At 65.8% G+C, this 56,555-nt stretch carries 54 protein-coding genes (1 of these 54 running past the window's edge); 37 read left to right on the forward strand and 17 right to left on the reverse strand.

Annotated elements, in window-relative coordinates; all coding sequences use genetic code 11:
* The coding region (locus tag C664_RS00005; protein ID WP_004251000.1) for an alcohol dehydrogenase catalytic domain-containing protein at positions 1-633 on the reverse strand (633 nt) is incomplete at its 3' end.
* Positions 634-851: 218 nt separating this feature from the next.
* Here C664_RS00005 and C664_RS00010 point away from each other — a divergent pair.
* The 4 genes from C664_RS00010 (at position 852) to C664_RS00025 (ending at position 5,298) form a co-directional block, all read left to right on the forward strand.
* Positions 852-1,334, forward strand: a complete 483-nt coding sequence (locus C664_RS00010; RefSeq protein ID WP_004251002.1) for a peroxiredoxin — start codon at positions 852-854, stop codon at positions 1,332-1,334.
* Positions 1,324-1,809 carry an FKBP-type peptidyl-prolyl cis-trans isomerase gene (locus tag C664_RS00015; RefSeq protein ID WP_004251004.1) on the forward strand — a complete coding sequence of 162 codons (486 nt, stop codon included), beginning with the start codon at positions 1,324-1,326 and terminating at the stop codon, positions 1,807-1,809. The genes C664_RS00010 and C664_RS00015 overlap by 11 nt, the downstream gene beginning before the upstream one ends.
* 130 nt (positions 1,810-1,939) lie before the next feature.
* Positions 1,940-3,151 (forward strand): ISL3 family transposase, encoded by a 1,212-nt coding sequence (locus C664_RS00020; RefSeq protein WP_443080555.1) that lies wholly within the window; start codon positions 1,940-1,942, stop codon positions 3,149-3,151.
* 50 nt (positions 3,152-3,201) lie between these two features.
* Positions 3,202-5,298: an ABC transporter ATP-binding protein gene (locus C664_RS00025; protein ID WP_083483017.1), complete on the forward strand. Its 2,097-nt coding sequence runs from the start codon at positions 3,202-3,204 to the stop codon at positions 5,296-5,298.
* A gap of 18 nt (positions 5,299-5,316) precedes the next feature.
* Here C664_RS00025 and C664_RS00030 read toward each other — a convergent pair whose 3' ends face one another.
* Positions 5,317-6,828, reverse strand: a complete 1,512-nt coding sequence (locus tag C664_RS00030; protein ID WP_004251008.1) for a transglycosylase SLT domain-containing protein — start codon at positions 6,826-6,828, stop codon at positions 5,317-5,319.
* 253 nt (positions 6,829-7,081) lie between these two features.
* On the opposite strand from C664_RS00030, the gene C664_RS00035 reads away from it, so the two are divergent.
* Complete coding sequence (locus C664_RS00035) at positions 7,082-7,456, forward strand: response regulator transcription factor (protein ID WP_004251009.1); 375 nt, start codon at positions 7,082-7,084, stop codon at positions 7,454-7,456.
* A gap of 12 nt (positions 7,457-7,468) precedes the next feature.
* Here the strand turns inward: C664_RS00035 and gloB are convergent, their stop codons facing one another.
* On the reverse strand, positions 7,469-8,242 hold the full coding sequence (gene gloB / locus C664_RS00040) for a hydroxyacylglutathione hydrolase (protein ID WP_004251010.1): 774 nt from the start codon (positions 8,240-8,242) through the stop codon (positions 7,469-7,471).
* A 27-nt stretch (positions 8,243-8,269) separates the two neighbouring features.
* Between gloB and C664_RS00045 the strand changes: the two genes are divergently transcribed.
* Genes C664_RS00045 through dnaQ form a run of 3 tightly spaced genes read left to right on the forward strand, consistent with a single transcriptional unit; the run spans position 8,270 to position 10,229 of the window.
* Positions 8,270-8,998: a class I SAM-dependent methyltransferase gene (locus C664_RS00045; protein ID WP_038010477.1), complete on the forward strand. Its 729-nt coding sequence runs from the start codon at positions 8,270-8,272 to the stop codon at positions 8,996-8,998.
* Positions 8,999-9,457 carry a ribonuclease HI gene (rnhA, locus tag C664_RS00050; protein WP_004251014.1) on the forward strand — a complete coding sequence of 153 codons (459 nt, stop codon included), beginning with the start codon at positions 8,999-9,001 and terminating at the stop codon, positions 9,455-9,457. It begins immediately after the preceding gene.
* Positions 9,458-9,509: 52 nt separating this feature from the next.
* A complete protein-coding gene (gene dnaQ / locus C664_RS00055; RefSeq protein ID WP_004251017.1) occupies positions 9,510-10,229 on the forward strand; it encodes a DNA polymerase III subunit epsilon in 720 nt (239 codons plus the stop codon).
* 3 nt (positions 10,230-10,232) lie between these two features.
* Here dnaQ and C664_RS00060 read toward each other — a convergent pair whose 3' ends face one another.
* The 4 genes from C664_RS00060 to mutS all read right to left on the reverse strand — a co-directional run bounded on the left by C664_RS00060 (position 10,233) and on the right by mutS (position 14,340).
* The gene (locus C664_RS00060; protein ID WP_004251019.1) at positions 10,233-10,640 is read right to left on the reverse strand and encodes a CBS domain-containing protein; all 408 of its coding nucleotides are present in this window, start codon (positions 10,638-10,640) and stop codon (positions 10,233-10,235) included.
* Between the two features lie 30 nt (positions 10,641-10,670).
* The gene (gene nqrM / locus C664_RS00065; protein ID WP_004251022.1) at positions 10,671-10,883 is read right to left on the reverse strand and encodes a (Na+)-NQR maturation NqrM; all 213 of its coding nucleotides are present in this window, start codon (positions 10,881-10,883) and stop codon (positions 10,671-10,673) included.
* Between the two features lie 118 nt (positions 10,884-11,001).
* Positions 11,002-11,772 carry a spermine synthase gene (locus C664_RS00070; RefSeq protein ID WP_004251024.1) on the reverse strand — a complete coding sequence of 257 codons (771 nt, stop codon included), beginning with the start codon at positions 11,770-11,772 and terminating at the stop codon, positions 11,002-11,004.
* Positions 11,773-11,781: 9 nt separating this feature from the next.
* Positions 11,782-14,340, reverse strand: coding sequence for a DNA mismatch repair protein MutS (gene mutS / locus C664_RS00075; RefSeq protein WP_157353865.1), 2,559 nt, complete (start codon positions 14,338-14,340; stop codon positions 11,782-11,784).
* Positions 14,341-14,535: 195 nt separating this feature from the next.
* Between mutS and C664_RS00080 the strand changes: the two genes are divergently transcribed.
* Complete coding sequence (locus C664_RS00080) at positions 14,536-15,624, forward strand: extracellular catalytic domain type 2 short-chain-length polyhydroxyalkanoate depolymerase (protein ID WP_004251028.1); 1,089 nt, start codon at positions 14,536-14,538, stop codon at positions 15,622-15,624.
* A gap of 60 nt (positions 15,625-15,684) precedes the next feature.
* Here C664_RS00080 and C664_RS00085 read toward each other — a convergent pair whose 3' ends face one another.
* Positions 15,685-16,497 (reverse strand): inositol monophosphatase family protein, encoded by an 813-nt coding sequence (locus C664_RS00085; RefSeq protein ID WP_004251031.1) that lies wholly within the window; start codon positions 16,495-16,497, stop codon positions 15,685-15,687.
* A gap of 100 nt (positions 16,498-16,597) precedes the next feature.
* Here C664_RS00085 and C664_RS00090 point away from each other — a divergent pair, with 100 nt between their 5' ends.
* From C664_RS00090 to iscX, 11 genes are all read left to right on the forward strand, one after another.
* Positions 16,598-17,329, forward strand: coding sequence for an RNA methyltransferase (locus tag C664_RS00090; RefSeq protein WP_004251033.1), 732 nt, complete (start codon positions 16,598-16,600; stop codon positions 17,327-17,329).
* A gap of 150 nt (positions 17,330-17,479) precedes the next feature.
* Positions 17,480-18,235: a serine O-acetyltransferase gene (gene cysE, locus C664_RS00095; protein ID WP_004251036.1), complete on the forward strand. Its 756-nt coding sequence runs from the start codon at positions 17,480-17,482 to the stop codon at positions 18,233-18,235.
* Positions 18,236-18,374: 139 nt separating this feature from the next.
* Positions 18,375-18,857, forward strand: a complete 483-nt coding sequence (gene iscR / locus C664_RS00100; protein WP_004251037.1) for a Fe-S cluster assembly transcriptional regulator IscR — start codon at positions 18,375-18,377, stop codon at positions 18,855-18,857.
* A gap of 8 nt (positions 18,858-18,865) precedes the next feature.
* A complete protein-coding gene (locus tag C664_RS00105) occupies positions 18,866-20,029 on the forward strand; it encodes a cysteine desulfurase family protein (RefSeq protein ID WP_004251046.1) in 1,164 nt (387 codons plus the stop codon).
* A 51-nt stretch (positions 20,030-20,080) separates the two neighbouring features.
* Positions 20,081-21,292 carry an IscS subfamily cysteine desulfurase gene (locus C664_RS00110; protein WP_004251047.1) on the forward strand — a complete coding sequence of 404 codons (1,212 nt, stop codon included), beginning with the start codon at positions 20,081-20,083 and terminating at the stop codon, positions 21,290-21,292.
* A 31-nt stretch (positions 21,293-21,323) separates the two neighbouring features.
* Positions 21,324-21,707: a Fe-S cluster assembly scaffold IscU gene (gene iscU / locus C664_RS00115; protein ID WP_004251048.1), complete on the forward strand. Its 384-nt coding sequence runs from the start codon at positions 21,324-21,326 to the stop codon at positions 21,705-21,707.
* A 27-nt stretch (positions 21,708-21,734) separates the two neighbouring features.
* Positions 21,735-22,058 carry an iron-sulfur cluster assembly protein IscA gene (gene iscA, locus C664_RS00120; protein ID WP_004251051.1) on the forward strand — a complete coding sequence of 108 codons (324 nt, stop codon included), beginning with the start codon at positions 21,735-21,737 and terminating at the stop codon, positions 22,056-22,058.
* Positions 22,059-22,089: 31 nt separating this feature from the next.
* A complete protein-coding gene (gene hscB, locus C664_RS00125) occupies positions 22,090-22,623 on the forward strand; it encodes a Fe-S protein assembly co-chaperone HscB (protein ID WP_004251053.1) in 534 nt (177 codons plus the stop codon).
* A 22-nt stretch (positions 22,624-22,645) separates the two neighbouring features.
* Positions 22,646-24,514, forward strand: a complete 1,869-nt coding sequence (gene hscA / locus C664_RS00130; RefSeq protein ID WP_004251055.1) for a Fe-S protein assembly chaperone HscA — start codon at positions 22,646-22,648, stop codon at positions 24,512-24,514.
* Positions 24,515-24,521: 7 nt separating this feature from the next.
* Positions 24,522-24,863 carry an ISC system 2Fe-2S type ferredoxin gene (gene fdx, locus C664_RS00135; protein ID WP_004251064.1) on the forward strand — a complete coding sequence of 114 codons (342 nt, stop codon included), beginning with the start codon at positions 24,522-24,524 and terminating at the stop codon, positions 24,861-24,863.
* 1 nt (position 24,864) lies between these two features.
* The gene (iscX, locus tag C664_RS00140) at positions 24,865-25,059 is read left to right on the forward strand and encodes a Fe-S cluster assembly protein IscX (protein ID WP_004251066.1); all 195 of its coding nucleotides are present in this window, start codon (positions 24,865-24,867) and stop codon (positions 25,057-25,059) included.
* 45 nt (positions 25,060-25,104) lie between these two features.
* Here iscX and C664_RS00145 read toward each other — a convergent pair whose 3' ends face one another.
* From C664_RS00145 to dapC, 6 genes are all read right to left on the reverse strand, one after another.
* Positions 25,105-25,563, reverse strand: a complete 459-nt coding sequence (locus C664_RS00145) for a response regulator (RefSeq protein ID WP_004251073.1) — start codon at positions 25,561-25,563, stop codon at positions 25,105-25,107.
* 39 nt (positions 25,564-25,602) lie between these two features.
* Positions 25,603-26,577, reverse strand: coding sequence for a 50S ribosomal protein L3 N(5)-glutamine methyltransferase (prmB, locus tag C664_RS00150; protein ID WP_004251075.1), 975 nt, complete (start codon positions 26,575-26,577; stop codon positions 25,603-25,605).
* A gap of 26 nt (positions 26,578-26,603) precedes the next feature.
* Positions 26,604-27,746: a succinyl-diaminopimelate desuccinylase gene (dapE, locus tag C664_RS00155; RefSeq protein WP_004251076.1), complete on the reverse strand. Its 1,143-nt coding sequence runs from the start codon at positions 27,744-27,746 to the stop codon at positions 26,604-26,606.
* 23 nt (positions 27,747-27,769) lie between these two features.
* Positions 27,770-28,945, reverse strand: coding sequence for a PilT/PilU family type 4a pilus ATPase (locus C664_RS00160; protein ID WP_004251077.1), 1,176 nt, complete (start codon positions 28,943-28,945; stop codon positions 27,770-27,772).
* A gap of 72 nt (positions 28,946-29,017) precedes the next feature.
* Entirely contained in the window at positions 29,018-29,839 is an 822-nt protein-coding gene (dapD, locus tag C664_RS00165) for a 2,3,4,5-tetrahydropyridine-2,6-dicarboxylate N-succinyltransferase (protein ID WP_004251078.1), read from the reverse strand.
* A gap of 14 nt (positions 29,840-29,853) precedes the next feature.
* Positions 29,854-31,047, reverse strand: coding sequence for a succinyldiaminopimelate transaminase (gene dapC, locus C664_RS00170; protein WP_004251079.1), 1,194 nt, complete (start codon positions 31,045-31,047; stop codon positions 29,854-29,856).
* A 161-nt stretch (positions 31,048-31,208) separates the two neighbouring features.
* Here dapC and smc point away from each other — a divergent pair, with 161 nt between their 5' ends.
* From smc to galU, 4 genes are all read left to right on the forward strand, one after another.
* Positions 31,209-34,760 (forward strand): chromosome segregation protein SMC, encoded by a 3,552-nt coding sequence (gene smc, locus C664_RS00175; protein WP_004251080.1) that lies wholly within the window; start codon positions 31,209-31,211, stop codon positions 34,758-34,760.
* 28 nt (positions 34,761-34,788) lie between these two features.
* Positions 34,789-35,904 (forward strand): cell division protein ZipA C-terminal FtsZ-binding domain-containing protein, encoded by a 1,116-nt coding sequence (locus C664_RS00180; RefSeq protein ID WP_004251081.1) that lies wholly within the window; start codon positions 34,789-34,791, stop codon positions 35,902-35,904.
* Positions 35,904-37,961: an NAD-dependent DNA ligase LigA gene (gene ligA / locus C664_RS00185; protein ID WP_004251083.1), complete on the forward strand. Its 2,058-nt coding sequence runs from the start codon at positions 35,904-35,906 to the stop codon at positions 37,959-37,961. Before C664_RS00180 ends, ligA begins: the two co-directional genes overlap by 1 nt.
* A gap of 97 nt (positions 37,962-38,058) precedes the next feature.
* Positions 38,059-38,961: a UTP--glucose-1-phosphate uridylyltransferase GalU gene (gene galU / locus C664_RS00190; protein WP_004251091.1), complete on the forward strand. Its 903-nt coding sequence runs from the start codon at positions 38,059-38,061 to the stop codon at positions 38,959-38,961.
* A gap of 148 nt (positions 38,962-39,109) precedes the next feature.
* Here the strand turns inward: galU and typA are convergent, their stop codons facing one another.
* Positions 39,110-40,927, reverse strand: coding sequence for a translational GTPase TypA (typA, locus tag C664_RS00195; protein WP_004251092.1), 1,818 nt, complete (start codon positions 40,925-40,927; stop codon positions 39,110-39,112).
* Between the two features lie 186 nt (positions 40,928-41,113).
* Between typA and C664_RS00200 the strand changes: the two genes are divergently transcribed.
* Positions 41,114-41,851, forward strand: a complete 738-nt coding sequence (locus C664_RS00200) for an S-methyl-5'-thioinosine phosphorylase (RefSeq protein WP_004251093.1) — start codon at positions 41,114-41,116, stop codon at positions 41,849-41,851.
* 13 nt (positions 41,852-41,864) lie between these two features.
* Complete coding sequence (locus C664_RS00205) at positions 41,865-42,368, forward strand: TIGR00645 family protein (RefSeq protein WP_004251094.1); 504 nt, start codon at positions 41,865-41,867, stop codon at positions 42,366-42,368.
* A 6-nt stretch (positions 42,369-42,374) separates the two neighbouring features.
* On the opposite strand, the gene C664_RS00210 is transcribed toward C664_RS00205, so the two are convergent.
* Together C664_RS00210 and map are read right to left on the reverse strand one after the other, a co-directional pair.
* On the reverse strand, positions 42,375-44,951 hold the full coding sequence (locus tag C664_RS00210; RefSeq protein ID WP_004251097.1) for a [protein-PII] uridylyltransferase: 2,577 nt from the start codon (positions 44,949-44,951) through the stop codon (positions 42,375-42,377).
* Between the two features lie 9 nt (positions 44,952-44,960).
* Positions 44,961-45,782, reverse strand: a complete 822-nt coding sequence (gene map / locus C664_RS00215; RefSeq protein ID WP_004251099.1) for a type I methionyl aminopeptidase — start codon at positions 45,780-45,782, stop codon at positions 44,961-44,963.
* Positions 45,783-46,073: 291 nt separating this feature from the next.
* Here map and rpsB point away from each other — a divergent pair, with 291 nt between their 5' ends.
* From rpsB to lpxD, 11 genes are all read left to right on the forward strand, one after another.
* Entirely contained in the window at positions 46,074-46,829 is a 756-nt protein-coding gene (gene rpsB / locus C664_RS00220; protein WP_004251101.1) for a 30S ribosomal protein S2, read from the forward strand.
* Positions 46,830-46,934: 105 nt separating this feature from the next.
* A complete protein-coding gene (gene tsf, locus C664_RS00225; RefSeq protein WP_004251103.1) occupies positions 46,935-47,831 on the forward strand; it encodes a translation elongation factor Ts in 897 nt (298 codons plus the stop codon).
* Positions 47,832-47,841: 10 nt separating this feature from the next.
* Positions 47,842-48,555 carry a UMP kinase gene (gene pyrH / locus C664_RS00230; protein WP_004251105.1) on the forward strand — a complete coding sequence of 238 codons (714 nt, stop codon included), beginning with the start codon at positions 47,842-47,844 and terminating at the stop codon, positions 48,553-48,555.
* Positions 48,556-48,574: 19 nt separating this feature from the next.
* Complete coding sequence (frr, locus tag C664_RS00235) at positions 48,575-49,132, forward strand: ribosome recycling factor (RefSeq protein WP_004251106.1); 558 nt, start codon at positions 48,575-48,577, stop codon at positions 49,130-49,132.
* Between the two features lie 46 nt (positions 49,133-49,178).
* The gene (uppS, locus tag C664_RS00240; RefSeq protein ID WP_004251107.1) at positions 49,179-49,958 is read left to right on the forward strand and encodes a polyprenyl diphosphate synthase; all 780 of its coding nucleotides are present in this window, start codon (positions 49,179-49,181) and stop codon (positions 49,956-49,958) included.
* The gene (locus C664_RS00245; protein WP_004251108.1) at positions 49,951-50,772 is read left to right on the forward strand and encodes a phosphatidate cytidylyltransferase; all 822 of its coding nucleotides are present in this window, start codon (positions 49,951-49,953) and stop codon (positions 50,770-50,772) included. The genes uppS and C664_RS00245 overlap by 8 nt, the downstream gene beginning before the upstream one ends.
* A gap of 40 nt (positions 50,773-50,812) precedes the next feature.
* Positions 50,813-52,009, forward strand: a complete 1,197-nt coding sequence (gene ispC / locus C664_RS00250; protein ID WP_004251109.1) for a 1-deoxy-D-xylulose-5-phosphate reductoisomerase — start codon at positions 50,813-50,815, stop codon at positions 52,007-52,009.
* A 2-nt stretch (positions 52,010-52,011) separates the two neighbouring features.
* Positions 52,012-53,376 carry an RIP metalloprotease RseP gene (gene rseP, locus C664_RS00255; RefSeq protein ID WP_004251110.1) on the forward strand — a complete coding sequence of 455 codons (1,365 nt, stop codon included), beginning with the start codon at positions 52,012-52,014 and terminating at the stop codon, positions 53,374-53,376.
* Positions 53,377-53,384: 8 nt separating this feature from the next.
* The gene (gene bamA / locus C664_RS00260; RefSeq protein ID WP_004251111.1) at positions 53,385-55,724 is read left to right on the forward strand and encodes an outer membrane protein assembly factor BamA; all 2,340 of its coding nucleotides are present in this window, start codon (positions 53,385-53,387) and stop codon (positions 55,722-55,724) included.
* Positions 55,725-55,758: 34 nt separating this feature from the next.
* Complete coding sequence (locus C664_RS00265) at positions 55,759-56,259, forward strand: OmpH family outer membrane protein (protein ID WP_004251113.1); 501 nt, start codon at positions 55,759-55,761, stop codon at positions 56,257-56,259.
* A gap of 12 nt (positions 56,260-56,271) precedes the next feature.
* A protein-coding gene (lpxD, locus tag C664_RS00270) for a UDP-3-O-(3-hydroxymyristoyl)glucosamine N-acyltransferase (RefSeq protein ID WP_004251115.1) crosses the window boundary here: on the forward strand, positions 56,272-56,555 show its 5' end (the start). Its footprint extends 751 nt past the window's final position; only the first 284 of its 1,035 coding nucleotides appear in the window; its start codon is at positions 56,272-56,274; the stop codon falls past the right edge of the window.

Here is a 56,555-nt window from a genome sequence, read left to right on the forward strand (position 1 = left end):
GAAGGCATAGACCTCGCGCCCCTGCCACACCGCGACCTGGCAGATGATGTGCGCGGCAGCGCCGAATCCGTACAGGCCGATGCGTCGCGCGTCGCCTGCCATCGCCAGCGCGCGGTAGCCGATGAGTCCGGCGCACAGCAGTGGCGCCGCTTCAGCCGCATCGAGCGCGTCGTCGAGCGGAAAGCAGTAGCGCGCGTCGGCCACCGTGTATTCGGCGTAGCCGCCGTGGATCTGGTAGCCGGTGAAGCGTGCGTGATCGCACAGGTTTTCCTGGTGTCGTCTGCAGTAGTGGCAGCGGCCGCAGGTCCAGCCCAGCCAGGGTACGCCGATGCGCAGCCCGGGATCGATGCCCTGTACGCCTGGGCCGAGTGCGGCCACGCGGCCGACGATCTCGTGGCCGGGTACCATCGGCAGCACGGGCTCGGGCAGTTCGCCATCGACCAGATGCAGGTCGGTGCGGCAGACGCCGCAGGCTTCGACGCGGAGCAGGATCTGGCCAGGCTGTGGCACGGGCAGTGGCAGATCGACGGCCTTCAGGGCTTCGCCAGGGCGTTCGAGCACCATGGCGCGCATGCTGCGGGGAAGCGCCGCAGGTGTGCGTGCGGTCCGGCTGGCGTGGTTCGTGGACGACATCACGGAGCCTCCTGTGCAATGTGCGATGATGCAGTGCGTCTTGAGCGCACCGCGCTTCTGGGCTATTGCTTCATGCAGGTGGCCGCGGCAGGCACTCGAGCGGTCGGCCAGATCCAGGGAGGAATGAAATCATGTTCGTCCAGCCCCCACCCCAGCCCGGGCCCGGTAGAGTTCGCCGGGGGTCTCGGCTAGAATCCGCCTCACGTCAGGGAGACCCAATGCTGCAAAGCGGAGACATCGCACCCCCGTTCTCGTTGCCGGACGCGGACATGGAGATTTTCGATCTCGCGTCGGTGGCCGGCAAGCACCATGTGGTCCTCTATTTCTACCCGCGCGATCGTACGCCTGGCTGCACCTTGCAGGCGGCTGACTTCAGCGATCACGAGGACGATTTCACCCGCCATGGCTGCATCGTGGTCGGCGTGAGTCCCGACGACTGCCTGACCCACGCCGAATTCCGCGACGAGGAAGGCCTGTCGATCCGGCTGCTGTCGGATATCGACAAGGAGGTCTGCCAGCTGTACGGCGTCTGGCAGCAGAAGGAAGTCGATGGCGTGAAAAAGATGGGCGTACGGCGGTCGACATTCATCATCGACAAGAATGGCACCATCCGCCACGCGTTCTACGATGTAGCACCTCGCGGCCATGCGGCTGCGGTTTTTGATTTGGTCAAGAAACTGGAATCCGACAATGCAGAATGAGATTGCAAAGAATAGCGTCGTGACGCTCAACTACACCGTCCGCGACACGGACGGCGCCGTCATCGACGATGGCCAGCACCCGCTGGTGTATCTGCACGGCGGATACGACGGCATCTTCCCGGTGCTGGAAGAAACCCTGCACGGCAAGAAGGTCGGCGACACCTTCCAGGTCAAGCTGCAGCCCGAGGATGCCTTCGGCGACTACGACGAGGAACTGATCCTGGTCGAGGATGCCAAGCTGTTCCCGGAGAACATCGAAGTCGGCATGAGCTTCGAGCGCGTGTCGGACGACGGCGAGGAAGAACTGATCTACCGCGTCACCGACATCGCCGACGGCAAGGTCGTGGTCGATGGCAACCATCCGCTCGCCGGCGTCGCGCTGGTGTTCGACGTCACGGTCGCTGAAGTGCGTGCCGCGACCGCCGAGGAAATCGCCCATGGCCACGTCCATGGCGCAGGCGGACATCACCACTGATTGCCCGCGGGCCGCGCAAGCGGCCTTTTTTTTGGTTCTTCGCGCGATCTGGGGGAAGTAGTGGTTGACGGTTCTGAGGTTGGTAGATTGGCAGTCGCCAAACAAACCGATCCCCTTCCTCTTCCCCGTCATGCGCGATGCTATGTTGGGCGTGGTCTTCTGGGAAGGCCGCCTCGTCGATTCATGCCAGGAGCGAGCCGACGGTTCGCTCCTTCTCACCCTCGCTGAAGACCCCTCACACCGCCCGCGATGTGGGCGCTGCGGTAGCGACTGTGTTCTGCTCCACGAGCGCCGGCGACGCCGGGTGCGCGATCGAGACTGGTTCGATCGACGCGTCTGGCTGGATGTGCCGATTCGCCGCCTCGACTGTTACCAGTGTGGCGCACGGGCGGCCGAGCGCCTGAGCTGGCTCGACACGGGTGAGCGCATCACACACCGATTACGCGCCTGGATCGAGGCGCTGGTGCAGATCCTGCCGATCGCCCACGTCGCCCAACTCACGGGCTTGCACTGGCACACCATCAAGCGCATCGACCATCGGCGTCTGCAGACCCGGTATGGCACTTTCGATGCGCAGGGCGTGCGTCGGTTGGTGATGGACGAGTTCGCGCTGCACAAGGGGCACCGCTACGCGACGGTGATCATGGATGCTGAACGTATGCGCGTGTTGTGGGTCGGCGAAGGCAACAGCCGCGAGGCGATCCGGCCCTTCTTCGAATTGCTGGGCAAAGAGGGCTGTCAGCACATCGAGGCGGTCGCAATGGACATGAACACCGCCTTCGATCTGGAGGTGCGCGCCCATTGCCCGAACGCCGAAGTCGTCTATGACTTGTTCCATGTCGTCGCCCGCTTTGGTCGGGAGGTCGTCGACCGGGTGCGCGTCGATCAGGCCAATGCCTTGCGCAGTGCGCCCGCACAACGTCAGGTCATCAAGCGCTCGCGCTGGTTGCTGCTGCGCAACCGCGACAACCTGGGCAACGAGCAGGCGGTCAAGCTCGAGGAACTGCTGGCGGCCAACGCACCGCTGGCTACCGTCTATCTGCTGAAGACCGCCATCAAGGAAATCTGGTTTGCGCCATCGATCAGAGACGGCGCCCGAAGATGGAAAGACTGGTACCGCCTGGCGATCGAAAGCGGCATCGCGCCGGCGATCGCCTTTGCAAAGCGACTCCGAAAGTACCTGCGTGGCATCCTCGCCTCAGCCATCTTTCCCTTGAACACCAGCATTCTCGAGGGCGTCAACAACCGCATTAAGGTCATCAAGCGTATGGCCTACGGGTTCCGGGATTCAGCCTATTTCTTCCTGAAGATCAAGGCCGCCTTCCCCGGAAAGGCGCGATGAACCTTTTTTTTGACCCTGTCGGCCAACATCCCTTCCCAACGCGCGCAGCAATGAGTTCATCCGAGCCCGTCGTGGCCTCCGCACGACTGTTGTCAACGCTTTCGATCCCATCGCCGGCACAGTCATTGCCGCCCTTGCTGTCCGTCTCCGGCCTCGGTGTCGTCATCGATCGCGGGAACACCGAGTTGCGTCCGGTCGACGGCGTCGATCTGACGATTGCGGCGGGCGAGACCTTTGCGCTGCTGGGCGAGTCGGGCTGCGGCAAGTCGATGACCGCGCTCGCGCTCACAAGGCTGCTGCCCGACAGCGGGCGCATCGAGCGCGGCGAGGTCCGGCTGAATGGAGAGGATCTGCTGCGCCTGCCCGAAGCGGCCATGCGCAGCGTGCGCGGCGGCCGTATCGGCATGATCTTCCAGGAGCCGTCGACCAGCCTGAACCCGGTGATGACGGTGGGCGCGCAGATCGCCGAGGCGCTGGCACAACATGGCCTGCGGGGTGCGCTAGCGGATGCCGAGGCCTGCCGGCTGCTCGAGGCGGTCGGCATTCCCGATCCGGCACGGCGCCTGCGCGACTACCCCTTCCAGTTCTCGGGCGGCATGAAGCAGCGGGTGATGATCGCGATGGCGCTCGCCGGTCGCCCGCAACTGCTGATCGCGGACGAACCGACCACCGCGCTGGACGTGACCATCCAGGCCCAGGTGCTCGACCTGCTGGCCGATATCCAGGCCGAGCGCGGCATGGGCATGCTGCTGATCACGCACGATCTCGGCGTGGTCGCGCGCATGGCGCACCGGGTGGGTGTGATGTACGCGGGCGAGGTGGTCGAGACCGGCCCGCGCGAGGCCTTCTTCCGCGCGCCGCTGCACCCGTATGCACGCAAGCTGTTCGCGGCGCTGCCGGGCAGCGACCGGCGCGGTGCGCCGCTGGATGCGCCCAGCGGTTCCGTGCCCGCACTGGACCGCGAATTCGTCGGCTGCCGCTTCGCCGAGCGCTGTCCGCTCTCCTTCGACCGCTGCGACGACGAGGCGCCGGGCTGGCACCGCATCGGCGAGCAGGCGGTGCGCTGCCACCTCTACGAAGGCGTCAGCGTCCTGCATCCGCAACCGCAACCCGTTTCACTGGCGGCGGCGCTGCATCGTTCGCGCAGTGCGGCGCCGGTGCTGGAGGTGCGCGACCTGAGCGTGCATTTCCCGGTGCGCAAGGGGCTGCTGAAAAGAGCGGTGGGCGAGGTGCGCGCAGTCGATGGCGTGAGCCTGCGCCTGTCGCCGGGGCGAACGCTGGCGCTGGTGGGCGAATCCGGCTGCGGGAAGACCACGGTCGGCAAGGCGATCCTGAAGTTGATTGCGCCGACGGGCGGCGAGCTCTTCCTCGACGGCGAGAACATCACCGCGCACGAGGGCGACGCCCTGCACGAGATGCGGCGCGCGGTGCAGATGGTCTTCCAGGACCCGTTCGCCTCGCTCAATCCGCGCATGCGCGTCGGCGACATCATCGAGGAAGGCATGGTCAGCCTCGGCGTCGAGGCTGATCCGCGCGTGCGCCGCGCACGCATCGACGAACTGCTGGAGCGCGTCGGGTTGTCGCCGGACATGCGCTGGCGCTATCCGCACGAGTTCTCCGGCGGACAGCGCCAGCGCATCGCCATGGCACGTGCGCTGGCGGTGTCGCCGCGGGTGATCGTGTGCGACGAGCCGACCAGCGCGCTCGACGTCTCGGTGCAGGCCCAGTTGCTGAACCTGATGCATGAACTGCAGGCCGAGCGCGGGTTGGCCTATCTCTTCATCACGCACAACCTGGCGGTGGTCGAATATTTGGCCGACGAGGTGGCGGTGATGTACCTCGGGCGGATCGTCGAGGAAGGGCCGGTGGACAAGGTCCTGCGCGCGCCACTGCATCCCTATACCCGCGCGTTGCTGGCTGCGGTGCCGCGGATTGCCGCTGCGGGAGGCGTCGACGATGCGGCCGCCAGCGGAGCGCCGCGGCTACCGAACACGGACCTGCCGTCGCCGCTCGATCCACCGGCGGGCTGTCATTTCCATCCGCGCTGCCCGCATGCGACCGACGTCTGTCGCGCAAGCTATCCGCCGGTCACCGAGTTCGGCCAGTGGCACCGTTTCCGCTGCCACTGGCCGCGGCTGGAGGCTTGATCCGGCCGGTCACCTGGATCAGCGCTTCGGTGCGGCCCCCTGGGGCGTGGTCGTCGCCTTCTTGACGGGGGGCTTCTGGGCGGGTGCTTTCTGTACGGCTTTCGCGGCAGGTTTGGCTGTGCCCGATGTGGCCGAGCCCGGTTTTTTCGCGGGCGCCTTGGCGGTGGCCTTGCCTGGCGCCTTCTTCGCCACAGGTTTGTGCGGCGCCTTGGCATCGGCCTTCTTCGGGGGGGGCGAGGCCGCCGGACTCGCCGATGGGGCGCTCTTCAAACCTTGCCCCACAGGCGCTTTCAGGCCGGTGCCGCCTCCGCTGTTCGTGGCGCCGATCCTGAGCCCCTGCTGACGCACGGCCGCCGCGGCGAAGGGCAGCAGGCTACTGACGGCCAGTGCGCCCTCCGGGTCGACGCCCGCTGGCACCAGCAGCGTGTGGCCGGGCGACACGGTAGCGCTTCCCAAGCCGTTGATCTGGCGCAACTGGGCGGACGACAGGCCATGTCGTGCGGCAATCTTGTCCAGGGTTTCGCCGCGCTCGACGGTGTACATCGTCCACCCGCGACCGCTGCGCTGCAGTTCGTCGAGGCCCTCGCGCAGCTTGCGCACGCGGTCGGTCGGCACGATGAAGGTCTGACCGGGCATCGTGGTGGCCGGCCGGTTGAAGCCCGGGTTCAGCGCCAGGAACTCCTCCAGCGGCATGTCCGACAATTCGGCCGCGGTGGCGAGATCGACGCCGACGGGTGCCTCGACGGCGACGAAGTGCATCTCGTTGGCAACGTAGGGCAGTTCGAGATGGAAGAGTTCGGGCTCGCCGATGATGTTCTTGATGGCCTGCAGCTTGGGCACGTAGTTGCGGGTCTCCTCGGGCATGCGCAGGTGGCTGTATTCCAGCGGCAGGCCGTCGTCGGCGTTGCGTTTCAGCGCGCGCTGCACGGCGCCTTCGCCCCAGTTGTACGAGGCCAGCGCGAGATGCCAGTCGCCATGCATCTCGTAGATCTTCTGCAGGTAGTCGAGCGCGGCATTGGTGGAGGCGATCACGTCACGTCGCTCGTCGACCCAGGAATCCTGCGTGAGGTTGAAATACTTGCCGGTGGACGGAATGAACTGCCACAGGCCGGACGCGTGCGAGCGCGAATAGGCCATGGGGTTGAAGCTGCTTTCCACCATGGGCAGCAGCGCCAGTTCGGTCGGCATGCCGCGGCGCTCGAGTTCGTCGACGAAGTAGTACAGGTAGCGCCCGCCGCGGGCCAGGACCTGCTTCAGGAAGGCGGGGCGGTTGAGGTAGAAGGCCTGCTGTTCGGCCACGCGCTCGCTGTCGAGGTCGGGCATGCCGAAGCCGCGGCGGATGCGGTCCCAGATGTCGTTGGCGTCGCGCGTCAGGTCGAGCGTGAGCACCCGTTCGGGTACGACGACTTCCTCGACTTCGACGGGCTGATCCGAGGGCGCGATGGCATCCTGCGCCTGCACGGCCGTAGGCTTGCCCGCAAACCAGATGCACAGGACACCGGCGAGGAGGGCTACGAGGTGTCGGGTCATGATCGGGGAGCCATCTGCGGCCCCGGGGCGTAAAGCGCGCAAGTCTAGCGACGAGGCGGACGGCACGTCAATTTGCGCCTGGCGTGCGGTGCGCTGCATTTCCGGCGAGCGTATGCCGGAGCACGACGGTCTTCGAGGGCGTGTGCAATTGCACATGTTGGGCATTCGAGCGGGCTGGGGTTCGCGCTTTCCGCTGGCATTCCGGCGATAATTGCAGGCTTCCAGATCAACTGAATCTCTCCGGTGAGCAGGCATGTCGCGTAGGGACCGAACCATCGTTGTAGTCGATGACAACGAGCTCATCCGGATTTCGCTGCGCGCGATCCTGCGTCAGGCGGGTCATGTCGTGGTGGGCGAGGCCAAGTGCGGTGACTCCGCGCTCGAGATGATCGAGCGGCACGTGCCCGATCTGGTCTGTCTCGATGTGAACATGCCGGGCCGCAACGGTCTGGACGTGCTGGGCGAGGTGCGTCAGCGCTGGCCCAAGGTGCGTGTGATGATGGTGACCTCGCAGGCCGACCGCGACAGCATCCAGACCATGCTTGCCCGGGGCGCGGACGACATCATCCTGAAACCCTTCAATGGCGCGCGGGTGGTCGAGACCATCGCCCGCGCGTTCAAGCGCTGAACGCGGGACGCGTCAGAACACGTTCTTCCACTCGCGCAGCGCGGCCAGACACGACACCGCGTCAACGGGTCGTTGACCGGTATGGCCGGCGACGGCTTCGATGATGCCGGGCTGGTCGCAGCGCAGGAAGGGATTGATGGCCTTTTCCCGTCCGATGCTGCTCGGCAGTGTCGGACGGCCCGCGTCGCGCAAGGCCGCGCACTGTTCGGCATAGGCGTCGCGTTCAGGGTTGTGCGGTTCGGCGGCACGTGCGAAGGCCAGGTTCGACAGCGTGTACTCGTGGGTGCAATACACGGCCGTGTCGTCCGGCAGCGCGGCGAGGCGGGACAGCGAGCGGGCGAGCTGGGCGGGCGTGCCTTCGAACAGGCGTCCGCAGCCGGCCGAGAACAGGGTGTCGCCGCAGAACAGGATCGGCTGCGAGGCGCTGCGGCCGAAATAGGCGACGTGGCCCGCGGTGTGGCCCGGGACTTCGAGCACCTCGAAATTCAGGCCGAGCGCAGCGATGTCCACCGTATCGCCGTCGCCCACCGGATGGTCGACCCCTTCGATCGCCTCGTTGAAGGGGCCGTACACCGGTGCGGGACATGCCTGGCGCAGGCGGGCGAGCCCGCCGACGTGATCCGCGTGGTGGTGGGTGACGAGGATCGCAGCAAGCCGCAGCCCTTCGGCCGCGAGGTAGTCGAGTACCGGAACGGAATCGCCCGGATCGACGACCAGCGCCCGGTCGCCCGCGCGCAAGAGCCAGATGTAGTTATCGCGGAAGGCAGGAAGAGGGATAATGTCCATCCGCGAATTGTGAGGGGCTGATCGCCGATGTCAATGCCGGACCTCTCCGACTGGCTGGAGACCCCGCTCGGGCACTATCTGCTGGATTGGGAGCGCCGTGCGATCGATCGCACGGTGGCAGACATCTTCGGCTACAACGCTGTGCAGATCGGCCTGCCGGACGTCGACCTGCTGCAGGCGAACCGCATGCCTTTCCGCTTCAATTGTTCGCGCGACGGCGGGGCGGCGGTGCGTGCGCAGGCCTTCGAGCTGCCGTTTGCGACGGCGAGCATCGATCTGGTGCTGTTGCCGCACGTGCTGGAGTTTTCGTCCGATCCTCACGGGGTGCTGCGCGAGGTGGAGCGGGTCCTGGTGCCCGAAGGCAGCGTGGTGCTGAGCGGACTCAATCCACTGAGCCTGTGGGGGGTACGGAAGGCGCTTGCGCGGGCTGAGGGTGCTTTTCCCTGGCGCGGGCACTACCGCTCGTCGATGCGCATCAAGGACTGGATGAAGCTGCTCGGGCTTGAAGTGGTGGGGCTCGAGTCCGGCTGCCATTTGCCGGCGGTGGGCACCGATGCGTGGCTGCAACGCTGGAGCTTCATGGACCGCGCGGGCCCGCGCTGGTGGCCGGTGCTCGGGGCGGCCTACGTGATGCACGGGGTCAAGCGCGTGCAGGGCATGCGACTGATCATGCCGCAGTGGCGCGAACGCAAGGCTTCGGCCAAACGACTATCGACCGTTGCCCAGCGCAACGGTGAAACACGGAAAACGCAATAGATGGAAGAAGTGGATATCTATACCGATGGGGCCTGCAGCGGAAATCCCGGCCCCGGCGGCTGGGGCGCGATCCTGCGCGCCGGCACGCACGAGAAGGAAATCTGGGGTGGCGAACCGGCCACGACCAACAATCGCATGGAACTGCTCGCGGTCATCCGTGCGCTGAACACGCTGAAGCGCCCGGTGATGGCGCGGGTGCATACCGACAGCCAGTACGTGCAGAAGGGGATCTCGGAGTGGATCCACGGCTGGAAGGCGCGCGGCTGGAAGACGGCGTCGAAGGAGCCGGTCAAGAACGCCGACCTGTGGCGGGCGCTGGACGAGGCGCAGACACGTCATCAGGTGAAGTGGCTGTGGGTGCGCGGCCACTCGGGGCATGTCGAGAACGAACGCGCCGATGCGCTCGCCCGGCGCGGCGTGGATGCCGTGCGCAAGAGCGGCAAGGCGGTCGAGGCCTGAGCCGCGTCCGCGGCCCATCTCACCTTCATCGAATTCATTCAGAGGAGCGGCAATGCGACAAATCGTGCTCGATACGGAAACCACCGGCCTGGACTGGCGCAATGGCGACCGCGTGATCGAAATCGGCTGTGTGGAACTGCTCAACCGCAGCCTGACCGGCCGCCACTTCCATGTCTATCTGAACCCGGGGCGCGGCATCGACGCAGAGGCCGTCGCGGTGCATGGCATCACGGAGGAGTTCCTCGCCGACAAGCCGAAGTTCGCGGACGTCGTGACGCAGTTCGAGGATTTCGTCCGCGACGCGGAACTGGTCATCCACAACGCGAGCTTCGACGTCGGCTTCCTCGACAACGAACTGGACCTGCTGGGGCGCGACAAGCTCGGTCGCCTCTGTGCCGGCGTGATCGACACGCTGAAGATGGCCAAGGAGCAGAATCCGGGCAAGAAGGCTTCGCTCGATGCGCTGTGCGATCGCTACGAGATCGACAACGGCCATCGCGAACTGCACGGCGCGCTGCTTGACGCGGAACTGCTGGCCGATGTCTACCTGGCGATGACGCGCGGCCAGGAAAGCCTGATCATGGCGCTGGACGAAGACCTGCCCGCGCATGACGTCGATGGCGACGGGGCGCCGCGCGAGCGCAAGCCGATCAAGGTGTTGCGCATCAGCGACGCCGAACTGCAGGCTCACCAGAGCGTGCTCGACGACATCGCCAAGGCGAACAAGGGCTTGTGTCTGTGGCTGGCGCCGGAGGTACCAGCGACGGCGTGAGGATCAGCTGCGCTCGGCGCGCAGCTTCTCGAGCCCCCGCAAGATGTCCTGGCGCGAGATCTGCCCGACCAGGCGCGAGCCCTCGACGACCGGCAGGCAGCGGAGGTTCTTGCTGACGAAGATCTGGATTGCGTCGATCAGGCTCGCGTCAGCCGAAACGGACACCACATCCGTGCTCATGAAGTCCTGCACCGCGCCTTCCTCGCGGCGGAAGTAGGACGCGTCGAGCGCGGCCTTCAGGCAATCCCTCTCGGAGATGAAGCCGATCAGGCGCCTGTTCTCGTCGACAACGGGCGCCCCGCTCAGGCCGTGTTCCAGCAGCTTGTGGACCGCGCGCAGCAGGTTGGTCGAAGGGCTGAAGGCGAGCTGGTCGCCGATCATGTAGTCCTTGACGAGCAGGGATTGCAGCATGGTGTCTCCGCAAAGTGGCGTGTGATGTGATTATTGTCGTGTGTCGGTCGCAGCCTCGGCGGCAGCCTTCATCCGCGCCTCGCGTTTGGCGCAGGGTTTCTTGCAGCCGAATTCACAGTCGCCACCGACGGCGCCGAGGCCCCCGCAGCTGCCCGCGATCGGCTTGCGGCCAAACATGACGCCGATGGCCATCGCTGCGATGACGAGCCCGATGACGCCGAGGGTGATCAGAAATGTGTTCATGGTTTTCCTGCCTTGTTCCGCTTGTTCAGGCGTCGCTGCCTGCGCGGTGGGTTGACAATAACGCGCAAGGGATCGTTCTGGCCACGCTTGCGTGAAGGGCTTTTCGGAGCATTCGCGCTCAGAGGTGCAGGACGCCGCCGGGCACGCTGCCTGACTGTTCGAGCCGGGTGATCGTGGGGCCAAGGTCGAGTCCGGTCGCAGCCTTCACTGCGCGGGCGCGTTCGCGCAGTTCGTCCAGCGGGCGCTCGATCGGCTCGCCGACAGCCCCGAAGGCGACCACGTTGCCGCTGTCGCATGAGGGAAAGGCCAGGACCCGATCGTCGAACGCTGTCAGGATGCGTTCCACGCTGGCTTTGTAGCCGCGCGAGCGACCGAAAAGATTCACCGCCATCAGCCCGCTGGCTGACAGGCGCGAACGCAGCGCCTGATAGAAAGGCAGCGTATCGAGGGCGCCCGCGCGGGCATTGCGATCGTAGCCGTCGACCAGGATGTAGTCCCAGCTTGCGTCCTTCTCCATGACGTACTGCGCACCGCAGCCGAGGTGGATGCTGAAGCGCGCGTCCTCTTCGGGGAGCTTGAAGAACTGGCGTGCGGCGGCAACGACCGACGGCGCGATCTCGACCACCTTGATACGCGCCTGCGGGCAGTGATGATGGACGAACTTGGCCAGCGAGGCTGCGCCGAGACCGATGATGAGGACGCGCTTCGGCCACTGGCCGGCGTCGTCCGCAAGACCGTCGCGCAGCAGCAGGCCTGCCATCATCTCGCGCGTGTAGGCCAATTCCAGTGCATTGGGCTTGCGGATGCGCATCGCGCCCTGGATCCAGTCCGAGCCGAAGTGCAGGTAGCGCACGCCGGCTTCTTCGGAGATGTCGATCGGTGTGCTCATCGGATGTGCTCAGGAGGCGAGGCGCTTGAGCGCGTACAGGCGCTCGAGCGCCTCGCGCGGGGTCAGCGAATCGGGGTCGATGTCGGCGAGCTCGGTCAGCACCGGGTGCGACAAGGGCTCGGCTTCGGGCTCGGGCAGGGCGGCGAACAGGTCCGCCTGCGGGCCGGCGTGGATCTCGCGGTTCTCGAGTGCACGCAGCCGCCGGCGGGCGTCGCGGATCACCGGGGCCGGAATGCCGGCCAGCGCGGCGACCTCGATCCCGTAGCTCTGGCTCGCCGGGCCTTCTTCCAGCGCATGCAGGAAGACGATGCGGTGGCCGTGCTCGACCGCATCCAGGTGCACGTTGGCGCATTCCGGATAGTCGGCGTTGAGCCGGGTGAGCTCGAAGTAGTGAGTGGCGAACAGCGTCAGGCTGCGGTTCTTCTCCAGCAGATGGCGTGCGATGGCCGCGGCCAGTGCGAGCCCGTCGAAGGTCGAGGTGCCGCGGCCGATCTCGTCCATCAGCACCAGGCTGTGCTCGCTGGCGCCGTGCAGGATGGCGGCCGCCTCGGTCATCTCGACCATGAAGGTCGAACGGCCGGAGGCGAGATCGTCGGAGGCGCCGATGCGGGTGAAGATGGCATCCAGCGGGCCGAGCTCGGCGGCATCCGCCGGCACGAAGCTGCCGACGTGGGCCAGCAGGCAGATCAGCGCGACCTGGCGCATGAAGGTCGATTTGCCGCCCATGTTGGGGCCGGTGATCATCAGCATGCGGCGAGTGGGCGCGAGCCGCGCGTCGTTGCGGATGAAGTTCTCGACCTGGCGCTCGACCACCGGGTGGCGGCCGCCGGCGATGTCGATGCCCGGCGTGTCGCGGAAGCGGGGGCGCACGTAGTTGTAGCGCAAGGCGGCCTCGGCGAAGGCGGCGAGGCCGTCGAGCAGGGCCAGCGCGCGCGCGATGCGCTGCAGTGCCGGAATGTGGGCGGCCAGCGCGTCGAGGATCGTCTCGTACAGCAGCTTCTCGCGCGCCAGGGCGCGTTCGTTGGCCGACAGGGCCTTGTCCTCGAAGGCCTTGAGTTCGGGCGTGATGTAGCGCTCGGCGTTCTTCAGCGTCTGGCGGCGGCGGTAGTCGTCCGGCACCTTCTCGGCATTGGCGCGGCTGACCTCGATGTAGAAGCCGTGCACGCGATTGAACTCGACCTTGAGGTTGGGAATGCCGCTGCGCTCGCGCTCACGGGCCTCGAGCGCCAGCAGGAATTCGCCGCAGTTGCTCTGGATGCCGCGCAGCTCGTCCAGTTCGGGATCGTAGCCCGGCGCGATCACACCACCGTCGCGCACCATGGCTGCGGGCTCGGCGTCGATGGCGCGCTGCAGCAGATCGAGCGGATCGGGCGCGATCTCGAGCGCAGCGCAGACTTCGCGCAGCAGCGTGGTGTTGCAGTCTGCCAGTGCCGCTCCCAGTTCCGGCAGGCGGGCGAGGCTGTCGCGCAGGGCGGACAGGTCGCGCGGCCGCGCGCTGCGCAAGGCAATGCGCGCGGTGATGCGGTCTACGTCGGCCACGCCGCGCAGGGCGCTGCGGACCGCACCCGCGGTGCGCCCGTCGCGGCTGTCGATGCCGTAATCGCCTTGCTCGCCGACCAGTTCCGCCACGGCGGCCTGGCGTGCGGCGGGCGCGGCACGGTCGCGTAGCGGGTGGTGCAAGGCATGTCGCAGCCAGCGCGAACCCATGCTGGTGATGCAGGTGTCGAGCAGCGACAGCAGGGTCGGTGCGGGTTCGCCACGCAGGGTTTCGGTGAGTTCGAGGTTGCGGCGGGTGGCGGCGTCGAGCCGCAGGTACTCCGACTCGCGCTCGACGACGAGGCCGGTGACGTGGGCGAGCGTCTGGCGCTGGGTGGCCTGCGCGTAGTCGTAGAGCGCGGCAGCGGCGCCGAGCGCGACCGGCAGGTCTTCGACGCCGAAGCCGACCAGGTCGCGCGTGCCGAAGTGGCCGGTCAGCAGCCGGGTGCCGGTCTCGGCATCGAACTGCCAGTCGGCCAGGCGACGCAGCGCGGGCGCCAGGGTGTCGAGCAGCGGCAGCGCCAGACCGTCGGGGATCAGCACCTCGGCCGGACGCAGGCGCTCGAACTGGGCCTGCAGCGTCTCGGCCGGGCACTGCATCAGACGGAAGTCACCGTTGGCCAGGTTCAACCAGGCCAGACCGAGCACGCCGCGATGAAGGTTGGCCGACAGCAGCAGGGCGTCGCGACGGTCGTCGAGCAGCGCGGCATCGGTCAGCGTGCCGGGCGTCACGATGCGGCTGACGGCGCGCTCCATCGGCCCCTTCGTGGCGCCGGGTTCGCCCACCTGCTCGGCAATCACCACGGCCTCGCCCAGCTTCACCAGCCGGGCGAGGTACTGTTCGACGGCGTGGAAGGGCACGCCCGCCATCTTGATCGGCTGGCCGCTGGACTGGCCGCGGGTGGTGAGCGTGATATCGAGCAGCCGGGCCGCCTTCTCGGCATCCTCGAAGAACAGCTCGTAGAAGTCGCCCATGCGGTAGAACAGCAAGGTGTCGGGATGCTGCACCTTGATGCGAAGATATTGCTGCATCATGGGTGTGTGGGCGCTGATCTCGGCTTCGCTCAGTTCGTGGGGCTTGGGGTGGGGCGTCAATGCAACCTCTTGATCGGGGAGCGGGCGGCTGCGTCGGGCGGCCAGCCCGGTCGTGGTCGAAACCCGCGGAGTTTACGCATGCAGGCGCGCTTGTGCATCTGTCGTGCACGAATTCGGGTTCTGGAGTCGAGGATGAAGCGCCGAATCGGAGTGAGCGGCTGGCTGCAGCATGTGGCGCTCGGCATGGTCTGCCTCTTGTCCGGCACGACGGTGTCGGCGCAAGCCTTGCCAGCGCTGGGGGCGGACGCGGCAACGGTGACCGTGTCCGGCGTCTCGTCGGGGGCTTACATGGCGGTGCAGCTCCAGGTGGCGCACTCGAGCCTGGTCAGGGGCGCCGGGGTGATCGCCGGCGGACCCTACGACTGCGCCGAAGGCAGCATGTGGCGCGCGCTCGGCGACTGCATGGCGCCGCGGACGCCCGATCGGGTGCCCAGTGCGGACGTCACGGTGGCGCGCATCGAAGCGTGGGCACGTGCCGGGCGCATCGACGATCCTGTCGGACTGGCGGACGACCGGGTGTGGGTGCTTTCGGGCAGTGCGGACCGCACGGTCGAGCGGCCGGTGGTCGATAGCCTGGTCACCTTCTATCGCAGCCGGCTGGCGGATGAGGCCGTGCGCTACGTGCGGCACGAGGGCGCGGGTCACGCGATGATCTCGATCGCGGATCCGGCGGCGAATGCATGCGATACGTCCGCACCGCCCTTCATCAACCGCTGCGGCGAGCTGGATGCGGCGGGCGCGTTGCTGGCGCATCTGTATGGGCCCTTGGCGCCGCGGGTTGCTCGGGCCAGCGGCGAGGTGATCGCATTCGAGCAGCGCGAATTCACCGTCGTCCCGCCGATCGAGCTGAGCATGGCGGCGCAAGGCTACGCCTACGTTCCGCAGGCCTGCCGCGAGGGCGGCTGCAGGCTCCACGTCGCGCTGCATGGCTGCCGTCAGGGGGAGGGTGAGATCGGCAGGCGCTTCGTCGAACGTGCGGGCTATAACGAATGGGCCGACACCAATCGTATCGTGGTGCTCTACCCGCAGGTCGCGGCGCGCAGCGGACTGACGTGGGGGTCGTGGCGCTGGGTGTACAACCCGAAGGGCTGCTGGGACTGGTGGGGCTACAGCGGGCCGACGTACGCGACCCGGGACGGCGGACAGGTTCGCGCCATCCGGGCCATGATCGACCGCCTCACCGCGCCTGCAGCGGTGGAACCGGGGCGCGCTGCGCGATGAACCGGCAGGGTGGGGCGCGAGAGGTCGCCCCACCCGGATTGTCGGATGACGATGGACCGGTCAGGCTTGCATGTTGGCCGGACGGTAGGCCTGGATGATCGGCAGCAGCTGGCCGAAGATCTTCGGCGTGCCGGCGACCACGTTGCCGGTGGCCATGAAGTCCGCCTCGCCCGACAGATCGGACACGAGCCCGCCCGCTTCCTGGATCAGCAGCACGCCGGCTGCCATGTCCCACGGCGATAGGCCCATTTCCCAGAAGCCGTCGAGGCGGCCGCAGGCGACATAGGCCAGGTCGAGCGAGGCTGCGCCCGGGCGACGGATGCCAGCGGTCTTCTGCGTGAGTTCCTTGAACATCGCGAGATAGGCATCGACGTTGTCGAACTGGCGGAAGGGAAAGCCGGTGCCAATCAGCGAATCGTTGAGGCGGGTGCGGCGCGACACGCGGATGCGGCGGTCGTTTAGGAATGCGCCGCTGCCGCGCGAGGCGGTGAACAGCTCGTTGGTGCAGGGGTCGTAGACCACCGCATGCTCGAGGGCGCCGTTCTTGGTCTGGGCGATCGAGATGGCGTACTGCGGAAAACCGTGGATGAAGTTGGTCGTGCCGTCGAGCGGATCGATGATCCAGTTGAACTCGCTCTCCTGGCCATTGAGCGGGCCGGATTCGCCTGACTCCTCTGCTAGAATCCCGTGCCCCGGAAAGGCGTCACGCAGGACTTCGATGATCGCCTGCTCGGCGGCGCGATCGACTTCGGTGACGAAATCGTTGGGCGACTTGCTCTGGACGGTGAGCAGGTCGAGCTGGGTCGAGGCGCGGTTGATGACGGTCGCGGCGCGACGGGCGGCCTTGACGGCGATGTTCAGGGTGGGGTGCATGCGGAGCGGTCTCTGTTAAAGAAGCGGGCGACCGCTGCGGGTACCCATCGGGACCGGCCGGCATCGCCACGGCAGAATTCGGAAAACGTGGAATTTTAATATGAATCGCCCACTTGCGCTCGACCGTATCCGGGTCGTGCTGTCCCGCACCAGTCACCCCGGCAATATCGGCGCCGCCGCCCGCGCCATGAAGACGATGGGGCTGCGCCAGCTGTGGCTGGTCGCGCCGGCTTCGTTTCCGAATGAGATCGCGACGGCGCGCGCTTCCGGCGCGGCCGACCTGCTCGAGTCGGCGCGCGTGGTGGGCTCGCTGGAGGAGGCGCTGGCGGATACGGTGTTCTCCGCTGCGCTGACCGCACGCCGGCGCGAGCTGTCGCTGCCGCGGATGCATGCGCGCGAGGCTGCGGTCGAGATCGTCGGGCGGACCGTGGATGGCGACGTGGCGCTGGTGTTCGGCAACGAGACCAGCGGCATGACCAACGAGGAGGTCGCGCTGTGCAGTCTGCCGGTGACGATCCCGACCGACCCCGAGTTTTCGTCGCTGAATCTCGGTGCGGCCGTCCAGTTGCTCGCCTACGAACTGCGCATGGCGGCAACCAGCCCGTCACCGCCGCAGGATCTGCAGGGCGAGCCGGCCACCCATGCCGACTTCGAGAGCTTCATGGCGCACCTCGAGCAGGCCGTGACCGCCAGTGGCTTCCACGATCCGAAGAATCCGAAGCGCCTGCTGCCGCGCATGCGGCGGATGTTCAACCGCGTCCGGCTCGAGCGCGAAGAGGTGGCCTTGCTGCGTGGCATGCTGACGACCTTCGAGCGTCCCAAGCGGCGCTGAACGCGTCGTGGCGGTCGGTGCGAGCGCCGCGGTACGCGGGTCCGGCCGTTTCAAAGTTGATCCTAAGTCGATTAAAATAGTCGGGAATTGACCAGCGCAATGCGCAGCCGGTCAGTTCTCTTTCATATCCCCACCCTGGAGCCCCTAGAAATGTTCAGCCGCCTGCGTGAAGACCTGGCCAGCGTTCGCGAACGCGATCCCGCCGCCCGCTCCACGTTCGAGGTGCTGACCTGTTATCCGGGCGTGCATGCGCTGATGTTCCATCGTCTCGCACATTGCGCGTGGCGGCGACAGTGGTTCTGGCTGGGGCGCTTCATCAGTCACGTCAGCCGTTTCTTCACCGGGATCGAGATCCATCCGGGCGCCGTGATCGGCCGCCGGGTGTTCATCGACCACGGGATGGGCGTCGTGATCGGCGAGACGGCCGAGATCGGCGACGACTGCACGATCTATCAGGCGGTCACACTCGGGGGGACCTCGCTGTACCGCGGCACCAAGCGCCATCCGACGCTCGGCAAGGGCGTGGTGGTCGGTGCGGGCGCCAAGGTACTGGGCGGTTTCACGGTCGGTGACGGCGCCAAGATCGGCTCGAACGCGGTGGTGGTGAAGCCGGTGCCGGCGGGCGCGACGGCGGTCGGCAACCCGGCGCGCATCATCGACGCCGAGCGCGACGCCGCGCGCGAGCAGAAGGCCGAGCAGATGGGCTTCAGCGCCTATGGCGTCACGCGTGACATGGACGATCCGGTGTCCAAGGCCCTTCATGGTCTGCTCGATCATGCTGTCGATACCGATCGCCGCCTGCAGGCGATCGTGGCTCGACTCGAAGCGAGCGGCCTGAAACTCGAGGACGCGGCGGTGTCGGTGGATGACTTCGACGCCGGCCGCTTGTCGCGCATGGTGGACTGAGTCCGGGCTCGCCAGGCTATCGCCCCGATTAGTTGACCGTTTTTGTCGGGATAAGTATAGTTGAGCGAAACGTTCAGGTATTGCGGCGGGGTCATCCTGCCTGCGGCTGGACGGCTTACGGTTCCTGCGAGGTGACACCATGAGACTGACGACCAAGGGGCGATTCGCCGTCACGGCGATGATCGATCTGGCTGCACGCCAGGACGACGGACCGGTGACGCTTGCCGGGATTGCCGAGCGCCAGAGGATCTCGTTGTCCTATCTCGAGCAGTTGTTCGGCAAGCTGCGCCGCCATCAACTGGTGAGCAGCGTGCGCGGCCCCGGCGGTGGTTACCGCCTGGCGCGCGGCATGGACGCGATCACGGTCGCCGACATCATCATCGCGGTGGATGAGCCGCTGGATGCGACGCAGTGCGGCGGCAAGCAGAACTGTCACGACGAGCACCGCTGCATGACCCATGACCTGTGGGCGAACCTCAACAAGCGCATGTATGCCTACCTCGATTCGGTGACGCTGCAGGCACTGGTCGACCGTCAGGTGAAACCGGATGCGGACATGGCGGTGCTGAAGAACATTCGTCGTCGCGCCACGCTGCAGGTGCGCGAGATCGCCGCAGTCTGAGGGTCGCAATGAGTTTTGCCCCGGTCTATCTCGACTGGAACGCGACCACGCCGCTGGCTCCCGAGGTGCGCGACGCGATGCTGCCCTGGCTGGGTGCTGCACAGCCTGCGCGCTTCGGCAATGCGTCCAGCCGCCACGAGTACGGGCGCCAGGCTCGTGCCGCCATCGACGAAGCGCGCGCGCGCGTGGCGGCAGCCGTTGGCGCACATGCGACCGAGGTCGTCTTCACCAGCGGCGGCTCGGAGGCGAACAACCTGTTCCTGAAAGGGGCGGCAGCCTGTCTCAAGCCCGGCACGCTGGCGATCAGCGCCATCGAGCACCCCTGTGTGCGCGAACCGGCGAGGCAGCTGCGCCGTGCGGGTTGGGCCTTGCACGAGATCGCGGTGGATGCGGACGGCAGGATCGACGTCGCCGACTGGCAGCGCGTGCTCGAGGCACGTCCGACGCTGGTGTCGGTGATGCTCGCCAACAACGAGACCGGCGTGCTGCAGGACGTGGCGACGCTGGCCAGCGAGGCGCGCAAGGCCGGTGCCTGGCTGCATACCGACGCGGTGCAGGCGCTGGGCAAGATCGAGGTGGATTTCCGTGCGCTCGGCGTGCAGGCGATGACGCTGTCGGCGCACAAGCTTGGTGGTCCGCTCGGCGCAGGCGCCCTCGTGCTGGACAAGCGCGTCGAACTGTCGCCGCTCATTGCGGGCGGAGGGCAGGAGCGCGGCTTGCGCTCGGGCACGGAGAACGTTGCGGCGATCGTCGGCTTCGGCCTTGCCTGCGAGCGCGCGGTGGCGCATCGGGCGGCGGAGACGAGTCGGCTCTCGGCGATGCGCGACGGCATCGAGGCGGCCTTGTCGGCGCTGGGTGCAGTGGTGTTTTCGCGGGCAGCCATCAGGCTGCCGAATACGGTATTTTTCGCGTTTGACGCGATCGACGGCGAGACGCTGGTCGGCAAGCTGGATCGCGCAGGATTCGCCTGCGCGAGCGGCTCGGCGTGTTCGAGTGCGCAGCCGGAGCCCTCGCACACCCTGCTGGCGATGGGTGTCGATCCGACGGTGGCACGCGGTGCGGTGCGCGTGAGCCTGGGACGCGATACCACGGCGGAAGAGGTCGAGCGATTCGTCGCCACCCTGTCGCACGTGGTGCGGGATTTGAGGAATCTGGCATCGGTCGCGCTCTGAGCGGCCGTGCCAGGACATGAAAAAGACACAACCCCTCTGCGGAGAGATGCAATGCTGAAGTTCCCGATCTACCTCGACTACTCGGCCACGACGCCGGTTGATCCGCGCGTGGCGGCGAAGATGATCCCGTGGTTGACCGAACATTTCGGTAACCCGGCCAGTCGTTCGCACGCCTATGGCTGGGAAGCCGAACAGGCGGTCGAGGAAGCGCGCGAGCAGGTCGCGGCCCTGGTCAACGCCGACCCCAAGGAGATCATCTGGACCTCGGGCGCGACCGAGTCGAACAACCTCGCCATCAAGGGTGCGGCGCATTTCTACCAGGGCAAGGGCAAGCACGTCATCACCGTCAAGACCGAGCACAAGGCGGTCCTCGATACCGTGCGCGAACTCGAGCGCGAGGGCTTCGAGGCCACCTATCTCGACGTCCAGGAAAACGGCTTGATCGATCTCGAGGTGCTGAAGGCGGCCATCCGGCCGGATACCATCCTCGTGTCCGTGATGTTCGTGAACAACGAGGTCGGCGTCGTGCAGCCGATCGCCCAGATCGGTGAGCTGTGCCGCGAGAAGGGCATCATCTTCCACGTCGATGCCGCGCAGGCGACCGGCAAGGTCGAGATCGACCTCGACAAGCTCAAGGTCGATCTGATGAGCTTCTCTGCCCACAAGACCTACGGTCCGAAGGGCGTCGGTGCCCTCTACGTCCGCCGCAAGCCGCGTGTGCGTCTCGAGGCGCAGATGCACGGTGGCGGCCACGAGCGCGGCCTGCGTTCGGGCACGCTGGCGACGCACCAGATCGTCGGCATGGGCGAAGCCTTCCGCCTGGCGCGTGAGGAAATGGCGGAGGAGAATGCGCGCGTCCGCAGACTGCGCAACAAGCTGCTGAACGGCCTGACCGACATCGAGGCGACCTACGTCAATGGCGACCTCGAGCAGCGCGTGCCGCACAACCTCAACATTTCCTTCGCCTATGTCGAAGGCGAGTCGCTGATCATGGCGATCAAGGACATCGCGGTCTCGTCCGGTTCGGCCTGCACCTCGGCCAGCCTCGAGCCGTCCTACGTGCTGCGCGCGCTGGGCCGCAACGACGAACTGGCGCACAGTTCGATCCGCTTCTCCATCGGCCGCTTCACCACCGAGGAAGAGATCGACTTCACCATCGACCTGCTGCACAAGAAGATCGGCAAGCTGCGCGAGCTGTCGCCCCTGTGGGAGATGTACAAGGACGGCATCGACCTCGACACCGTGCAGTGGGCTGCACACTAAAAGACACGACGAAATCCCCTGGAGAATAGACATGGCATACAGCGACAAGGTCCTGGACCATTACGAGAACCCCCGCAACGTCGGCTCCTTCGGCAAGGACGAAGAGGGCGTGGCCACTGGCATGGTCGGCGCGCCCGCCTGTGGCGACGTGATGAAGCTGCAGATCAAGGTCGGCAAGGACGGCGTGATCGAGGACGCGAAGTTCAAGACCTATGGCTGCGGCTCGGCGATCGCGTCGAGCTCGCTGGTCACCGAGTGGGTCAAGGGCAAGACCATCGATCAGGCGCTCGATATCAAGAACACGCAGATCGCCGAGGAACTCGCACTGCCGCCGGTGAAGATCCACTGCTCGATCCTCGCCGAGGATGCGATCAAGGCGGCCGTGGCTGACTACCGCAAGAAGCATCAGGCCTGAGCGGCCGGCAACGAGGAGGCATAGATCATGGGCGTGACCCTGTCCGAAAGCGCTGCCCGTCACGTGTCGAGCTTCATTGCCAAGCGTGGCAAGGGTTTCGGCATCCGCCTGGGGGTGAAGACCTCGGGCTGTTCCGGGATGGCGTACAAGCTGGAGTTCGTCGACGAGACGCACGGCGAGGATCTGGTGTTCGAGAGCCACGGCGTCAAGGTCGTGGTCGATCCGAAGAGCCTCGTCTATCTCGAGGGCACCGAACTCGACTTCGTGAAGGAAGGACTGAACGAAGGCTTCAAGTTCAACAACCCGAACGTCAAGGATCAGTGCGGTTGCGGCGAGAGCTTCAACGTCTGATGCGGCGCCCGCGTTTTCCCGCCGAGACTGCATGAGCATCGACCTCACCCAGGACTACTTCACCCTCTTCGGGCTGCCGCGCCGCTACGCGCTCGACGAGGCCTCGCTCGAGGCGGCGTGGCATCGCCTGCAGTCGCAGGTTCATCCGGATCGCTACGCCCATCTGCCCGACGCCGACAAGCGTCGGGCGATGCAGTGGGCGACGCGCGTCAACGAAGGGTTTCGTACGCTGAAGAAGCCGCTGGCGCGTGCGCAGTACCTGCTGGTCCTCGCGGGCGTCGATGCCGCCATCGAGACCAATACCGCGATGGCGCCCGAGTTCCTGATGGAGCAGATGGAGTGGCGCGAAGCGGTCGAAGAGGCGCGCGCGGCCGGTGAGGTCGAGGAACTCGAGCAACTCCACATGCGCCTGCTGCATCATGCGCGCGACGTTCGCACCGAGCTTGGCCGCCAGCTCGACGAAGATCATGCATACACCGAAGCAGCCGACACCGTGCGTCGGCTGATGTTCATCGAGAAACTCCAGCACGAGATCGACGAGGCGCTGCTCGCACTCGAAGGCTGATAACAAGAGGCACGGAACCCCAATGGCTCTGCTGCAAATTGCCGAACCCGGCATGTCCACCGAGCCCCACAAGCATCGGCTCGCGGTGGGCATTGATCTCGGGACGACCAACTCGCTCGTCGCCACCGTCCGCAACGGCATCGCCGTGTGCCTGCCTGACGAGTCCGGCCGCACCATGCTGCCGTCGGTGGTTCGGTATTGCGCCGATGGGCGCATCGAGGTCGGACAGGCGGCCGCCAAGGCCCAGGCCACCGACCCGCGCAACACGATCGTGTCGGTCAAGCGCTTCATGGGGCGTGGCCTGAAAGACGTGGCGCACGTCGAGACGATGCCTTACGACTTCGAGGACGGCGTCGGCATGGTGCGCCTGCGTACGGTGCAGGGGGTCAAGAGCCCGGTGGAAATGTCGGCGGAGGTGCTGCGCGTGCTGCGCGACCGTGCCGAGGCCAGCCTGGGTGGCCCGCTGACCGGCGCGGTCATCACCGTCCCGGCCTATTTCGACGATGCCCAGCGTCAGGCGACCAAGGACGCGGCAAAGCTCGCCGGTGTGGACGTCCTGCGCCTACTCAACGAGCCCACGGCAGCTGCCGTTGCCTACGGCCTGGACAATGCGGCCGAGGGCGTCTATGCCGTCTATGACCTCGGCGGCGGTACCTTCGACCTGTCGATCCTGAAGCTGTCCCGGGGCGTCTTCGAGGTGCTGTCGACCAATGGCGATGCCGCGCTGGGCGGCGACGATTTCGATCACCGTCTGTTCTGCTCGATCCTGGAGCGTGCCGACATCGACCCGCCTTCGCTCGAGGATGCCCGCCGCCTGCAGATGAAGGCGCGCGAGGTCAAGGAACTGCTGACTTCGTGCGAGGAGGCGCCGGTGCATCTGGTGCTCGGCTCCGGCGAGGAGGTCGATCTGGTCATCACGCGCGACGAGTTCGCGGAAATGACCCGTCACCTTGTGCAGAAGACGCTGACGCCGGTGCGCAAGGCGCTGCGCGACGCAGGCCTCACACCCGAGGAAATCAAGGGCGTGGTGATGGTCGGCGGTGCGACCCGCATGCCGCACATCCAGCGCGCGGTCGCAAACTTCTTCGGCCAGGAACCGCTGACCAACCTCGACCCGGACAAGGTGGTCGCACTGGGCGCAGCGATGCAGGCCAATGCGCTGGCGGGCAACCGCGCGGAACAGGACGACTGGCTCCTGCTCGACGTGATCCCGCTGTCGCTGGGCCTCGAGACCATGGGTGGCCTGGTCGAGAAGGTCGTGCCACGCAATTCGACGCTCCCGATCGCGCGTGCACAGGAGTTCACCACCTTCAAGGACGGCCAGACCGCGATGGCCTTCCACGTCGTGCAGGGCGAACGCGAGCTCGTGGCCGACTGCCGCTCGCTCGCCCGTTTCGAACTGCGCGGCATTCCGCCGATGGTGGCCGGTGCGGCCCGCATCCGCGTCACCTTCCAGGTGGACGCCGACGGTCTGCTGTCGGTTTCGGCGCGCGAGATGTCCTCCGGTGTCGAGGCCAGCGTGCTGGTCAAGCCATCCTACGGCCTGTCGGACGACGAAATCGCCGAGATGCTGAAGTCGGGCGTGGAGCACGCCGGCGACGACATGGCGCTGCGCGCGTTGCGCGAGCAACAGGTGGAGGCTGAACGCGTGATCGAAGCTGCCGAACAGGCGCTGGCCAAGGACGGGCATCTGCTCGACGGCGACGAACGTGCGGCGGTCGACGCGGCGATCGCCCGCCTGCGCGTGTTGCGCGAGGGCGAAAACCACCGTGCGATAAAGACGGGCATCGATGCTTTCGCCCGCGCCACCGATGAATTTGCCGCCCGGCGCATGGACAACAGCATCCGTAGCGCGCTGGCCGGTCACAAAGTAGATGAACTCGAACTCTGACCCACTCATGACCCAGATCATCGTTCTTCCCCACGTCGAACTCTGCCCGGACGGCAGCGTGATCGAGGCCCGCCCGGGCCAGACCATCTGCGAGAGCCTGCTCGAGAATGGCATCGACATCGAGCACGCGTGCGAGATGTCCTGTGCCTGCACCACCTGCCACGTGATCGTGCGCGAAGGTTTCAATGCCCTCGAGGCCGCCTCGGACGATGAGGAGGATCTGCTCGACAAGGCCTGGGGGCTGGAGCCGCAGTCCCGCCTGTCGTGCCAGGTCCAGGTCGGCGAGACGCCGCTGGTGGTCGAGATCCCGCGTTACACGATCAACATGGCCCGCGAAGGAAAACACTGAGATGAAGTGGACCGATGTGCAGGAAATTGCGATCCAGCTGGCCGACAGCCGTCCCGATGTCGATCCGACACGGCTTAACTTCGTCGATCTGATGAACTGGGTGCTCGAATTGCCCGAGTTCGACGACGACCCGAAGCGCTGCGGTGAGCGCATCCTCGAAGGAATCCAGCAGGCCTGGATCGACGAGGTCGCCTGACGGGGCAGCAGAACGCTGCCGGCAGAGCCTCCCGGCCCGACTAACCTAGTAGGCGGCGCCGGCGCTCGCCTCGACGCTCTCGTTGAGGCTCAGCCAATAGCGGCCGAGGAGGGCAACGACCTCCTGGAAACGGTCGAAATCCACCGGCTTGCGGATGTAGCTGTTGGCACCGAGGTTGTATGCCTGTTGCAGATCGAGGGTTTCGCGCGAGGTGGTCAGCACCACGACCGGCAACAGGGTCGTACGTGCGTCCGCGCGAATTCGCCGCAGGACCTCCAGCCCGTCGATACGCGGGAGCTTCAGGTCGAGCAGCACCACCGCCGGCATGACCCTGAGGTCGCGTCCGGCGTAGGTGCCCGTCCCGAACAGGTAGTCGATGGCTTCGACGCCGTCATGCACCACGACCACAGGGTTGGTGATGCGGTTGCGCGAGAACGCATGCAGCGTCAGCGCCTCGTCGTCGGGGTTGTCCTCGACCAGCAGGATCGGGCGTTCGTTGGGCATGTGTTCCTTGCTCCCCAGTTGCCGTGTCGACAGCGTCGATCAATCCCCGCCGCCTGGCAAGTCCTCGCGCCGCAGCACGAACACCATGTCGTCACCGCCGCGGGTGGACAGCCAGTTGAACGGCAGTTCCGGGAACGCCTCCTCGACGATTGTCCGGTTGTGACCGACCTCGACCGCCAGGATGCCGCCGGCGTTGAGGTGGGCTGCGCCTTCGTCGATGAGCTTGCGCACGATGTCGAGACCGTCGTCGCCGGCGGCGAGCGCCATGCGGGGTTCGTGCAGGTACTCGGGGGGCAGTGCATCCATGTCTGCACCCGTCACATAGGGCGGGTTGCTGAGGATGAGGTCGTAACGCCGGCCCTCGAGGGCGGAGAAGACGTCGGTGTTGACCAGTTCGACGCGATCCTCCAGGCCGTAGTCGGCCACGTTCTGCCGTGCGACATCGAGTGCGTCTTCGGACAGGTCCGCGCCGGTGATCTCGGCATTCGGGAAGGCATGGGCCATCAGGATCGCGAGGCAGCCGGAGCCGGTGCACATGTCCAGCGCGCTGCCGACCTTTTCGGGGTCATCGATCCACGGCGCCAGACCGTCTTCCAGCAACTCGGCGAAGAAGGAGCGCGGCACGATCACGCGCGGGTCAACCGAGAAACGGAAGTCGCCCAGCCAGGCTTCGCCAAGAATGTAGGCCGTGGGCAGGCGATCGTCGGCACGCTGCTCGATCGCGTCGAGCAGCGCCACGCGTTCGTCACCGGGGATGCAGGCGTCGAGGAAGGGCTCGAGGCGATCGAGCGGCAGCGCCAGCGAACCGAGCAGCAGCCAGGCGGCCTCGTCGAAGGTGTCGGTGACGCCGTGGCCGCAGAAGATGCCGCTGCGGTTGAAGCGGGTGACGGCGTAGCGCAACCAGTCGCGCACGGTGACCAGCTCGGCCAGCGGGCCATGCTCGTGTTCGTGGTCGTGATCCCCATCGTCATGATGTTGATGGTCGTCGTGCGCGTGTTCGTGATGCTGAGTCATGGATTCGTTCTCGCGTTGGAGCGGGTTCAGGCGGCCAGCAGTGCGTGCAGGGTCCGTTCGTAGACCACCGACAGGGGCTCGATCGCCGCGGCGTCGATGCATTCGTTGGCCTGGTGGATCGATGCGTTGACCGGGCCGAATTCGACGACTTCGGCGCAGATGTCGGCGATGAAGCGGCCGTCGGACGTGCCGCCGGTGGTGGAAAGTTCGGTTTCCACCCCCAGCGTGTCATGGATCGCCGCCGACAGGGCGCCAACCAGCCTGCCGCGTCCGGTGATGAAGGGCTTGCCCGACAGGTGCCAGTCGATCTCGTACTCCAGGCCATGGCGATCCAGGACCTCGTGAGTGCGAGCCTTCAGGCTGTCCGCGGACGACACCGATCCGAAGCGGAAGTTGAACAGCACCTCGCACACACCGGGGATCACGTTGTTGGCGCCGGTGCCGGCATGGATGTTCGAGACCTGCCAGGTCGTGGGCGGGAAGAACTCGTTGCCCCGGTCCCACTCGATTGCCGCGAGTTCGGCCAGGGCGGGCGCGAACGCGTGGATCGGGTTGCGGGCCAGATGGGGATAGGCGACGTGGCCCTGCTTGCCCTTCACGCGCAGCGTGCCGGACAGTGAGCCGCGGCGGCCGTTCTTGATCATGTCGCCCAGTGTCTTCACCGAAGTCGGCTCGCCCACCACGCAATAGTCGAGGCGTTCACCGCGGGCAGCCAGCGCCTCGACGACCTTCACCGTTCCGTGCGTCGCGATGCCTTCCTCGTCCGAGGTCAGCAGCAGTGCGATGCTGCCGGCGTGATCGGGTGTCGAGGCCACGAAGCGCTCGATGGCGGTGACGAAGGCCGCCAGCGAGGACTTCATGTCGGCGGCGCCGCGACCGTAAAGCACGCCGTCGATGATCGTGGGCGTGTAGGGCGGTGTCTTCCAGGCGTCGAGCGGGCCGGCAGGAACGACGTCGGTATGTCCGGCAAAACACAGCACCGGTCCGGTCTGGCCACGGCGGGCCCACAGGTTGGACACGCCGCCGGTGTCGATCCGTTCGCAGGTGAAACCGAGCGCCTGCAGGCGGCCGGCGATCAGTTCGAGGCAGCCGGCGTCCTCGGGGGTGACGGAAGGGCGAGCGATCAATTCGCAGGCGAGGTCGAGCGTCGGATTCGGGGTCTGGGGCATGAAGGGCGTTGGGGTTGGAGCGATTAGTTCTGGTCGACGTGCAGCGTGAATTCCTGGAAGGACGCGCCGTCGGGGTTGCTGCGCTCGAAGTCGAGCAGGCTGGGGGCCTTCTTGGCGGCGGCCTGCTGGTCGTTTGTGCCGAGCTGTGCGTTGTTGATGAGCCAGTGCAGGTTGGTCGGGGAGTCCGCGTTCGCCAGTGCCTCCTCGAGCGAGATGGTGCCATCCGAGTAGAGCTTGAAGAGATTCTGTTCGAAGGTCTGGCAGCCCGGAGCCAGGCTCTGCTCCATGGCCTCCTTGATCTCGTTGATCTCGCCGCGTTCGATGAGCTCGGAGATGTGTCGCGTGTTCATCAGGATCTCGACGGCGGGCGCGCGCTTGGAGTCGGGGCGGCGCACGAGCCGCTGCGACACGATGCAGCGCAATGCGACGGCGAGATCGAGGTAGAGCAGCTGGCGATTTTCCAGCGGGAAGAAGTTGATGATGCGGTTCAGCGCATGGTAGGCGTTGTTCGCATGCAGCGTGGCCAGGCACAGGTGGCCCGACTGCGCGTAGGAAATCGCGGCCTGCATCGTCTCGCGGTCACGGATCTCGCCGATCAGGATGCAGTCGGGCGCCTGACGCATGGCGTTGCGCAGTGCCTCGCCCCAGCTCAGGGTGTCGATGCCGACTTCGCGCTGGTTCACCACCGACTTGCGATGGGTAAACAGGTACTCGATCGGGTCCTCGACCGTCAGGATGTGACCCGCGCGGTTGCGGTTGCGGTGATCGAGCATCGACGCCAGCGTGGTCGACTTGCCCGATCCGGTTGCGCCGACCACCAGCACCAGGCCGCGCTTCTCCATCACCACCTCGGTCAGCACGGGGGGCATCCCCAGGTCCTGGACGGTGGGTATGTCGCTCTGGATGTAGCGCACCACGCTGGCAAGCGAGTTGCGCTGCCAGAACACGTTGACGCGGAAGTTGCCCAGGTCGCGGCGGCCGAAGGAGAGGTTGAGCTCGCGGTCGCGTTCGAGCTGGGCGAATTTCTCGGGCGGAATGGCCTCTTCGATCATCCGTCGGATCATGGGCGGTTCCATGACCTGCTGGTTGATCGGCATGGTGTGGCCCTGGATCTTGATGTGGATCGGAGCGCCCGCAGTGATGAAGATGTCCGAGGCCTTCTTTTCAGCCATCAGCTGGAACAGACTGTCGAAAATCATGGCTTCGTCATCCTCATTGTTCGCGGTGGGGCTGGGATCGCGGGATCACGGCCCCCGTGGTCGAAAACGCGATCAGGCGCCGCGCAGCAGCTCGTTGATGCCGGTCTTGGCGCGGGTCTGCGCATCGACCTTCTTCACGATGACGGCGCAGTACAGGCTGTACTTGCCGCAGGCCGAGGGCAGACTGCCTGGCACCACGACGGCACCCGACGGCACGCGGCCATAGGTGACCTCGCCCGTCTCGCGGTCGTAGATCTTGGTGCTCTGGCCGATGTACACACCCATCGACAGCACCGCGTTCTCCTCGATGATGACGCCTTCGACCACTTCGGAGCGCGCACCGACGAATACGTTGTCCTCGATGATGACCGGTCCGGCCTGGACCGGCTCGAGCACGCCACCGATGCCGACGCCGCCCGACAGGTGAACGTTCTTGCCGATCTGGGCGCAGGAGCCGACGGTGGCCCAGGTGTCGACCATCGTGCCTTCATCGACGTAGGCACCGATGTTCACATACGACGGCATCAGGACGACGTTCTTGCCGATGAAGCTGCCCTTGCGCGCGACGGCCGGCGGAACGACCCGGAAGCCGCCTTCGCGGAACTGCTCCGGCGTGTAGTCGCCGAACTTGGTCGCGACCTTGTCGTAGAAGCTGAGGCCGCCGGCCTGGACGACCTCGTTGTCGCGCAGACGGAAGGAGATCAGTACCGCCTTCTTGATCCACTGGTTCACCACCCATTGACCGTCCTTCTTCTCGGCGACGCGCAGCGTGCCGGCGTCGAGGCCGGCGATCACCTCTTCGACCGCGTTGCGGATCTCGGCGGGGGCGGAGGTGGGCGACAGACTGGCGCGGTTCTCGAAGGCGTCGTCGATGATCTGTTGCAGAGCGTGCATGGGGAAAGTCTCTCTCAGAGGGTCTTGCAGAAGTCGATGATGCGCTGTGCGGCCTCGACACATTCGTGGGTGTCGGCCACCAGCGCGATGCGGACGAACCCGTCGCCCGGGTTGATGCCGTTGGATTCGCGGGCGAGGTAGCTGCCAGGCAGGACGGTCACATTATATTCGGCCTGCAGACGGCGGGCGAACTCGGTGTCCGGCAGCGGCGTGCGCATCCAGTAGTAGAAACCGGCGTCGGGTAACTCGACCGGCAGCCAGGGCTGCAGCATCGGCGTGATGCGGGCGAACTTGTCGCGATACAGGCGGCGGTTTTCCTCCACGTGCACCTCGTCGTTCCACGCCACCACCGAGGCCGCCTGCACCGGCGGGCTCATCTGGCAGCCGTGGTAGGTGCGGTAGAGTACGAAGTCCTTGAGGAGCTTCGCGTCGCCCGCGACGAAGCCCGAACGCATGCCCGGCACGTTCGAGCGCTTGGACAGGCTGGAGAACATGACGATGTTGCGGAAGTCCGTCCGTCCCAGTCGCCAGGCTGCCTCCAGACCACCGATCGGCTTGGCGTCGTCGTCGAAGTAGATCTCGGAATAGCACTCGTCAGCGGCGATGATGAAGCCGTTGCGGTCGGAAAGCTCGAACAGGTGCTTCCACTCGTCCAGCGACAGCACACGGCCGGTCGGGTTGCCGGGGGAGCAGACATAGACGAGCTGCACGCCGCGCCAAGTGGCCTCGTCGATCGCGTCGAAGTCGGAGGCAAAGCCGTTCTCGGGCAGGTGATTGAGGAAGATCGGCTCCGCCCCGGCCAGGTAGGCCGCGCCTTCGTAGATCTGGTAGAAGGGGTTCGGACATAGCACCTTGGCGCCGGGCCGGGTCCCGTCGACCACGCACTGGCAGAACGCGAACAGCGCTTCGCGCGTCCCGTTGACCGGCACCACCTGGCTTGCGGCGTCGATCTTCGGCAGGCCGTAGCGGCGCTCGAGCCAGTGCGCGATCGCGTTGCGCAGCGCATCGCTGCCCAGGGTCAGCGGGTAGCTCGACAGCCCGCCGAGGTTGTCCGCCAGTGTCTGGCGGATGAAGCCGGGCGTCGGGTGCTGCGGCTCGCCGATCGACAGGCGGATCGGACTCAGGTCGGCAGGCGGGGTGATGCCGGCGAACAGCGCGCGCAGCTTCTCGAAGGGATAGGTCTGGAGGCGGGCGAGATTCGGATTCACTTTGGCACAAAATCCGCGCGGCAGACCGCCGGCGCAGCAGAGTGGGGAGGGGCGGTGATGGTATCATGCTGCGCCTTGCCGGCGCCTCAGCAGGCCATGCCGCCGGCTCCCTTCAACTGCCGTTTCGCCCCTTGGGGTGTGGTTCAGAATCCCTCGTCGACGTGCGCCTGTCCAAGCTAAAACTCGCTGGGTTCAAGACCTTCGTCGATCCCACCACGGTGATCACGCCGGGCAACCTTGTCGGCGTCGTCGGGCCCAATGGCTGCGGCAAGTCCAACATCATCGATGCGGTGCGCTGGGTGCTGGGCGAGACGCGGGCTTCGGCGCTGCGGGGCGAGTCGATGCAGGACGTGATCTTCAACGGCTCGACCACGCGCAAGCCGGTGTCGCGCGCCAGTGTCGAGCTCGTGTTCGACAACGCCGAGGGACGCGCGGCCGGGCAGTGGTCGCGCTACACCGAGATCTCGGTCAAGCGCGTGCTGGATCGCTCGGGCGAGTCGACCTACTACATCAACAACGTTCACGTCCGGCGCAAGGACGTGATCGACCTGTTCCTCGGCACCGGGCTCGGGCCGCGGGCCTACGCGATCATCGAGCAGGGCATGATCTCGCGCATCATCGAGGCGAAGCCGGAGGACATCCGCGGCTTCCTCGAGGAGGCGGCCGGCGTCACCAAATACCGCGAGCGGCGCAAGGAAACCGAGGGGCGCTTGCGCGATGCGCGCGACAATCTCGCCCGTCTCGACGACATCCGCATGGAACTGGGCGAGCGCATCGCCCACCTCGAGGCGCAGGCCGAGGTGGCGGCACGCTACAACACGCTCAGTGCGGCACACGTGCAGAAGCAGCAACTGCTGTGGCTGCTCAAGCGCAACGAGGCGCAGGCCGAGCACGCGCGCCTGAGCGAGGAACTCAACGCCACCACGCAGCGCATCGAGGGCGATAGCGCGCGGCTGCAGGAACTCGAGGCGGCGGTCGAGGGCGCGCGCGAAGCGCATTTCGAAGCCTCGGAGGCGGTGCATGTGGCGCAGAGCGACCTCTTCGCCGTCAGCGCCGAAGTGACCCGTCTTGAAACCGAACTGCAGCACCTGGGCGAGGCGCGCAAGCGACTCGAAGCCCGCCTTGCGCAACTCGAACTCGACCGCGGCCACTGGCAGGCACGGAGAACGGCGCTGGGTGAAGACCGCGAGCGCTGGCAGGCGCTGGCCGAGAATGCCGCGCTGCGTGCCGAACAGGCCGAGGCGCGGCACTTCGAAATCGCCGACCGCGTGCCCGATCTGGAGAGCGCCCGCCAGGCGGCCGACACGACCGTCGCCGCAGCGCGGCGCGAGCTTGCCCAGACCGAGCAGCAGCTTCGGGTGGAAGAGGCCAACCGTGCCAGCGCGACGCGTGCGCTCGAGGCCCTGCAGCAGCGCAGGGGACGCCTCGAGGCCGAGCGTGGTGCGATTGCCGGACCCGACGAGCGCGAGCTGGCCGAGCGCGAGGCGCGGCTCGAGGCCTTGCAGGACGCGCTGGAGGTTCAGCAGCAGGAGCTGCAGCAGGTGCAGGCGCGCCAGCCCGATGCGCAGGCCGCGTTGAAGGCTGCGCTTGAACACGAGCGCGCGGTGCAGCGCCGGCTCACCGAGTTGCGTGCGCGACGCGACGCACTGGTGCAGTTGCAGGCGCGCGTGCAGTCGCAGGGCAAGCTCGGCGACTGGCTCAAGCGACACGGGCTGGATGCGCTGCCGCCGCTGTGGCGCAGCCTGCGTGTTGACGAGGGCTGGGACACGGCCGTTCAGGCGGTGCTGCGCGAGCGTCTTGCCGCACTGGTGGCACCCGATGATGCCGCCGCGGTGTCGGCCGCCGCGCTGGTGCTTGACGAGGCGCCGCCGGAGTCGCTCGCTATCGCGCTGCCCGGGAACGTGGTCGCGCTCCCGCAGGACGCGCTCCCGCAGAACGATTACGCCGGCCTGACGCCGCTGCTTGCGCGGATCACCGTCGTGGATCCCGGTCTGCAGCCGCTACTGGCGAGTTTTCTGCGCGGGGTGTTCGCAGTCGAGCGTCTTGGCGACTGGCTGGCGCGCCGCGGTGAGCTGCCCGCGGGCGTCGTGCTGGTGGGGCCGCACGGCCAGATCCTCTCGCGTGATGCGCTGGCGCATTCGGCACCGGACAGCCGCACCCATGGCGTTATCGAACGTCAGCGCGAGATCGACACGCTGGCCGAGCAGCAGCAGGCGCTCGAGGATGAGGCCCGGATCGCGCATGATGCGCTGCTGGCGGCGGAAGCCGCCGCCGCCGCGCTGCAGGAAATGGCCAATACGCTGCGGCGTGACACCCAGGCCGCGCAGGCGCAGGTTCACGCGGAGCAGGTCGAAGTGCTCAAGCTCGCGCAGGCGCGCAGCCGCGCCGAGGAGCGCCGCGGCCAGCTTGCCCGCGACCTGGAGGATCTTGTCCATCTCGAGCAGACCGAGCGCGAGCATCTGGCTCGGGCCGACATGGAGCAGGCGCGCGCGGCCGAGCTGGCGGAGCTGCAACGCGAACGGCTCGACGCCGCGATGGAAGTGCTGCGCGAGCGCGAGCAGGCCTTGCGCGAAGCGCGTGCGCTGGAGCAGGCCGCCGCGCGTGAACTGCAGGAGGCGAAGTTTTCCGAGCGCGAGTGCGCCGGCAAGCTCGATGACATCGGACGCAACCTGCAGCTGGCCGCGGAGCAGCTCGAGCGCATCGTTGCCGAGACGGAAACCCGTGGTGCCGAACTCGACGCCACCGACGACAGCCGCAGCTTCGAGGCCTTGCAGAGTGCGCTGGGTTTACGTGTCAGTCGCGAGGCCGCGCTCGCCGCACGCCGCGATGCGCTCGAGGACGCGGCGGCCAGGCTCAAGCAGATCGAGGAAATGCGCCTGCGGGTCGAGCAGGAAGCGGCCCCGATCCGAAATCGCGTCGCCGAGTTGCGGTTGGCCGTGCAGGCGACCGAGCTGGCGGTGACCCAGTTCGCCGAGCGTCTCGTCGAGGTCCAGGCCGACGAAGCCTCGCTGTTGCCGCTACTTGCCGATGACCTGCGGGAAAGCGCGCTGCAGCGCGAAGTGGCGCGGCTGGCGCGCGAGATTGCGGAACTCGGCGCGGTCAACCTCGCTGCACTCGACGAACTGCGCAGCGCGACCGAACGCAAGGGCTATCTCGATGCGCAGACCGACGACCTGCTGCAGGCGATCGAGACGCTCGAGGATGCGATCCGGCGCATCGACCGCGAGACGCGCGAGCAGCTGCAGGAAACCTACAATACCGTCAATCGCCAGTTCGGGACGCTGTTCCCGCAACTGTTCGGTGGCGGCCGTGCCGAGCTGGTGCTGACCGGCGACGAGATCCTCGACGCAGGCATCCAGATCGTGGCCCAGCCGCCGGGCAAGAAGAACACCTCCATCCACCTGCTGTCGGGCGGCGAGAAGGCACTTACGGCGATCGCGCTGGTCTTTTCGATGTTCCAGCTCAATCCGGCGCCGTTCTGCATGCTTGACGAGGTGGATGCGCCCTTGGACGATACGAACACTGAACGCTATGCCAACATGGTCAAGCGCATGTCCTCGCAGACGCAGTTCATCTTCATCAGCCACAGCAAGATCACGATGGAGTTCGCGCAGCAACTGGTCGGCGTGACGATGCAGGAGCAGGGCGTGTCGCGCGTGGTGGAAGTCGACATCGAAGAAGCGCTGCGCCTGGCAGAGCCGGCGGCAGCCTGAAATAACAGCAAGGAATTCGGGAACCCCTATGGACAGCGAACTACAGATCGCCCTTGTCGGTGCCGGTCTCGGTGCGGTGGTGCTGATCGTGGCCTACAACAAGTGGCAGGAGCGCAAGCACCAGCACAAGGCCGACAAGGCTTTCAAGTCCGATCATCGCGACGTGCTCCTCGAGCCGCGCGTTGCCGACGATGACGCGAAGGGCCGCGCCGCGCGCACCGAGCGCCGCGAGCCGGGCATCGCGGACGACGACGGCGTCGCCGACGGCCCGCGACCGGTGCGCGAGGCGTCGATCATCCGATCCGCCCCCGAAGTGCCCGAGTTGCTCGACGAGCGCACGGACTGCGTGATCCGTCTCGAGGCCATCGAGCCGCTCGATGTGCAACGGCTCTGGCAGGCGCAGGGCGAGCAGCTGGTCGGGCTGTCGAAGCCGGTGCGCTGGTTCGGTTTCAACGACGCCGAGAACCTGTGGTTCCCGATCGGCCCGAACAGTGCGGGCGCCTGCCACTGGTTCTGCGCGGCGCTGCAACTCGTCGATCGGCGAGGCTCGATCGGCGAGTCCGACTTCATGCGCTTCTCCGGAGGCGTGCAGCGTGTCGCCGACATGGTGATGGCGCTCCCGCCAGGCCTGCCCGCGCGCGCCGAAACCCTGCGCCACGCCACCGAGGTCGATCGTTTCTGCGCCGACGTGGATGTGCAGATCGGGGTCAATGTCGTCGCCTCGTCCCGCCCCTTCGATGGCAGCGAGATCGCGAAACTGGCCGCCCGACATGGCTTCACGCTGTCGGGGGATGGCAGCTTTCATGCGCTCGCGGACGATGGCAGCACGCTGTTTACGCTGGCCAACCTGGAGCCCGGGCTGTTCGCGGCCGAGACGCTGCCCGCCATGGCGACCGGAGGCCTGACCCTCGTCATCGATGTGCCTTGGGTGCAGGATGGCGTGGCGGCCTTCGACCGCATGATGCGCATCGCCAACGACTTCGCGGCACACTTCGGCGGCCATGTCGTGGATGACAACCGCGCCGCTTTCGGCACCGAGGCCGCGGACCTGATCCGCGCGCAGATCCGCCAGTTCCAGGGGCGCATGGCCGAGAACGGCATTCCGGCGGGCGGCCCGCTGGCAAGGCGGCTGTTCGCGTTGTGATGGATCTGTTCGCTTCCACTGCGCAGCAGCGCATCGAGGCGCTGCGCGGAGAGATCGCGCGGCACGACAAGGCCTACTATGTGCTCGATGCGCCGACGATTCCGGACGCCGAGTACGACCGCCTGTTCCGCGAACTGCAGGCCCTCGAGGCCGAGCATCCCGAATTGCGCACGCCGGACTCGCCGACCCAGCGCGTCGGCGGCAAGCCGCTGGCGCAGTTTCCGCCGGTGCGGCATCGCGTCCCGATGCTGTCGATCCGCACCGAGACGGATACCGAGGCAAGCGGCGCGCAGGCCTTCGATGCCCGGGTGCGGCGCGAACTTGGACTTGTCGAAAGCGATGCCGACGTCGATTACGCCGCAGAACTGAAGTTCGACGGACTGGCAATCAACCTGCGCTACGAGCACGGCGTGCTGGTCCAGGCGGCGACGCGGGGCGATGGTGAGACTGGCGAGGACGTCAGCAGCAACGTGCGCACGATGCGCTGCGTTCCGCTACGCTTGAAGGGCGAGGCGCCCGAGGTCATGGAGATCCGCGGCGAGGTGTACATGCGCCGGGACGATTTCGAGGCCCTCAACCGACGCCAGGCGGATGCGGGCGACAAGACCTTCGTCAATCCGCGCAACGCCGCGGCGGGCAGCATCCGTCAGCTCGACCCGGCGATTGCCGCGAAGCGGCCGCTGTCCTTCTTCGCCTATGGCCTGGGCGAGACGATCGGCTGGCAGGTGCCCGCCACGCACGGCGAGGTGCTCGACGCCATCGCGGCATTTGGCCTGCCGGTGTGCGAACACCGCAGGGTGGTGCGTGGCGCGACCGGGCTGGCCGAGTTCCATGCCCACATCGCCCGCTTGCGCGACAGCCTGCCGTTCGACATCGACGGCGTGGTGTACAAGGTCAATTCGCTCGAGCTTCAGCGCCAGCTCGGCTTCGTGACGCGCGAGCCGCGCTGGGCCGTGGCGCACAAGTATCCGGCACAGGAGGCGTTGACCGTGCTGCGCGGCATCGAGGTGCAGGTCGGGCGCACCGGCGCGCTGACCCCGGTTGCGCGCCTGGAGCCGGTGTTCGTCGGCGGCGTTACGGTAACCAACGCGACCTTGCACAACCAGGACGAGATCGACCGCAAAGATGTGCGCATTGGCGACTGGGTGATCGTGCGCCGTGCCGGCGACGTGATCCCCGAGGTGGTGGCGCCGGTGATCGAGCGCCGGCAGGGTGAGCTGCCGCGCTTCCGCCTGCTCGAGCAGTTTCCGACCTGTCCGGTGTGCGGCTCGCACGTCGTGCGTGGCGAGGACGAGGCCGTTGCGCGCTGCACCGGCGGCCTGTTCTGCCCGGCCCAGCGCAAGCAGGCACTGCTGCATTTTGCCGGCCGGCGCGCGATGGACATCGAGGGGTTGGGCGACAAGCTGGTCGATCAGCTGGTCGACGCGGCTATCGTCAAGACGCCGGTCGACCTGTACCGCCTTGGCGTGCTGGCGCTTGCCAGCCTCGAGCGCATGGGCGAGAAGTCGGCGCAGAACCTGCTCGCCGCGATCGAGAAAAGCCGTTCGACGACGCTGGCGCGCTTTATCTTCGCGCTCGGCATCCGCAACGTCGGCGAGGCGACTGCGCGCGACCTGGCGCGGCACTTCGGCAGTCTGGACGCACTGATCGCCGCCACTGCAGAGGCGCTGCAGCAGGTGCAGGACGTCGGGCCGATCGTCGCGCGCTCGATCGTCGAGTTCTTTGGCGAGCCGCACAACCGCGAGGTCATCGAGCAGTTGCGCGCGGCTGGCGTGCATTGGCCTGAGGGCGAGCCTGCCCCTGCGGCCGCTGGTGCGCTGGCAGGCCAGACCTTCGTGCTGACCGGCACGCTGCCGAGCTTGAGCCGCGACGACGCGAAGGCGCTGATCGAGGCGCAGGGCGGCAAGGTCGCGGGCTCGGTGTCGAAGAAGACGACCTACGTCGTCGCCGGGGCGGAAGCCGGTTCGAAGCTGACGAAGGCGCAGGAACTCGGGCTCGACATCCTGGATGAGGACGGCCTGCGTGACCTGCTGCGCAAAACGGATACAAATAGCTAGTGTCTTTCTGCCCGGCTTCGCGCATCATGCCGGGCGCCGCATACCCGTGTCGGGTATGCCGGATCTGCCGAAACATTGATACCGGAGTGAAACAAGAATGAAGAAGGTCACCAAGGCGGTCTTCCCCGTTGCCGGCATGGGCACGCGCTTCCTGCCGGCCACCAAGGCCAGCCCGAAGGAAATGCTGCCGATCGTCGACAAGCCGCTGATCCAGTACGCGGTCGAGGAAGCGGTCGCGGCGGGCATCACCGACATGATCTTCATCACCGGTCGGACCAAGCGTTCGATCGAGGACCACTTCGACAAGGCCTACGAACTCGAGACCGAGCTGGAAGCACGCGGCAAGAAGGAACTGCTCGAGATCGTGCGCCAGACCGTGCCGAAGGGCGTCAACTGCATCTACATCCGCCAGTCGGAGGCCCTCGGTCTGGGTCATGCGGTGCGCTGTGCGAGCCACGTGGTCAGCGACGAGGCCTTTGCCGTCATCCTGGCCGACGACCTGCTGGACAACAAGGACGGCAAGCCGGTGCTCAAGCAGATGGTGGATGTGTACAACTATCACCGCTGCTCGGTGCTGGGCACCATGAACGTGCCGCGCGAGGAAACCCGCAGCTACGGTATCGTCAGTACCGAGACCGATATTGGCCAGGTGCAGCGCATGACCGGCATCGTCGAGAAGCCGAAGCCCGAGGAGGCGCCGACCACGCAGGCCGTGGTCGGCCGCTACATCTTGACGCCGCGCATCTTCGACCACATCCGCGCACTGAAGCCGGGCGCCGGCGGCGAGTACCAGCTCACCGACGCGATCGCCTCGCTGCTGAAGGAAGAGGCCGTTCTGGCCTACCAGTTCGACGGCGTGCGCTACGACTGCGGTTCGAAGCTGGGCTACCTGAAGGCGACGATCGAGTTCGGCCTGCGTCACCCGGAGACGGGGGGCGAGTTTGCGCAGTACCTGAGCGGCCGCTTCGGCGCGGAATCGGGCGGCAGCAAGAAGAAGTAAGCGTTCGCCCGCTGTGGCGCCCGGTCGATTGATCGGTCGGGCGTCGCAAGCGCGACCTCAGGGCAATCCTTGCACCTGAAAACAGAGAGGCCCCGGCGGGATGTTCCCGGCGGGGCCTCTTCACATTCAGGCGCAGAGGGGGGGGCGATCAGGCGTCGGCAGCCTTCGCCGCGCGCTTGCGATCGTTTTCCTTCAGATGACGCTTGCGCAGGCGGATGCTCTTCGGCGTGATCTCGACCAGCTCGTCATCGGCGATGAACTCGATCGCGGATTCCAGCGTCAGCGCGATCGGCGGGATCAGGCGCACGGCCTCGTCGGTGCCGGAGGCGCGCACGTTGGTGAGCTGCTTGCCCTTGATCGGGTTCACGACGAGGTCGTTGTCGCGGGTGTGGATGCCGATGATCATGCCTTCGTACAGCGCTTCGCCCGGGCTCACGAACATGCGGCCGCGATCCTGCAGGTTCCACAGCGCGTAGGCGACCGCGTCACCGTCGTTCTGCGAGATCAGCACACCGTTGCGGCGCTCGGCCATCGCTCCGGCCATCGGGCCATAGTCGTCGAACACGTGGCTGGCAAGGCCGGTGCCGCGCGTCATGGTGAGGAATTCGCCCTGGAAGCCGATCAGGCCGCGCGCCGGGATGCGGTACTCGAGGCGCACGCGGCCCTTGCCGTCCGGCTGCATGTCCTGCAGCTCGCCGCGGCGACGACCGAGCTCTTCCATCACGCCGCCCTGGTGATCTTCCTCGACGTCGACGGTCAGCATTTCGTACGGCTCGCACTTCACGCCGTCGATTTCCTTGTACACCACGCGCGGGCGGCCGACAGCCAGCTCGTAGCCTTCGCGGCGCATGCTTTCGAGCAGGATCGTAAGGTGAAGCTCGCCACGACCGGCCACTTCGAACACGTCGGAGTCGCTCGTGTAGGTGACGCGCAGGGCGACGTTCTTCAGCAGTTCCTTCTCGAGGCGCTCGCGAATCTGGCGGCTGGTGACGTACTTGCCTTCGCGGCCGGCCAGCGGCGAGGTGTTGACCATGAAGTTCATGGTCAGCGTGGGCTCGTCGATCGCGATCGGCTTCATGCCTTCGAGACGCTCGGGGTCGCACAGGGTGACGCCGATGTTGACCTGCGAAATGCCGGCCACCAGCACGATGTCGCCCGCTTCGGCGAACTCGGAGGGTTTGCGCTCCAGTCCTTCGAAGGTGAGTACCTGGCTGACCTTGCCCTTGCCGCGGTTCTCATCGCCATACATGACGACCAGTTCCTGGTTGGGGCGAATGCGGCCACGCTTGATGCGGCCGATGCCGAGCTGGCCCATGTAGGTCGAGTAGTCGAGCGAGCAGACCTGCATCTGCAACGGCCCGTCGGCATCGACCTCGGGGGCAGGGACGTACTTCAGGATGGCCTCGAACAGCGGGCGCATGTCCTTGCGTTCCTCGTCCAGGCTTTCGACCGCGAAGCCGTTGAGGCCCGAGGCGTAGATGACCGGGAAGTCGAGTTGCTCCTCGGTTGCGCCGAGCTTGTCGAAGAGGTCGAAGGTGTGGTTGATCACCCAGTCCGGTCGTGCGCCCGGGCGGTCGATCTTGTTGACGACGACGATCGGCTTCAGGCCCAGCGCCAGCGCCTTGCGCGTGACGAAGCGCGTCTGCGGCATCGGGCCTTCCTGGGCGTCGACCAGCAGCAGCACGCTGTCGACCATCGACAGCACACGCTCGACCTCGCCGCCGAAGTCGGCGTGGCCCGGGGTGTCGACGATGTTGATGTGGGTGTCACCGTACTGGATCGCGCAGTTCTTGGCGAGGATCGTGATGCCGCGTTCCTTCTCGATATCTCCCGAGTCCATGACGCGTTCGGCGACCTGCTGGTTCTCGCGGAAGGTGCCGGATTGGCGCAGCAGTTGGTCGACGAGGGTGGTCTTGCCGTGGTCGACGTGGGCAATGATGGCGATGTTGCGGATGGCGCGGGACATGGAGGCGGGAAGTCTTTGAAAGGGCGAGGATTCTACCACGTGCTGTGGCAGCGCAACATGAATTCGCGAGCGGCCGTTCGGCCTTTCCGAAAGATGCGGTCCGGCCCGGTTCGTGGCCTCCACTACATCATTCCGGCCCGAAGGCGCGTGATAAAATCCGCGGCCCTCAAGTCCTGGAGCGACTGCATGCTCGCGATCATCGGTGGAAGCGGTCTGACGCAGCTTTCGAATCTGGCGGTAGAGCGCCGTGAAGTGGCACGTACGCCCTACGGCGAGCCGTCCGGCGCGCTGACCTTCGGGCGGCTGTGCAACGAGCCGGTCGTGTTCCTCGCCCGTCACGGCTACGGTCACACGATTCCGCCGCACCTCGTGAACTACCGCGCCAACATCTGGGCGCTGAAGCAGGCGAAAGTGAGCGGAATCATCTCCGTTGCCTCGGTCGGCAGCATCCGTGCCGACCTCGGGCCGGGGGCGCTGGTCGTGCCTGACCAGATCATCGACTACACGTGGGGACGCGAGAGTACCTTCTTCGAAGGCGGGGACACGCCGGTGAAGCATGTCGATTTCACCCACCCCTACGACCAGGGTCTGCGCCGCAGGCTTATCGAGGCGTCGCGGCTGGCGGGCGAGGTCGCACTGGATGGCGGCGTGTATGCGGCCACTCAGGGGCCACGCCTCGAGACGGCGGCCGAGATCAATCGTTTCGAGCGCGACGGTGCCGACGTCGTCGGCATGACCGGCATGCCCGAGGCTGTTCTGGCGCGCGAACTGGACATCCCCTACGCCGCCCTCAACGTTGTGGTCAACCATGCGGCGGGGCGCTCGGCCAGCGCGGGCGGGATTGTCTTTGGCGACATCGAGGCCATGCTGCAAAGCGCGATGGTCAGGGTGCGCACCATTCTCGACAAGCTCTGTCACGTTTGAAAGGTCGGCGACCATGAAGCAAATCGAGAAGAACTTCGAACACCTGCTGTTCTCCAGCCGCTGGCTGATGGCGCCGGTCTATTTCGGGCTGGTGCTGGCGATGCTGGTCCTGCTCGTGAAGTTTACCAAGGAGGTCTGGGGCCTTTTCGCCGGGATCATGACTGCGACCGGCGGTGAGCTGATCACCGGCGTGCTGTCGCTGGTCGACATCGCCCTGATCATGAATCTGCTGATCATCATCATGTTCAGCGGCTACGAGAACTTCGTGTCCAAGATGGATGACCTGCACAGCCATCAGGACCGGCCGGACTGGATGGGGCACATCGGTTTCTCGGACCTGAAGGTCAAGCTCATCGGCTCGATCGTGGCGATTTCGGGCATCGAGCTGCTCAAGGCCTTCATGAACGTGGACGACCTGTCCGACCGTCATCTCGGGTGGATGGTCGGCATTCACGTCACGTTCCTGTTCTCGGGCGTGCTTTACGCGCTCATGGATAGGCTGGGCAGCAAGCACTGAGCCGATTCACACCTGCAGGCGCTCCAGCAGCTCTCGTTCCACGCGCAGCAGCTGGGTGTCCTGGGCCAGCGCGGCGCCGGTGAGGAGGAAAGTGTCCTCGACCCGCTCGCCCAGTGTCGCGATCTTGGCCGTGTGCAGCCGGATGCCGTGGCTCGAGAGGGTCTCGGCGATGTCGAACAGCAGGCCAGGGCGGTCCGCCGCGGTGAGCGAAAGAATGTAGTGGCGGCCGGCCTCGTCCGGCCTGATGCTCACCTGGGGTGTGATCGGGAAGTGCTTGACCTGGCGTGAAAGCCGTCCGCGGGAGGGGCGGTCGATGACGCCGGGGCGGACAAGGTAGCCGGTGAGTTCGTGCTCGATCAGGGTGATGACATCGCGGTAGCTGGCTTCGCCGCCCGGGTCCTGCAGCATGAAGCTGTCGAGCGCGTGACCGTGGCGGGTGGTGTGCACCTTCGCGTCGAGGATGGTGAAGCCGAGTCGGCCGAAGAAGCCGGTCAGGCGGACGAAGAGCTCCTTCTGGTCGGGTGTGAACACCATGACCTGTACGCCGTCTTCTTCCTCGGCCATGCGGGCCTTGACCACGGGTTCGTCGGTGTCGGGGCGGAAATACAGGACCCGCGTGTGCCAGGCGATTTCCTCCGCGGAGTGCCGCATGAAGTACACCGCATCGAGTTCGGACCAGAGCCGGTCCTCGATGCCGGGCCGCAGGCCGTGGAAGCGCAGCAGGCGGCGTGCATCTTCCAGCCGGTCGTCCAGTCCCAGTGCCTGCTGGGGGGTTGCGCCGCGCAGCAGGCGTTGGGCGGCAAAGAACAGATCCTCGAGCAGCTTGCCCTTCCAGCCGTTCCAGACCTTGGGGCTGGTGCCGCGGATGTCGGCGTGGGTCAGGAGGTAGAGCGCGATCAGCCGCCGCTCGGTGCCGACGATGCGGGCGAAGCGTTGCACGACCTCCGGGTCGGAGGTGTCTTCCTTCTGGGCGTAGTGCGACATGGTGAGATGGTGTTCCACCAGCCATACCACCAGTTCGGTGTCCTCGCTCGCGAGCCCGTGCACCACGCAGAATTCGCGCGCGTCGGTCATGCCGAGCTTGGAGTGGTCGCCCCCGCGCCCCTTGGCGATGTCGTGGAACAGGGCTGCGACATACAGCAGCCAGTGGCGCTCGAACGCCATGATGAGCCGCGTCATCAGGGGGTACTCGTGCGCGTGCTCGCCCATGGTGAAGCGGCGCATGTTGCGCAGCACCATCAGGATGTGCTGGTCGACCGTATAGACATGGAACAGGTCGTGCTGCATCTGGCCGATGATGCGGCGCCAGGTCGGCAGGTAGCGGGACAGGATGCCGTACTCGTTCATGCGCCGGAATGCATGCACGATGCCGCGCTTCTGCTGCAGGATCTGCAGGAACAGCGCGCGGTGCTCGGGATTGGCGCGGAAGGCGGCGTTGATGCGGTTGCGGTTGATCCACAGCGCGCGCAGCGTGCGCGCCGTCATGCCCTTGAGTTCGGAGCGCTGCTGCAGCAGCAGGAAGCATTCGAGCAGGGCCGAGGGATAGCGCTCGAAGATGTCTTCCTGGCGCATGTCGAGCAGCTCGCGCACGACCTGGAAGCGTGGATTGATGACGAAGGCCGCGCCCCGGTCGGGGAAGATCACGGTGCCATAGTTCTGCAGCAGCACGGTGTTGAGCTGCGTCACCATCTTCGCGGTAACGTAGTAGCGCTGCATCAGCACTTCGGACGCGCGTCGCGTCGCGGTCGCATCGATGCCCATGATGCGCGCGAGCTTTTCCTGGTGATCGAACAGCAACCGGTCCTCGGCGCGCCCGGTCAGGTAGTGCAGGCGGATGCGCAGGTGCTGCAGGAAGCGTTCCACGCTGCGCAGATCGCTGGCCTCGCCGCCGGTGATGAGGCGGCGACGGGCGAGGTCGCGCCAGTTGTGCCCCAAGCCTGCGGCGCGTGCGATCCAGCTCAGCATCTGCAGGTCGCGCAGCCCGCCCGGGCTCTCCTTGCAGTTCGGCTCGAGGGCGTAGGGGCTGTCGTTGAAGCGGGCGTAACGCTGCTCCTGTTCGAGCTGTTTCGCCTTGTAGAAGGCGCGCACGTCCAGGGTTTCGCGGTAACGCTCGTTGAGCTCGGCGAAGAGACGCAGGTCACCGCTGAGCAGGCGCGCTTCGAGCAGGTTCGTCTGGATCGTGATGTCGTCTGCGGCCGCTTCGATGCATTCGTCGATCGTGCGCACCGCGTGGCCGATCTCGAGCCCGATGTCCCACAGCGCGCCGACCATCGCCGAAAGTCGTTCGCAGATCTCGGGGGTGGCCGCGGCCGGGAGCAGAACGAGGATATCGACGTCCGAGGCCGGGAACAGCTCGCCCCGACCGTAGCCGCCTACGGCAAGCAGCGCAGCGTCATCCGGCATGCCGCAGGCCTGCCATAGACCGATGACCTCTGCGTCCACCAGTCGCGCGCGCCCCTCGAGCAAGGCCGACGTGCGCGGGTGGGCCTCGTAGGCGGCCCTGAGTGCCGCGGCGTTCTCATGGAGACGCCGGCGAGCCTCGCCGATCAGGGGTTGAAGGGCGGAGCAGAGGGCGTCTTTCATGGGTGGGCTTCAGGCGAAGCGGGCGGCAACCAGCGCGGGGGGCGGGGGGCATTTCTCCGACAGCGTCAGTACCTCGACGCCGGTTTCGGTCACCACGACCGTGTGCTCCCACTGCGCCGAGAGGCTGCGGTCCTTCGTGACGATCGTCCAGCCGTCGGGGAGTTCGGAAATGGCGGCCTTGCCGGCGTTGATCATCGGCTCGATCGTGAAGATCATGCCCGGCTTCAGTTCGGGGCCGGTGCCGGCCTTGCCGTAGTGAAGGACCTGCGGATCTTCGTGGAACTTGCGGCCGATGCCGTGGCCGCAGAACTCGCGCACGACGGAGAAGCCATTGCCCTCCGCATGCTTCTGGATGACGGCGCCGATGTCGCCGAGGTGGGCGCCCGGCTTGACCGCGGCGATGCCAAGCCACATGCATTCGTAGGTGATCTGCGACAGGCGGCGAGCCGCAATGCTCGCCGCGGCTTCGCCGCCGACCAGGAACATGCGGCTGGTGTCACCGTGGAAGCCGTCCTTGATCACGGTGATGTCGATGTTGACGATGTCGCCCTTCTTCAAGGCCTTCTCGCCGGGTACGCCGTGGCAGACCTGGTGGTTGATCGAGGTACAGATCGACTTGGGGTAGGGCGTGTAGCCGGGAGGGGCGTAGTTCAGCGGGGCTGGAACCGTGTCTTGCACGTTCACCATGTAGTCGTGGCACAGGCGGTCGAGTTCGCCGGTTGTCACGCCGGGTTTGACGAAGGGCTCGATGTAGTCGAGGACCTCGGCCGCGAGGCGGCACGCCACGCGCATCTTGTCGATTTCTTCCGCGGTCTTGAGAACGATGCTCATCTTGATTGTCTGTCTTGCTGGGGCTGTAAAGGACTCAAAGGTATCGCATGCGGGCACCTGCGGGCAAACGCGGTACGGGCCTACGCTTGAGTGAGCGCGAACGCGCGTGCTAACATTGCGGGCTTGTCTGCTGAGGCAGGCAAAATCCACACGTCCTGCGGCAATGGGGTCCGCGGCGAAGGCTGACATCAATGGTCTTCGGTGCGGCGAGGTGTCGGGCGTTCGATATTTGAACGTCGGGCGTCCCGCGGGGCGGAGGTTAAACCCTTTGATCAGTTTGGAGTAACACCTATGTCAGTCACGATGCGTCAGATGCTCGAAGCGGGCGTCCATTTCGGCCACCAGACCCGCTTCTGGAATCCGCGCATGGCCCCCTACATCTTCGGCCAGCGCAACAAGATCCACATCGTCAACCTCGAAAAGACGATGGTGAAGTACAACGAAGCGATGGACTTCGTGCGCAAGCTCGCCGCCAATCGCGGCAACATCCTGTTCGTCAGCACCAAACGCCAGGCGCGCGAGATCATCGCCGAGGAAGCGGGTCGTGCCGGCATGCCCTTCGTCGATGAGCGTTGGCTGGGCGGCATGCTGACCAACTTCAAGACGGTCAAGCAGTCGATCAAGCGCCTGAAGGAAGTCGAGGCGATGGTCGAGGATGGTTCGATCGAGCGTCTGTCGAAGCGCGAAGCGCTGACCGTGCGTCGCGAGATGGAAAAGCTGCAGAAGTCGATCGGTGGTATCAAGGAGATGGGCGGCCTGCCCGACGCCCTGTTCGTGATCGATGTCGGCTACCACAAGATCGCCATCACCGAAGCCCAGAAGCTCGGTATCCCCGTCGTTGCCGTGGTCGATACCAACCACTCGCCCGAAGGCGTGGATTACGTGATCCCGGGTAACGACGACTCCTCGCGCGCCATCCGACTCTACGCCCGTGGCGTGGCCGATGCCGTGCTGCAGGGTCGCAGCCAGGTGCTGCAGGAAATCGTCGATGCCGGTGGCGACGAGTTCGTCGAAGTCGAGGAAGAGGGTTCGCAAGAGCAGGCCTGACCTGCAGCTTGCCGGGGCCTCTAGGGGCCCCTTTTTGTAGTCTTGAATACCTGCCGGTGTCGGGTTTTGCTCGACACCGGCAATAGCGAAATCCGAGGAGTTAGCATGGCGGAAATCACCGCAAGCATGGTCAAGGAACTGCGCGAGAAAACCGACGCGCCGATGATGGAATGCAAGAAGGCGCTGGCCGAAGCGGCTGGCGACATGGCCAAGGCTGAAGAGATTCTGCGCGTCAAGCTGGGCAACAAGGCCTCCAAGGCAGCTGCCCGCGTGGCGGCCGAAGGTGTGGTCGGCATCAGCATCTCGGCCGACGGCAAGCTGGGTTCGATCATCGAAGTGAACTGCGAGACCGACTTCGTTGCCAAGAACGACGACTTCCTCGCCCTGGTGAATGGCTGCGCCGATCTGGTTTCTGCCAACAGCCCGGCCGACGTCGCCGCTCTGTCGGCGCTGCCGATGGGCGAGGGCACGGTCGAGTCGACCCGCACCGCGCTGGTTGGCAAGATCGGAGAGAACATGTCGATCCGCCGCTTCACCCGTGTCGAAGCCAAGGGTCAGCTCTTCTCGTACATCCACGGCGGCGCCAAGATTGGTGTGCTGCTGGATCTGGTCGGCGGCGACGAGCAGCTGGGCAAGGACATCGCGATGCACATCGCCGCGTCCAAGCCGAAGGCGCTGGACGCCTCGGGCGTGTCGCAGGACCTGATCGAATCCGAGCGCCGTATCGCCATCGAGAAGGCTCGCGCCGACAACAAGCCCGAAGCCATGCTCGAGAAGATTGCCGATGGCACCGTGCAGAAGTTCCTGAAGGAAGTCACGCTGCTGGCTCAGGTCTTCGTCAAGGCCGAGGACGGCAAGCAGACCATCGAGCAGCTGCTGAAGGCCAAGGGAGCCTCGGTTGCCGGCTTCACGCTCTACATCGTGGGCGAAGGCATCGAGAAGAAGGTCGCCGACTTCGCTGCCGAAGTGGCCGAGCAGGCTGCCGCGGCTGCCAAGAAGTAAGGAGCTGCATATGTCCGCCGCCTACAAGCGCATCCTGCTGAAGCTCTCGGGCGAGGCCCTGATGGGTGATGATACCTACGGTATCAACGAGGAGGTCGTCACCCGCATCGTCACCGAGATTGCCGAGATCGTGCGTCTCGGTGTTCAGGTGGGTGTGGTGATCGGCGGCGGCAATATCTTCCGTGGCATGAAGGGCGCGGCGTCCGGCATGGATCGCGCCACTGCCGACTACATGGGCATGCTGGCCACGGTGATGAACGCGATGGCTCTTGCCGATGCGATGCGGCGCATGGATCTCGAAGCGCGCGTGCAGTCGGCGCTGCGCATCGACCAGGTCGTGGAGCCCTACATCCGCGGCCGTGCGATCCGTCATCTCGAAGAAGGCCGCGTCGTGATCTTTGCCGCCGGGACGGGCAACCCCTTCTTCACCACCGATACCGCTGCCGCGCTGCGTGGTTCCGAGATCGGTGCGCAGATCGTGCTCAAGGCGACCAAGGTCGACGGCGTCTATACTGCCGACCCGAAGAAGGACCCGAACGCGCAGCGCTACCATCGCATCAGTTTCGACGAGGCGATCGGTCGCAACCTGGCAGTCCTCGATGCGACCGCGTTCGCGCTGTGCCGTGACCAGAAACTGCCGATCAACGTGTTCTCCATCTTCAAGCCCGGCGCGCTCAAGCGCGTGGTGATGGGCGAGGACGAGGGTACGCTGGTCCATTCCTGATGCTCTGGAGAGTGCGCTGATGATTTCCGAACTTAAGAAGAACACTGAGCAGAAGATGCAGAAGTCGGTCGAGGCACTCAAGACCGATCTCACCAAGATTCGTACCGGCCGTGCGCATACCGGCCTGCTCGACCACGTGATGGTCGAGTACTACGGCTCGATGGTGCCTTTGAACCAGGTTGCCAACATCACGCTGATCGACGCCCGTACGATCGGTGTCCAGACCTGGGAAAAGCCGATGCTGCCGAAGGTGGAGAAGGCCATTCGCGACAGCGACCTGGGGCTGAACCCGTCGAACATGGGCGAGTTGCTGCGCGTGCCGATGCCTGCGCTGACCGAAGAGCGTCGCCGCGACCTGACCAAGGTCGTTCGTCAGGAAGGCGAGACGGCGAAGATCGCCATCCGCAACCTGCGTCGCGATGCCAACCAGCATCTCAAGGATGCGGTCAAGGACAAGGAGATCTCGGAGGACGACGAGCGTCGTGCCGAGGAAGATGTCCAGAAGCTGACCGACAAGTACGTCGCCGAGATCGACAAGCTTCTCGCCCAGAAAGAGCAGGAACTGATGCAGATCTGATCCGCCGGATCGGCTGTTCCCTTATGGGCAGAACAGGAGGCGGGTCATGACGCACAAGCGTTTCATAAGTTCCACCCGGGAGATCCCGGCGGTGAGCGCGGTTCCGCGTCACGTGGCGATCATCATGGACGGCAACGGCCGCTGGGCGCGCAAGCGTCTGATGCCGCGCGTTGCCGGGCATTCCCGGGGCCTCGATTCGGTGCGCGCGGTGGTCAGGGCGTGCATGGAACGGGGTATCGAGTACCTGACGCTGTTTGCCTTCAGTTCCGAGAACTGGCGCAGGCCGGCCGACGAGGTGTCCTTCCTGATGCAGCTCTTCATGAAGTCGCTGCGCAAGGAGGTCGCCCGGCTGGACGAGAACGGGATTCGACTGCGCGTCGTCGGTGATCTGGCCCGATTCGACCCCGAACTCGTTCGCGCCATTCGCGAGTCCGAGGAAAAGACCGCGAAGAACGAACGCTTGCACCTGAGCATCGCGGCAAACTACGGTGGCCGATGGGACATCGCGAATGCCGTCGCTGCGCTGATGCGCGCGCATCCCGAACGATGCGACGGATTCAGCGAGGACGAGATCGCCTCGGCGTTGTCGATGAACTTCGCGCCGGAACCGGATCTGTTCATTCGGACTGGCGGGGAGAAGCGCATCAGCAACTTCCTGTTGTGGCAACTCGCTTACACCGAGCTCTACTTCACCGATACGCTGTGGCCGGATTTCGGCGCCGATGCGCTCGACCAGGCGATCGCTTCCTATGGGGGGCGCGAGCGCCGCTTCGGTCGTACAAGCGAGCAGCTCGTCGAGCAGGGTGCAACAGGACATCATGCTTAAAGCGCGTGTTCTGACAGCGATTGCGTTACTGGCGGGTCTGCTCGCCGCTGTCTTCCTGCTGCCTGCTTCGGGTTGGCTTGTGCTGTGCGCGCTCGTCTGTGGCGCCGCGGCGTGGGAGTGGGGCGGCCTTGCCGGCTTCGAGCGCCCGCTGCGGATGTCCACCGCCATCTCGTTCGGTATCGCCTGCCTGATCCTCGGTGTGCTCAGCGGACTGGTGAGTGGGGCGACGACGGGCGCCGGCATCCTCGTGCCGCTTTACGTCATCAGCGCACTGTTCTGGGTATTCGTCGTCCCGGTCTGGCTCGTACGCAAGTGGACCTTGTCGAATCCGATGCTGGCGTCCCTGGTCGGCTTCGTCGTGCTCGTGCCCACTTCGCTCGCGCTCGTGCATCTGCGTGCGCTCGGTCCGTGGGTCATGCTGGCGGTCATGGCCGTCGTCTGGGTGGCGGACATTGCTGCGTACTTCTCGGGACGTGCCTTCGGCCGCCACAAGCTGGCGCCATCCATCAGCCCCGGCAAGACGTGGGAAGGCGCGGTCGGTGCGGCGGTCGCAGTGCTGCTGTTCGGCTTCGGCGTGCTGACCTGGCAGGGCGCGAGCAATCCGGGCGGCGCCATGGTGGTGGCCGCGGGGCTCGTGCTCTGGACGGCAATCAGCATCATCGGCGACCTCTTCGAGTCGCTGCTGAAGCGCCAGGCGGGTCTGAAGGACAGCGGCACGATCCTGCCCGGACACGGTGGCATCCTCGACCGCATCGACAGCCTGACCTCCACCCTGCCGCTGGTGGCACTCTTCGTCGTTCTGCTGGCACGCTGAGTCGGCGGAACGCCCTTTGTTTTCCGTTCCTGCCCATCCAATGCGACAACCCGCCACGCAGCGCATCACCGTTCTTGGGGCGACCGGCTCCATCGGACAGAGCACCCTCGACGTCGTAGCCCGTCACCCGGACCGCTTCGAGGTCTTTGCCCTGACGGCGCACAGTCAGGACGACAAGCTGCTTGAGCAGGTGCTCCGGTTCTCGCCGCAGTATGCCGTGATCGGAGACGTCGAGGCCGCCCAACGTCTCCGGGCCGCGCTTGCGGAGGCAGGCAGCCGCACCGAGGCGCTGTGCGGCCCCGAGGCCCTGGAGCAGGTTGCCGCCGCGTCCGACGTCGACATGGTGATGGCGGCGATCGTCGGGGCTGCCGGATTGCGGCCGAGCCTCGCGGCTGCGCGCGCCGGAAAGAAGGTGTTGCTCGCCAACAAGGAGGCCTTGGTGCTCTCCGGGCAGATCTTCATGGATGCGGTGGCGGCGAGCGGTGCGGTGTTGCTGCCGATCGACAGCGAGCACAACGCGGTTTTCCAGGCGCTGCCGGCCGGCTATGCGCGAGCGCCTGGGCGGGCGGGCGTACGCCGTGTCCTGCTGACGGCATCGGGCGGCCCGTTCCGTGCGGCGCCCATCGCCGAACTGGCGGCGGTGACGCCCGAGCAGGCCTGCGCACATCCGAACTGGGTCATGGGGCGCAAGATTTCCGTCGATTCGGCGACGATGATGAACAAGGGGCTCGAGGTCATCGAGGCGCACTGGTTGTTCGGCGTACCGGCCGAGATGATCGAGGTGGTCGTCCATCGCCAGAGCGTCATCCACTCGATGGTGGAGTACGTCGATGGCTCGGTTCTGGCGCAACTTGGCAATCCCGACATGCGCACGCCGATCGCTCACGCCATGGCGTGGCCGGAACGGATCGAGGCCGGCGTGCGGTCGCTCGACCTGTTCGAGATCGCTCGCCTGGATTTCGAACGGCCCGATTTCCAGCGTTTCCCCTGCCTTGGCCTTGCGTTCGCCGCGCTGCGTGCGGGTGGGGCTGCCCCGGCCGTGCTCAATGCTGCAAACGAGGAGGCGGTTGCCGCGTTCCTCGACCGGCGCATCGCCTATCTCGATATTGCGCGCGTAATCGAACCTTGCCTGGAACGCTGTGCCGGCGTCGCGGTCGATTCGCTGGATGCTGTGCTCGCCGTTGATGCGCAGGCACGTGATTGGGCATCCGCCCAGATCCGGACACTTTCCCGCTGACAATGAATCTTCTCGACTATCTGCTTCCTTTCGCCCTTGCGCTGGGCCTGCTCATCCTCGTGCATGAGCTTGGGCACTATCTCGTGGCGCGTTGGTGCGGCGTCAAGGTGCTGCGCTTCTCGATCGGCTTCGGCAAGCCGCTGCTGGTGCGTCGAGCCGGACGGGATGCAACCGAGTGGGCGCTCGCCGCGTTTCCACTGGGTGGGTACGTCAAGATGCTGGACGAGCGCGAGGGGCCGGTGGCGCCTGCCGAATTGCATCGCGCTTTCAACCGGCAGAGCGTCTACCGGCGCTTCGCCATCGTTGCCGCGGGACCGATCGCGAATTTCGTGCTCGCGATTGCGCTGTACTGGGGGTTGTTCGTGGCGGGGACCGATGAGCTTCGCCCACGCGTCGCTTTGTCGGACACGCCAGCCATCGCGGTGGCGGCGGGCGTGCGCGATGGCGATCTCGTGCTTGCCGTCGACGACGAGCCGGTGCGTTCGTGGCAGGACTTGCGCTGGGTCCTGTTGCGGCATGCACTGGAGCAGGGTGAAGTCGTCCTCAAGGTGCGTACGCTCGAAGAGGTGGAAGCTTTTCGGCGCCTGAACCTTGCCGGTGTGCCGATTGAGGATGGCAGTCAGGACCTGATCGTCCGCTTGGGCCTCAAGCCGTGGCGTCCCGTCATCCCGGCGATCGTCGGGCGGCTATCGGAGGGAGGCTCGGCGGAGCGCGCCGGGCTGCGGGAGGGCGACGAGGTCATCGCAATCGAGGGTGCTGCCATCGAGGGCTGGGCGGCATTGGTCGAACGTGTCCGTGCCGCTCCGGGAAAGCCGCTGGATTTCGAGGTGCTGCGGGGTGGCGAGCGGCTGACCCTGAGCGTGACGCCGGAATCCGGCACGGATAACGGCGTGCCGGTCGGCCGCATTGGCGTCGGAGTCGCCGAGCCGGTCGAAGGCGGACTGTCGATGTTCGCGCAGGTGCGCTATGGGCCGCTCGAAGGGCTGACGAAGGCTGTGCGCCAGACTTGGGAAACCAGCGTTTTGAGCCTGAAGATGATCGGTCGGATGTTCACTGGCGAAGTGTCGTGGAAGAACCTCTCTGGGCCCGTGACGATTGCGGATTATGCCGGCCAGACCGCGCAGCTCGGACTGAGCCATTACCTGAAGTTCGTGGCCCTGATCAGCATCAGCCTGGGGGTCTTGAACCTGCTCCCCATCCCGGTGCTCGATGGGGGGCACTTGTTGTACTATACGGTCGAAATCATCAAGGGCGGTCCGATTCCGGAACGCGTCATGGAGATCGGTCAACAGATCGGTCTTGTCCTGCTTGCAATGCTGATGGCATTTGCTTTCTACAACGACATCAATCGTCTCATTTCCGGCTGAATTCCTGCATGAATCGCAAGCTCCTGCCCGGGCTCATCATGGCCCTTTTTGCCGCTGTGCCGGCATTCGCATTCGAACCTTTCGTGGTCAAGGACATCCGGGTCGAAGGCATCCAGCGGACCGAAGCGGGAACCGTATTCAACTACCTGCCGGTGCGGGTCGGTGAGCGCTTCGACGAGGGACAAGCGGCCGAGGCGATCCGTGCGCTGTTCGCGACCGGTTTCTTCAGCGACGTACGTATCGAGACCGAGGGTGACGTCATCGTCGTCGTGGTCGATGAGCGGCCTGCGATCGCACAGATCGACTTCGTCGGTGTGAAGGAGTTCGACAAGGACGCGCTCAAGAAGGGGCTGCGGGAAGTTGGCCTGGCGGAGTCCCGAATCTTCGACCGTTCGCTGCTCGAGCGTGCCGAACAGGAGCTCAAGCGACAGTATCTGTCACGCGGCAAGTATTCGGCCCAGATCAAGACCACGGTGACGCCGCTCGAGCGCAACCGGGTCGGCATCAATTTCAATGTCGAGGAAGGCGATGTCGCCAAGATCCGGCAGATCAGCATCGTCGGAGCGAAGGCCTTCGACGAGGATGACCTGCTTGAACAGATGCAGCTCACCACGCCGGGCTGGCTGACCTGGTACACCAAGAACGACCAGTATTCGCGCCAGAAGCTGTCCGCTGACCTGGAGACCCTGCGCTCCTTCTATCTGAACCAGGGCTACCTCGACTTCAACATCGATTCGACCCAGGTCTCGATCACGCCGGACAAGGAGGACATCTACATCACGGTGAACATCACCGAAGGTGAGATGTACACCGTCAGCGGCATGCGTTTCACCGGCGATCTGGTGTTGCCGGAGTCCGACTATGTGTCGATGACCCAGCTACGGCCGGGCGATACCTTCTCGCGCGAGAAGCTGACCGAGACCACGAAGGCCATTACCGACCGCCTGGGCAACGAAGGCTATGCCTTCGCCAACGTCAACGCAGCGCCGGAGGTGGACAAGGAGAAGCGCCAGGTGGCCTTCACGGTGTTCGTCGATCCGGGTCGGCGCGTCTATGTGCGCCGGATCAATGTCGGCGGCAACACCAAGTCGCGCGATGAGGTCGTTCGCCGCGAAATGCGCCAGATGGAGGGAGGCTGGTACGACGCCGCGGCGATCAACCGTTCGCGTACCCGAATCGACCGCCTGGGCTTCTTTGACGAGGTCAACGTCGAGACGCCTGCCGTGCCGGGTACGACCGATCAGGTCGACGTGAACTTCACGGTGAAGGAACGGCCCACCGGTAACCTCATGCTGGGCGCTGGTTTTTCGAGTTCTGAGAGCGTCGTGCTGTCGGCTTCGGTCTCCCAGCAGAACCTGTTCGGTAGCGGCAACGCCCTGACGCTGGGGCTCAACACGAGCAAGTCGAGCCGCACGCTTGCACTGTCGTTCACCAATCCGTACTACACCGTCGACGGCGTCAGCCTGGGCTGGGACCTCTACCACCGCACCTACGATTCGACCGAATACAGTAATTTGTCGCCGTACAAGACCGTCTCTACCGGGGCGGGCCTGAGGCTCGGGTGGCCGATTGCCGAGGATGATCAGGTGAATTTCGGCCTGACTGCGGACCAGACCAAGATCACGACCTACGAAGGCAGTCCGTTTCTTTACAAGGACTTCTGCAACGACAATGGTGGTTGCAGCGGCAACGGTGTGGGCGATGTGTCGGTCAGCAGTCTGCTGCTGACGGTCGGCTGGTCGCGGGACAGTCGTGACAGTTTCATCTATCCGCGCAAGGGTACGTATCAGCGAGTGTACGGTGAAGTCACCGTCCCGGTGGGCGATCTGCGCTTCGGTAAGCTTGGCTACCAGCACCAGCACTGGTTCCCGTTCGGGCGCGACTATGCGCTGATGCTCAATGCCGACGTCGGTTACGCGAAAGGCTTCGGTGGGAAGAGCGTGCCTTTCTACAAGAACTACTACGTGGGCGGCATCGGGTCGGTGCGAGGTTTCGATCAGGGCACGCTGGGACCGAAGTTCACCGATAGCGATGGGGATGTCACCTCGTCCGGCGGTACTCGCAAGCTGGTCGGCAATGCGGAGTTCTTCTTCCCGATGCCTGGCGCCGGTACCGACCGCTCGTTCCGCATATCGGCCTTCTTCGACGCCGGTTACGTATGGGGCGAGGACCCGGATACGGGCAAGGAACAGAAGATCGGCTTTGACGACCTGCGCTACAGTACGGGCTTGGCGTTCTCCTGGAGTTCGCCGATCGGGCCGCTGAAATTCAGTTTCGGCCACCCGCTCAAGAAGGAAAAGGACGACGAGATCCAGCGGTTCCAGTTCCAGCTCGGCAGCGTGTTCTGATCGCGCCGCAAACAAGATTTTTCCGGAGGCATAAGTGAAAGTCAGTACCCTCTCCCTGGTGGCTGCCGCCCTGATTGGCGTTTCCCAGGCCGCAGTGGCCGATACCAAGATCGGCTTCGTCAACTCCGACCGCGTGATGCGCGAGGCAGCGCCGGCCGTCCGTGCGCAGCAGCGCCTCGAGAAGGAGTTCGAGAAGCGCGACCAGGAGCTTCAGCGCATGGCGAAGGATCTCAAGGCCATGCAGGAAGAACTGGAGCGTGAAGTGCCGACGATGGCCGAGAGCGATCGCCGCAACAAGGAGCGCGCGCTCAATGATCTCAATCGCGATTTCCAGCGCAAGCAACGTGAGTTTCGCGAGGATCTCAACCAGCGTCGCAACGAGGAACTGGCCTCGGTGCTGGACAAGGCCAACCGTTCGGTGAAGCAGATCGCCGAGAGCGAGAATTACGACATCATCTTCCAGGAAGCGGTTTACGCCAACCCGAAGATCGACATCACCGACAAGGTCATCAAGGCCCTGTCCGACGCCAAGTAAGCATTCCTCCGCATGTTTCGTCTCGACGAGCTGGTTGCGCGCCTGGGCGGTGAACTCAGTGGCGATGCGGCGATAACCGTGCGCCGTGTCGCCACGCTCGACCAGGCGGGAGACGGAGACCTGGCCTTCGTGGCCAACCGCAAGTATCTGTCGCGCCTGCAGGGCAGTGCCGCGAGCGCGGTCATCGTGGCGCCGGATGTTCGTCCGCTGGTCGAAGGTCGCCCGTGTATCGTCACGGGTGACCCCTACCTTTACTTCGCCCGTGTCGCACAGCTCTTCCATCCTGCACCGGTGGC

Source organism: Thauera sp. 63 (genome assembly GCF_000310165.2).
Lineage (GTDB): Bacteria > Pseudomonadota > Gammaproteobacteria > Burkholderiales > Rhodocyclaceae > Thauera > Thauera humireducens.

Coding starts and splice junctions, on each gene's coding strand:
- C664_RS00010 (WP_004251002.1), top strand. CDS start 852: ATGCTGCAAAGCGGAGACATCGCACCCCCGTTCTCGTTGCCGGACGCG.
- C664_RS00015 (WP_004251004.1), top strand. CDS start 1,324: ATGCAGAATGAGATTGCAAAGAATAGCGTCGTGACGCTCAACTACACC.
- C664_RS00020 (WP_443080555.1), top strand. CDS start 1,940: ATGCGCGATGCTATGTTGGGCGTGGTCTTCTGGGAAGGCCGCCTCGTC.
- C664_RS00025 (WP_083483017.1), top strand. CDS start 3,202: ATGAGTTCATCCGAGCCCGTCGTGGCCTCCGCACGACTGTTGTCAACG.
- C664_RS00030 (WP_004251008.1), bottom strand. CDS start 6,828: ATGACCCGACACCTCGTAGCCCTCCTCGCCGGTGTCCTGTGCATCTGG.
- C664_RS00035 (WP_004251009.1), top strand. CDS start 7,082: ATGTCGCGTAGGGACCGAACCATCGTTGTAGTCGATGACAACGAGCTC.
- gloB (WP_004251010.1), bottom strand. CDS start 8,242: ATGGACATTATCCCTCTTCCTGCCTTCCGCGATAACTACATCTGGCTC.
- C664_RS00045 (WP_038010477.1), top strand. CDS start 8,270: ATGTCAATGCCGGACCTCTCCGACTGGCTGGAGACCCCGCTCGGGCAC.
- rnhA (WP_004251014.1), top strand. CDS start 8,999: ATGGAAGAAGTGGATATCTATACCGATGGGGCCTGCAGCGGAAATCCC.
- dnaQ (WP_004251017.1), top strand. CDS start 9,510: ATGCGACAAATCGTGCTCGATACGGAAACCACCGGCCTGGACTGGCGC.
- C664_RS00060 (WP_004251019.1), bottom strand. CDS start 10,640: ATGCTGCAATCCCTGCTCGTCAAGGACTACATGATCGGCGACCAGCTC.
- nqrM (WP_004251022.1), bottom strand. CDS start 10,883: ATGAACACATTTCTGATCACCCTCGGCGTCATCGGGCTCGTCATCGCA.
- C664_RS00070 (WP_004251024.1), bottom strand. CDS start 11,772: ATGAGCACACCGATCGACATCTCCGAAGAAGCCGGCGTGCGCTACCTG.
- mutS (WP_157353865.1), bottom strand. CDS start 14,340: ATGCAGCAATATCTTCGCATCAAGGTGCAGCATCCCGACACCTTGCTG.
- C664_RS00080 (WP_004251028.1), top strand. CDS start 14,536: ATGAAGCGCCGAATCGGAGTGAGCGGCTGGCTGCAGCATGTGGCGCTC.
- C664_RS00085 (WP_004251031.1), bottom strand. CDS start 16,497: ATGCACCCCACCCTGAACATCGCCGTCAAGGCCGCCCGTCGCGCCGCG.
- C664_RS00090 (WP_004251033.1), top strand. CDS start 16,598: ATGAATCGCCCACTTGCGCTCGACCGTATCCGGGTCGTGCTGTCCCGC.
- cysE (WP_004251036.1), top strand. CDS start 17,480: ATGTTCAGCCGCCTGCGTGAAGACCTGGCCAGCGTTCGCGAACGCGAT.
- iscR (WP_004251037.1), top strand. CDS start 18,375: ATGAGACTGACGACCAAGGGGCGATTCGCCGTCACGGCGATGATCGAT.
- C664_RS00105 (WP_004251046.1), top strand. CDS start 18,866: ATGAGTTTTGCCCCGGTCTATCTCGACTGGAACGCGACCACGCCGCTG.
- C664_RS00110 (WP_004251047.1), top strand. CDS start 20,081: ATGCTGAAGTTCCCGATCTACCTCGACTACTCGGCCACGACGCCGGTT.
- iscU (WP_004251048.1), top strand. CDS start 21,324: ATGGCATACAGCGACAAGGTCCTGGACCATTACGAGAACCCCCGCAAC.
- iscA (WP_004251051.1), top strand. CDS start 21,735: ATGGGCGTGACCCTGTCCGAAAGCGCTGCCCGTCACGTGTCGAGCTTC.
- hscB (WP_004251053.1), top strand. CDS start 22,090: ATGAGCATCGACCTCACCCAGGACTACTTCACCCTCTTCGGGCTGCCG.
- hscA (WP_004251055.1), top strand. CDS start 22,646: ATGGCTCTGCTGCAAATTGCCGAACCCGGCATGTCCACCGAGCCCCAC.
- fdx (WP_004251064.1), top strand. CDS start 24,522: ATGACCCAGATCATCGTTCTTCCCCACGTCGAACTCTGCCCGGACGGC.
- iscX (WP_004251066.1), top strand. CDS start 24,865: ATGAAGTGGACCGATGTGCAGGAAATTGCGATCCAGCTGGCCGACAGC.
- C664_RS00145 (WP_004251073.1), bottom strand. CDS start 25,563: ATGCCCAACGAACGCCCGATCCTGCTGGTCGAGGACAACCCCGACGAC.
- prmB (WP_004251075.1), bottom strand. CDS start 26,577: ATGACTCAGCATCACGAACACGCGCACGACGACCATCAACATCATGAC.
- dapE (WP_004251076.1), bottom strand. CDS start 27,746: ATGCCCCAGACCCCGAATCCGACGCTCGACCTCGCCTGCGAATTGATC.
- C664_RS00160 (WP_004251077.1), bottom strand. CDS start 28,945: ATGATTTTCGACAGTCTGTTCCAGCTGATGGCTGAAAAGAAGGCCTCG.
- dapD (WP_004251078.1), bottom strand. CDS start 29,839: ATGCACGCTCTGCAACAGATCATCGACGACGCCTTCGAGAACCGCGCC.
- C664_RS00180 (WP_004251081.1), top strand. CDS start 34,789: ATGGACAGCGAACTACAGATCGCCCTTGTCGGTGCCGGTCTCGGTGCG.
- ligA (WP_004251083.1), top strand. CDS start 35,904: ATGGATCTGTTCGCTTCCACTGCGCAGCAGCGCATCGAGGCGCTGCGC.
- galU (WP_004251091.1), top strand. CDS start 38,059: ATGAAGAAGGTCACCAAGGCGGTCTTCCCCGTTGCCGGCATGGGCACG.
- typA (WP_004251092.1), bottom strand. CDS start 40,927: ATGTCCCGCGCCATCCGCAACATCGCCATCATTGCCCACGTCGACCAC.
- C664_RS00200 (WP_004251093.1), top strand. CDS start 41,114: ATGCTCGCGATCATCGGTGGAAGCGGTCTGACGCAGCTTTCGAATCTG.
- C664_RS00205 (WP_004251094.1), top strand. CDS start 41,865: ATGAAGCAAATCGAGAAGAACTTCGAACACCTGCTGTTCTCCAGCCGC.
- C664_RS00210 (WP_004251097.1), bottom strand. CDS start 44,951: ATGAAAGACGCCCTCTGCTCCGCCCTTCAACCCCTGATCGGCGAGGCT.
- map (WP_004251099.1), bottom strand. CDS start 45,782: ATGAGCATCGTTCTCAAGACCGCGGAAGAAATCGACAAGATGCGCGTG.
- rpsB (WP_004251101.1), top strand. CDS start 46,074: ATGTCAGTCACGATGCGTCAGATGCTCGAAGCGGGCGTCCATTTCGGC.
- tsf (WP_004251103.1), top strand. CDS start 46,935: ATGGCGGAAATCACCGCAAGCATGGTCAAGGAACTGCGCGAGAAAACC.
- pyrH (WP_004251105.1), top strand. CDS start 47,842: ATGTCCGCCGCCTACAAGCGCATCCTGCTGAAGCTCTCGGGCGAGGCC.
- frr (WP_004251106.1), top strand. CDS start 48,575: ATGATTTCCGAACTTAAGAAGAACACTGAGCAGAAGATGCAGAAGTCG.
- uppS (WP_004251107.1), top strand. CDS start 49,179: ATGACGCACAAGCGTTTCATAAGTTCCACCCGGGAGATCCCGGCGGTG.
- C664_RS00245 (WP_004251108.1), top strand. CDS start 49,951: ATGCTTAAAGCGCGTGTTCTGACAGCGATTGCGTTACTGGCGGGTCTG.
- ispC (WP_004251109.1), top strand. CDS start 50,813: ATGCGACAACCCGCCACGCAGCGCATCACCGTTCTTGGGGCGACCGGC.
- rseP (WP_004251110.1), top strand. CDS start 52,012: ATGAATCTTCTCGACTATCTGCTTCCTTTCGCCCTTGCGCTGGGCCTG.
- bamA (WP_004251111.1), top strand. CDS start 53,385: ATGAATCGCAAGCTCCTGCCCGGGCTCATCATGGCCCTTTTTGCCGCT.